General features: G+C 43.7%; 38 protein-coding genes and 1 pseudogene (1 of these 39 running past the window's edge). 17 read left to right on the forward strand and 22 right to left on the reverse strand.

What is annotated here, in order from left to right; all coding sequences use genetic code 11:
* Window positions 1-580 (forward strand): annotated as a pseudogene (locus Q1W14_RS09625) (hypothetical protein); the annotation flags it as partial.
* On the opposite strand, the gene Q1W14_RS09630 reads toward Q1W14_RS09625, so the two are convergent.
* The 3 genes from Q1W14_RS09630 to Q1W14_RS09640 form a co-directional block, all read right to left on the reverse strand.
* A complete protein-coding gene (locus tag Q1W14_RS09630) occupies window positions 558-1781 on the reverse strand; it encodes an amidohydrolase (RefSeq protein WP_300701121.1) in 1224 nt (407 codons plus the stop codon). The pseudogene Q1W14_RS09625 and the gene Q1W14_RS09630 overlap by 23 nt on opposite strands.
* Window positions 1782-1802: 21 nt before the next feature.
* On the reverse strand, window positions 1803-2855 hold the full coding sequence (locus tag Q1W14_RS09635; protein WP_300701124.1) for an NAD(P)-dependent oxidoreductase: 1053 nt from the start codon (window positions 2853-2855) through the stop codon (window positions 1803-1805).
* A gap of 311 nt (window positions 2856-3166) precedes the next feature.
* Window positions 3167-5320 carry a glycoside hydrolase family 3 C-terminal domain-containing protein gene (locus tag Q1W14_RS09640; protein ID WP_300701193.1) on the reverse strand — a complete coding sequence of 718 codons (2154 nt, stop codon included), beginning with the start codon at window positions 5318-5320 and terminating at the stop codon, window positions 3167-3169.
* A gap of 358 nt (window positions 5321-5678) precedes the next feature.
* Between Q1W14_RS09640 and Q1W14_RS09645 the strand changes: the two genes are divergently transcribed.
* The gene (locus Q1W14_RS09645; protein ID WP_300701125.1) at window positions 5679-6386 is read left to right on the forward strand and encodes a DUF5020 family protein; all 708 of its coding nucleotides are present in this window, start codon (window positions 5679-5681) and stop codon (window positions 6384-6386) included.
* 140 nt (window positions 6387-6526) lie between these two features.
* On the opposite strand, the gene lgt is transcribed toward Q1W14_RS09645, so the two are convergent.
* From lgt to Q1W14_RS09680, 7 genes are all read right to left on the reverse strand, one after another.
* Complete coding sequence (lgt, locus tag Q1W14_RS09650) at window positions 6527-7399, reverse strand: prolipoprotein diacylglyceryl transferase (RefSeq protein ID WP_300701126.1); 873 nt, start codon at window positions 7397-7399, stop codon at window positions 6527-6529.
* 24 nt (window positions 7400-7423) lie between these two features.
* Window positions 7424-7996, reverse strand: a complete 573-nt coding sequence (locus Q1W14_RS09655) for an ORF6N domain-containing protein (RefSeq protein WP_300701127.1) — start codon at window positions 7994-7996, stop codon at window positions 7424-7426.
* Window positions 7997-8049: 53 nt separating this feature from the next.
* Window positions 8050-8955: a ketopantoate reductase family protein gene (locus Q1W14_RS09660; RefSeq protein WP_300701128.1), complete on the reverse strand. Its 906-nt coding sequence runs from the start codon at window positions 8953-8955 to the stop codon at window positions 8050-8052.
* 15 nt (window positions 8956-8970) lie between these two features.
* Window positions 8971-9780, reverse strand: a complete 810-nt coding sequence (locus tag Q1W14_RS09665) for a carboxypeptidase-like regulatory domain-containing protein (RefSeq protein ID WP_300701129.1) — start codon at window positions 9778-9780, stop codon at window positions 8971-8973.
* 77 nt (window positions 9781-9857) lie between these two features.
* A complete protein-coding gene (ychF, locus tag Q1W14_RS09670) occupies window positions 9858-10961 on the reverse strand; it encodes a redox-regulated ATPase YchF (RefSeq protein ID WP_300701131.1) in 1104 nt (367 codons plus the stop codon).
* A gap of 84 nt (window positions 10962-11045) precedes the next feature.
* A complete protein-coding gene (locus Q1W14_RS09675; protein ID WP_300701133.1) occupies window positions 11046-13925 on the reverse strand; it encodes a DEAD/DEAH box helicase in 2880 nt (959 codons plus the stop codon).
* Window positions 13926-14048: 123 nt separating this feature from the next.
* Window positions 14049-14720 (reverse strand): DUF6198 family protein, encoded by a 672-nt coding sequence (locus Q1W14_RS09680; RefSeq protein WP_300701135.1) that lies wholly within the window; start codon window positions 14718-14720, stop codon window positions 14049-14051.
* A 184-nt stretch (window positions 14721-14904) separates the two neighbouring features.
* Between Q1W14_RS09680 and Q1W14_RS09685 the strand changes: the two genes are divergently transcribed.
* The gene (locus tag Q1W14_RS09685) at window positions 14905-15798 is read left to right on the forward strand and encodes an AraC family transcriptional regulator (RefSeq protein ID WP_300701136.1); all 894 of its coding nucleotides are present in this window, start codon (window positions 14905-14907) and stop codon (window positions 15796-15798) included.
* Window positions 15799-16028: 230 nt separating this feature from the next.
* On the opposite strand, the gene Q1W14_RS09690 is transcribed toward Q1W14_RS09685, so the two are convergent.
* The 3 genes from Q1W14_RS09690 to polA form a co-directional block, all read right to left on the reverse strand.
* The gene (locus Q1W14_RS09690) at window positions 16029-16664 is read right to left on the reverse strand and encodes an HD domain-containing protein (protein ID WP_300701138.1); all 636 of its coding nucleotides are present in this window, start codon (window positions 16662-16664) and stop codon (window positions 16029-16031) included.
* Window positions 16665-16799: 135 nt separating this feature from the next.
* Window positions 16800-17192: a DUF3836 domain-containing protein gene (locus Q1W14_RS09695; RefSeq protein WP_300701140.1), complete on the reverse strand. Its 393-nt coding sequence runs from the start codon at window positions 17190-17192 to the stop codon at window positions 16800-16802.
* 278 nt (window positions 17193-17470) lie between these two features.
* Window positions 17471-20326 (reverse strand): DNA polymerase I, encoded by a 2856-nt coding sequence (gene polA / locus Q1W14_RS09700; RefSeq protein WP_300701142.1) that lies wholly within the window; start codon window positions 20324-20326, stop codon window positions 17471-17473.
* Window positions 20327-20412: 86 nt separating this feature from the next.
* Here polA and Q1W14_RS09705 point away from each other — a divergent pair, with 86 nt between their 5' ends.
* The gene (locus tag Q1W14_RS09705) at window positions 20413-21387 is read left to right on the forward strand and encodes a polyprenyl synthetase family protein (protein WP_300701143.1); all 975 of its coding nucleotides are present in this window, start codon (window positions 20413-20415) and stop codon (window positions 21385-21387) included.
* Between the two features lie 74 nt (window positions 21388-21461).
* On the opposite strand, the gene deoC is transcribed toward Q1W14_RS09705, so the two are convergent.
* The 7 genes from deoC to mnmG all read right to left on the reverse strand — a co-directional run bounded on the left by deoC (window position 21462) and on the right by mnmG (window position 29590).
* Window positions 21462-22364 carry a deoxyribose-phosphate aldolase gene (gene deoC, locus Q1W14_RS09710; protein WP_300701144.1) on the reverse strand — a complete coding sequence of 301 codons (903 nt, stop codon included), beginning with the start codon at window positions 22362-22364 and terminating at the stop codon, window positions 21462-21464.
* Window positions 22351-22689 (reverse strand): nucleotide pyrophosphohydrolase, encoded by a 339-nt coding sequence (locus tag Q1W14_RS09715; protein ID WP_300701145.1) that lies wholly within the window; start codon window positions 22687-22689, stop codon window positions 22351-22353. The genes deoC and Q1W14_RS09715 overlap by 14 nt, the downstream gene beginning before the upstream one ends.
* Complete coding sequence (dtd, locus tag Q1W14_RS09720; protein ID WP_300701146.1) at window positions 22689-23141, reverse strand: D-aminoacyl-tRNA deacylase; 453 nt, start codon at window positions 23139-23141, stop codon at window positions 22689-22691. The genes Q1W14_RS09715 and dtd overlap by 1 nt, the downstream gene beginning before the upstream one ends.
* Window positions 23142-23275: 134 nt before the next feature.
* Window positions 23276-25219, reverse strand: coding sequence for an LruC domain-containing protein (locus Q1W14_RS09725; protein WP_300701148.1), 1944 nt, complete (start codon window positions 25217-25219; stop codon window positions 23276-23278).
* Between the two features lie 81 nt (window positions 25220-25300).
* Complete coding sequence (gene uvrC / locus Q1W14_RS09730; protein ID WP_300701150.1) at window positions 25301-27124, reverse strand: excinuclease ABC subunit UvrC; 1824 nt, start codon at window positions 27122-27124, stop codon at window positions 25301-25303.
* A gap of 10 nt (window positions 27125-27134) precedes the next feature.
* On the reverse strand, window positions 27135-27659 hold the full coding sequence (locus tag Q1W14_RS09735; protein WP_300701152.1) for an adenine phosphoribosyltransferase: 525 nt from the start codon (window positions 27657-27659) through the stop codon (window positions 27135-27137).
* A 56-nt stretch (window positions 27660-27715) separates the two neighbouring features.
* On the reverse strand, window positions 27716-29590 hold the full coding sequence (mnmG, locus tag Q1W14_RS09740; protein WP_300701154.1) for a tRNA uridine-5-carboxymethylaminomethyl(34) synthesis enzyme MnmG: 1875 nt from the start codon (window positions 29588-29590) through the stop codon (window positions 27716-27718).
* Between the two features lie 548 nt (window positions 29591-30138).
* Here mnmG and Q1W14_RS09745 point away from each other — a divergent pair.
* From Q1W14_RS09745 to Q1W14_RS09805, 13 genes are all read left to right on the forward strand, one after another.
* Window positions 30139-30393, forward strand: a complete 255-nt coding sequence (locus tag Q1W14_RS09745) for a hypothetical protein (protein ID WP_300701156.1) — start codon at window positions 30139-30141, stop codon at window positions 30391-30393.
* Between the two features lie 1319 nt (window positions 30394-31712).
* A complete protein-coding gene (locus Q1W14_RS09750; protein ID WP_300701158.1) occupies window positions 31713-34877 on the forward strand; it encodes a TonB-dependent receptor in 3165 nt (1054 codons plus the stop codon).
* A gap of 19 nt (window positions 34878-34896) precedes the next feature.
* Entirely contained in the window at window positions 34897-36390 is a 1494-nt protein-coding gene (locus Q1W14_RS09755; protein WP_300701160.1) for a RagB/SusD family nutrient uptake outer membrane protein, read from the forward strand.
* A gap of 187 nt (window positions 36391-36577) precedes the next feature.
* The gene (locus Q1W14_RS09760) at window positions 36578-38392 is read left to right on the forward strand and encodes a glycoside hydrolase family 2 protein (RefSeq protein ID WP_300701162.1); all 1815 of its coding nucleotides are present in this window, start codon (window positions 36578-36580) and stop codon (window positions 38390-38392) included.
* A gap of 29 nt (window positions 38393-38421) precedes the next feature.
* The gene (locus Q1W14_RS09765; RefSeq protein ID WP_300701164.1) at window positions 38422-42375 is read left to right on the forward strand and encodes a hybrid sensor histidine kinase/response regulator transcription factor; all 3954 of its coding nucleotides are present in this window, start codon (window positions 38422-38424) and stop codon (window positions 42373-42375) included.
* 302 nt (window positions 42376-42677) lie between these two features.
* Entirely contained in the window at window positions 42678-45689 is a 3012-nt protein-coding gene (locus tag Q1W14_RS09770; protein WP_300701166.1) for a TonB-dependent receptor, read from the forward strand.
* A 22-nt stretch (window positions 45690-45711) separates the two neighbouring features.
* A complete protein-coding gene (locus Q1W14_RS09775; RefSeq protein WP_300701168.1) occupies window positions 45712-47298 on the forward strand; it encodes a RagB/SusD family nutrient uptake outer membrane protein in 1587 nt (528 codons plus the stop codon).
* Between the two features lie 84 nt (window positions 47299-47382).
* Complete coding sequence (locus tag Q1W14_RS09780) at window positions 47383-50022, forward strand: family 43 glycosylhydrolase (RefSeq protein ID WP_300701170.1); 2640 nt, start codon at window positions 47383-47385, stop codon at window positions 50020-50022.
* Window positions 50023-50032: 10 nt separating this feature from the next.
* Window positions 50033-51001 carry a glycoside hydrolase family 43 protein gene (locus Q1W14_RS09785; protein ID WP_300701172.1) on the forward strand — a complete coding sequence of 323 codons (969 nt, stop codon included), beginning with the start codon at window positions 50033-50035 and terminating at the stop codon, window positions 50999-51001.
* 11 nt (window positions 51002-51012) lie between these two features.
* The gene (locus tag Q1W14_RS09790; RefSeq protein ID WP_300701173.1) at window positions 51013-51972 is read left to right on the forward strand and encodes a glycoside hydrolase family 43 protein; all 960 of its coding nucleotides are present in this window, start codon (window positions 51013-51015) and stop codon (window positions 51970-51972) included.
* Between the two features lie 27 nt (window positions 51973-51999).
* Window positions 52000-53004, forward strand: coding sequence for a family 43 glycosylhydrolase (locus Q1W14_RS09795; protein ID WP_300701175.1), 1005 nt, complete (start codon window positions 52000-52002; stop codon window positions 53002-53004).
* 22 nt (window positions 53005-53026) lie between these two features.
* Entirely contained in the window at window positions 53027-55060 is a 2034-nt protein-coding gene (locus tag Q1W14_RS09800) for a hypothetical protein (RefSeq protein ID WP_300701177.1), read from the forward strand.
* A 268-nt stretch (window positions 55061-55328) separates the two neighbouring features.
* Window positions 55329-56465 (forward strand): aldose epimerase family protein, encoded by a 1137-nt coding sequence (locus Q1W14_RS09805; protein WP_300701179.1) that lies wholly within the window; start codon window positions 55329-55331, stop codon window positions 56463-56465.
* Between the two features lie 146 nt (window positions 56466-56611).
* Here the strand turns inward: Q1W14_RS09805 and ybeY are convergent, their stop codons facing one another.
* Together ybeY and Q1W14_RS09815 are read right to left on the reverse strand one after the other, a co-directional pair.
* Complete coding sequence (gene ybeY, locus Q1W14_RS09810) at window positions 56612-57028, reverse strand: rRNA maturation RNase YbeY (protein ID WP_300701181.1); 417 nt, start codon at window positions 57026-57028, stop codon at window positions 56612-56614.
* A gap of 66 nt (window positions 57029-57094) precedes the next feature.
* Window positions 57095-57671, reverse strand: partial view of a nucleoside recognition domain-containing protein gene (locus Q1W14_RS09815; RefSeq protein ID WP_300701183.1) — the final stretch only. 656 nt of this gene lie beyond the right edge of the window; 577 of the gene's 1233 nt are visible here — the last part of the coding sequence; the start codon falls outside the window, past its right edge — the gene reads right to left on this strand; the stop codon is at window positions 57095-57097.

The raw sequence follows: 57671 nt of genomic DNA on the forward strand, positions 1-57671 counted from the left end.
CTTCATCTATCGGCTGTTTTCATTCATTGACAGGGGAGAGTTCAAGAAAGCGGATGAATGGATTACAGAGAACCAAGCCTCATTGATAGATAAGACAGGCTTGCTGAAAGACCAGCAACAAGCCATTATGTTGCTATACATCGCATTGACCCATCTGGGCAATGGTGAATTTCGCAAGGCAAAGAAGAAGCTGGCGCTTATTGTGGGACGGGGGAATTTCTACCCTCTTTCGCTGTTTCGCACCATCCGTCTTGTGAATCTGATGATCCACTATGAACTGGGGGATATTGATTATATCCAATCCGAAACCCGTTCCATCAAGCGGGAGATGTCCAAGAATAAGGAACTAAGCCTGAAAGTGGAGTTGTTCCTGCTGAAATTCCTGAATTATTCTTTCGTCGATGATAACAAAAAGTCACGGGTAAGCATCTGGAAACATCTGGAAGATGAAGTCCATGCCTTGTACCAGGATAAATACGAAAATCAAATCCTGCGTAAGTTCGACTTTGTGGCTTGGGTTGAATCCAAGATCCGGGAAATTCCTTTGAGTGAGATACTCAAAGGGAAACGGCTTTCGTAATTTCCTCTTCTCCGGCTACTCTTCCATGCTCCATGATTATCTTTCCGTCACAAATCACGGTGTCGATGCAACGGCTATCTGCTGCATAGACCCAGTTTGAGATCAGGTTATGGCAGGGGAGGAGGCGCTCATTAGACAGATTTACCAGTACCGCATCCGCCAGTTTGCCTTCTGCAATGATACCACCGTCTATATGGAAGGCTTCGGCGGCATTCTGTGTGCCCCATTGCAGTACCTCTTGTGCAGAAAGTGTATCGGGAGTATGTTGGCATTTGGCAAGTAGAGCGGCTGTTTTCATTTCTTCGCGCATATCGAGATTGTTGTTGGACGAGGCGCCGTCCGTACCCAGGGCGATGCGGCAATCTGATTGGGAGAAGGCTTGTGCCCGGAAGATGCCTGAAGATAACTTCATGTTGGAGCAAGGATTATGAACGATGGTTACTTTTCGTTCTTTCAAAATCTCTATTTCTTCATCGTCTACATGCACCACATGGGCAGCAACTACATTATCTCCCAAAACACCGATGGAATCCAGCCAGCGTACGGGCGTCATCCCGTGAGAGGCGATACAATCTTTTACCTCTTGTTCGGTTTCGGCAAGGTGGGTGTGGAGCACTAAACCCTTGCTGCGGGCAGCTTCGGCACAACGGCGGAGCAGGGCTTCGCTTACGGTATAGATGGCATGGGGGGCAACGGTTATCTGGATTCTGCCATTGGCACGGTCTGCCCATTGCTCAATGAAGCGGAAGTTTTCTTCCGTTCTCCTCTCGCTTTGGCGGTCCATAAAGGTGACGCCCACAGCAGCACGGATACCCATTTCTTCTACGGCACGCATGGTTTCTTCTATTTCCCAGTACATGTCGTTGAAGAAGACGCAACCCGACTTAATCATTTCGAGAATGGCGAGCCGGGTACCGTTATAGATGTCCGTGGAAGTCATGCGCGCTTCGTAGGGCCAGATGTATTCGTTGAGCCACTGGAAGAGCGGCATATCGTCGGCATATCCACGTAGCAGGGTCATGGCGGCATGGGTGTGAGCGTTATAGAAAGGAGGGAGGATAGCAAGTCCTTTGCAATCTATTACAACGTCTGCCGGAGTATCGGCAGAGGCATTAAGGCTTTTAAAACGGTTTCCTTCGATAAGGATATTTGTCGGGTGGTTCTGATGAACGGCTCCCCGGAGAAGCAGGCTGGTTTTCATATCAAATGGTGAAATGGTACGTTAAATGAGGTCTAACTCGTCGGAGATACAACCGTTGAGGCGACAGATATTTAATAAATGTTCTTCCAGTTCAGGCTGAGGCTCTATCAATCCACGGGCTTCGGGATGGGTAGCGAGGTAGAGGGCGCCTTCGTTGTGCAAGGCCATAGTGGCATCGATGTACTTCAAGTGAGTAGGTTCCTCAAGGATGAAGTTAAGGGTCTTCTTTTGCATCAGCACCCGTTCGGCCGGAATGGACGGGCCGTATTCATCTTCTACACCCATATTGGCAAGCAGGGCGGGGGAGTGTAACAGGGCTTCGGCAGGACAATTTCCTTCTAAAGCATGAGCCACTCCGGTGGCGGTAACAACGGCGTATGCGTCTTTCACCGCTTGCACTACTTTGGGGGTGTCCCGATAATCAATGATGTCGGTAGTAAATGCGGTGATTTGTTCGGACACACTCTCAGGATCAGTGACAACGGTTACACGTGCACCCAATTTATGGGCGTACATGATGATGCCTGTGCCTACTTTCCCGGAGCCGAAGACTACGAGTTTCCGGTTTTTCCATTCATCATATCCTAGTTGCTTCATGGCGCGATAGTAGCTTTCGCCTGTGCCCAGACAGGTTTCGATACGTTTGATGCGTCCATTATCGGCTAAATACACGGGTTTGTCTACGTGGCTGAATTTCTCTACGCCCGACCGGGTGAGTTCCACAAAGCCGATACGAGGTTGCCAACTACTGAAGGCGGCGGCGCAATCGAGGATAATATCAACCGGTACGGGTGCATCTTCGGGACGCATGACGCGTATGCCTGAGGAACGAAGTAATTCGACAATCTTCTCATCCCGCGGCATAACGTTGGAAATACCTGCAATCAATTCTGCTCCGGCAGCTGTTAAAGCACGGTGCTTCACTAAGGTATTACGGAATACCGGAGTTGCATCGAGTACAGTCAGTCCTTTCAAAGGAAGCGTGCAGCCCCATTCGCGGGTTTGGTAAAGAGAAACGGGGTATTCGTCTTCCCGATACGTAGAAGTGATAAGAGGATCGATAAAGTTGAACATAGTGAATGAATTGAGATTTCAAATCACAAAGTTACAAATATTAGTTCAACTTATGCTCAGTTGCGGGAGATTCCTTTGGCTGGAGATGATGAACCGGGAGTTGCGGACAATGTATATTATCTTGCACTGTTCTTGCAGGATGTCATCTAGGCTCACTTTGGCAGAGATACTTACTGTCTATATATATGAGATAGGAATCATACGTAATGATTGTAGGAATCATTGCGGATGATTGTGGCAATCATTACGGATGATTCCTATCTCAGTTCTGTATAGAGTGTAGATCATTGTAGCGATGATCTACGATGAGTTCATTTCACATCTACCTTCCCTTCCAAGCGTATGTCTGCCGATGAAGAACCGATAAGAAGATTCATGCTACCCGGTTCGAGTACGAAAGCCTGTTTGTCGGTATCCCAGTAGCGCAAATCGTCTTTATTGATAGCAAGGGTAACCTCTTTTGTTTCCCCGGCTTTGATAAATGTCCGGTCGAAAGCTTTCAGCTGCTTCACAGGACGCTCTACTTTCGAGTTGGGATAACTAACATATAACTGAATGACTTCATCACTATTTTTAAGCCCCGTATTCGTGATTTCTGCTGTTACTTGGATATCACCCTTGTTTTGCTTGATAGATTTAATCTTGTCGTATTTAAATGTGGTATAACTCAGTCCATAGCCGAAGGGATAGAGAACTCCGTTCTTCTGATACATATAAGTACGGCCGTGGCGAATATCATAATCCATCATGTCGGGCAGGTCTGTGATGTCTTTTACCCACGTTTGCGAAGTACGTCCTGCCGGACTTACCTTGCCGAAAAGGACATCTGCCAAACCATTCCCCTGCTCCTGGCTGCAATGAGTGATGTGTACGATGGCGGGCACATGTTCCTGACTCCAGTTGATGGCGTATGGGAAGTTGCTGACGAGGACAAGTACTGTATTAGGATTTGCCTTTAGTACCTGTTTCACTAAATCTTCGTCCGGCAAGGCAAGCGACTTACGGTCTACCGCCTCACGTCCATCGCTGGGAACGGGGCAGAACCTCCAGTCGGTTCTTGTTCCGAAGGGATGATTGCCTACACAAACCACTGCTACATCAGCTTCCCTGGCTATGCGGGTAGCTTCGTCCATCCGATTATCTTCGGCATAGAGCACTTGGATGTTCTTGCCTGCGGCGGAACGTATGCCATCGAGTATAGTCACCTCATACGGAGGAGTTCCGCTGTACCAGTCTTGCACAATTTTATTAGCGTACGGGCCGATGATAGCTATTTTCTTCAACTTCTCTCCGTTTAAGGGGAGTATGGGAGATGTACCGGAAATGGCGTTGTTCTTCAGCAGGATCACCGATTTTGCAGTGACCTCTCTTGCCAGTTGCTTGGCGCCATCGGTCAGGAAGGGTGGGGTGGTTGATGCATCTTTGCCGATGGAAAGATAGGGATTCTTGGACTTTTCACCGTCCAGCAACCCTAATTTCAAAGCGACGTATAGATTACCACGAATGGCCTTGTCAATATCTGCCTCTGTTACAAGCCCCTTGTCGAGAGCTTCTTTGATATAGGGCAGATAGGTATCGAGGAATTGTCCTACAGTAGCCTTCACTACGGCGGCAGCACCTTCGGTGAGAGAGGGGAAGCTTTTATGGGCTTCTACCAATAATTTGAGAGCACCCCCATCGGTACAGATAATTCCGTTGTTACCCCACTCTTTGCGGGCAATAGCTTCCAGGCACGGATGGATAGTCATGGGAATGTCGTTCCAACTATTGTACGATGCCATGAATGCCCGACTTCCGCCTACGGTAATACCTTTGTAGAAAGGATAGGAATAGTATTCACGGAATAATCGCTCGTCGAAATTGGAGGAAGTACTGTCTCGCCCATCTTCATTGCTGTTCGCCAGGAAATGTTTCATAAGAGAAGCGGTTTTCCAATAACGGGGATGGTCGCCTTGCAAGCCCCGCACACTGGCAATGGTGAGTTGTGCGGTATGGAAGGGATCTTCTCCGAAACTTTCTTCTGTCCGTCCCCAACGAGGGTCACGGGCAAGGTCGGCATTAGGAGCACGCATCACGAGTGAATTGCGCTTATTGTCGAGTGTTTGCATATAGTATCGCGCTTCTTCGGAAGCTTGTTCGGCTACCTTCTGTACAAGCGCAATGTCCCACGTGGAACCTAAGCCGTATGATTGTGGGAAAATGGTGGTAGGGAAGTCGGTAGGTATCATCCTTCCGTCATCTGTTTTCTTCCGTCCGCCCCAGGCAGCGGGACCACCTAAAGTAAGTCCGTGCAGACCTTCGTAATGCCCGCAACGGGGAATGCCAAGGCGAGGTACACCGAGATTGGTAGATAGCAAATCAATCTTCTCGTCCAGTGTCAGTATGGAGAGAAGGTTGTCGATTCGTTTCTCGTCAGTAAGGGTCGTGTCACGGAAAGCATAGGATGTTTGTGCTTGAAGCGACATCGAAAGTGGCAGGATACATAGTAGCCAAATAATTTTCTTTCTCAGAGTAGTTTGTAGAGAGATTGCCGCTCTTCTTTGCTGATAATAATCTTTCATGTGGGTATTTGATTTTACGGTTGATAGTTTGTTGGCGTAAAAGTAGGCAATAAATTAGTAAGGGGATGGAATGATATGTTTCGGGTGTGGGGTTGAAATGTGTAAATAGGGACTAATTGGGGAGTAGGAGATGGGAAAATAGTCAGTATTGTGTCTCAAAATGGTAAGTCTTACGAAGGCGGGACGTAAATAGTGAGACCTAGATATTGATTAATTAACTCATTTAAGTATTTTTGCACCTATTTCTAAAAAATACTTAGTCATGAAGAAACTACTATTACCTCTCTTTCTAGTTCTATCGTTATCGATAGGTGGCAATGTTTATGCGCAAAACATTCAGTTGCACTACGATTTCGGTCGCTCCTTGTATGATAAAGATTTGAAAGGACGTCCATTGCTGACTTCTACTGTCGAAAAGTTCCAACCGGACGGGTGGGGAAGTACATACTTCTTTATCGATATGGACTATACATCGGACGGGGTAGCTGCTGCTTATTGGGAAATAGCCCGTGAACTGAAGTTCTGGAAGAATCCTTTCTCTATCCATGTGGAATATAATGGCGGCTTGGCAAAAGGATTTTCTTATAATAATGCTTATTTGGGCGGTCTGACTTATACATACAATAATGCTTCTTTCTCTCGTGGATTTTCTCTGACTGCGATGTACAAGTATATCCAGAAGCACCATTCTCCCAATAATTTCCAGTTAACAGGCACTTGGTACATGAATTTCTGCGATAACCTACTGACCTTTTCCGGCTTTGCCGATTGGTGGCGGGAAGAAACAAATTACGGAAAGACCATCTTCTTATCCGAACCTCAGTTTTGGGTGAACCTTAATAGGGTAAAAGGATTCAGTAAGAATTTCAATCTGAGTGTAGGATCTGAGCTGGAATTGAGCAACAATTTCGGAGGAAGAGATGGCTTTTATGCTATCCCTACATTGGCTTTGAAGTGGACGCTGAATTGAGCAAGACCGAATAATTACTGCACATAACTTGCTGATATAATTTAGGCACGGATTACACGGATTTCATGAATTCTATTTAAAAGAGTTCCGCGAAATCCGTGTAATCCGTGCCTATATTATGATGTTCTTATTGCTACGCTTTATACTTTCTTCTTTTTTCCATAGAAGAACATAAAGTACAGTCCGATAATTACGAATGGAACGCTGAGCCATTGTCCCATATTGAATGTCATTCCATCTTCGAAATTAACTTGATTTTCTTTCAGGAATTCAACGAAGAAGCGGAAAGTGAATATCTCAGTCAGGCAGAGTCCGAAGAAGAAACCACGGTGGAAATAGGGCTGTGCGGCTGCCTGTTTGGTAGGAGCTGCTGCCTGCTTCTTCTGTCCGTATTTATAGAGAACAACCATTCCCAGGAAGAAGATGAAGTAAGCGATTGCTTCGTATAACTGAGCCGGGTGACGCGGTATCATGTCTACCCGTTCGAAGACGAATGCCCAGGGTGCATCGCTCGGCTTACCGATGATCTCGGAATTCATCAGGTTGGCAAGGCGGATGAAACAGGCGGTAATCGGGGTAGCAACTGCTATCATATCTACCACATCGATGTAGTGCATCTTCGTCTTGCGGCAATACAACCAAAGGGATATAATTAAGCCCAGTGTACCGCCGTGACTGGCAAGTCCTTCATATCCGGTCCATTTCCATCCACCATCGGGGAGGAATTTGACGGGCAATATCATTTCCCAAAAATGATTCAGGTAATACTCCGGTTGATAAAACAGGCAGTGTCCCAGTCGTGCACCGATCAGGATGCCGAAGAAACAGTAGAAGAACAGGGGCTCGAACTTGTCATCGCCTATTTTCTTGTCTCTGTACTGCTGGCGTACTATCAGGTAGGCAAGGCCAATGCCTACGACCCACAGCAGGCCATAATAACGGATAGGGAGATGCCCGAAGAGGTTGAACAGTTCGGGATTGGGGTTCCAGTTGATGCTGAGTAGTGGTAACATAATTATTATTCTATTATAGGTTTATTATTCGGGTTTGATGAAGCCGATAGGGTTGCGGGGTTTGTTATTCGCCTTCCTCTGAGCTTGCATTTCTGCTAAGGTCTGGTTAATAAGCTCCAACTGCGTGCGGGTATCTTCGTTGATGTCGTTCTGATCGGTAAATACTTCTTCGAGATAGGCTTTCAACTCTTGTACTTCTTGTTCTAAATTACTGATACGGTCGGTAGGAGGGGTCGATATGAGTTGACGCACGGCGACAAAGGCACGCATGATGTTGATGTTGACTTCGATGGCTATATCACTGTTCAGTACTCCGGATAACATGGCTAAGCCTTGTTCAGTAAAGGCATAAGGCAAATATTTTGTATGTTTTCCTTTTCCTGTCTCTAAGATTCCAATTTGGAATCTTAGAGAGTTCCATTCTTCTGCCGTCAACTGAAACATAAAGTCCGATGGAAATCGTTTGATGTTTCTTTTCACTGCCTTATTCAGATTTCCGGTAGTGACTTGATAGAGTTCAGCCAAGTCCTTATCTATCATGACCCGCTGTCCTCTAATCTCGTATATCTTGCTTTGTATAACGACTGCTAATTCCATAATTCCGTTATTGATTCTTTAAAGTACAAAATATGCACTTTAAAAGTCTTCTCCTATTTGAACTTCTCCGCCACCATCTTGTACGTCGGAATATCTATTCCTTGTTCTTCGGCCGCAGCAATCATATCAAAGAGCAATCCTTGAACTTCGCTCTGATGTCCCTTTTCAATATCTTTCTGCATCGAAGCGGTACTTTCGGGGGCAAGCTTATCAATCACTTTAAGATTATACTCTATCACATCTTCCTTGAACTCAATGCCCAGTTTACGCCCTAGTTCGGCACTTTCACGGGAAAGTCCGATGAATGTGTCACGTACTTTTCCGGCTTTCTGCACTTCGCCCATAGGAACATCGTAGTAAGCACCGGTAACTGCCATGGCAGAGATAAACGACCACTTTACGAATGTATCGCGATTGATGTCAGCGGATATTTCGGCTTTGATACCACTTTCTTGCAGATCGCTTTGAATAGCTTCGAGCATTCCTTCAGGAACCGAGGTACCTTTGTGTGCACCATACACCAAGCGGAATATTTTGCCCATCTGCGTAATTTCACCTTTGCCCGATACAAAACCCACAATGTAGATGCAGCCATCCAGAACCGTAATACCCGGCACGAGGCGCTGAATACGGGGACCTGTACCATATACATTTAGAATAGGTATAACCACTGTACCTTTGTGTGCGGTACGTTTGATTAAATCTGTAATAGAGTCTACAGAATATCCTTTGACGCATACAAAGATGACGTCTGCTTTACCTTGAAACTCTTCTGCTGTAGATGCATCTATCTTCAAAGTGTGTTCACCTTTCAAATCGGAGTGCAGCAACAACCCGCGTTCGCGTATAGCTGCGAGATGTTCGCCACGAGCAATACAAGTAACATCTTTTCCTGCGAGTGCGAGGAATGCGGCTATTGAGCCTCCTACGCCGCCAGTGCCTGCTATAAGGTATTTCATTTCTATAATAAGGTTTTATTTAACGTAGTTTTCTTTCTCCATATAGTAAAGTCCTTCGCCGCGGTCACCGTTCTCAAGGTCAGTCAGTTCTACTTTGAAGATACGGTAGGGCAGGGCTTTCTTGGGTTGTTTAGATACGTCTACGGTCAGCAGGTAGGCGTTGCCGTATTCGCTTGCGTCGAAGTATTCTTTGATCTCTTGTTTCATCAGGATGGGCACTTCCTCACCATCTATCCAAACTACGGCTTTCAGCTTGTCGGTCGAAGGAGCGAAGAGGCTTGCTTTGGCCTGGTCAGAAATTGCTTTTTGATTCATGTTGTTCAACTTCTCGCCATGCACTACGGTTTCAGGCTTTGCTTCCTTCTGCCACTTTAAGAAGCGTGTAAGGCTCATCGGACGCACATATATCTGATAGGTTGGCATGCCTCCGGGAATGCTGAATACACGCAGTCCGTACACCTCCATCCGGTGATACTGGAAGTTGAGTGTTGTATCACGATCAGCAATGAAATCCCATGCCCAGAACTCCAGTCGTTGGTCTGCTTCAGGCAGTCCGCCCTTTGCGGTATGCGGATAGGTAGCCATATTGATACCTCCTGCACTCTGATATTTCCCTTTGGGAATGCGGACTGAATAGTGTCCGTCTTTTCCGGTCATGGCTGTACTGACGTCGTCAAATGAAGGACTTTGCCAGAAGATGGAGCAACTGTCTATAGGCTGTCCGTTGTAGTCCGTCACTCGTCCGCAGATGGTTACGGAGTCTTGTTGCTGTGCGTATGCAACAGAACAAAGTGCTAAGAGGAGAAACATGAGAAACTGCTTCATGATCAGTTCTGTTTTTATGGTCTTATCTTATACATTAAATCGGTAGCTATTAACTACCGATTTAATAGAGTCTTTCGTTATACGTTGAAGCGGAAGTGCATGATATCACCGTCCTGCACCACATATTCCTTACCTTCTACGCCCAACTTACCGGCCTCTTTAACAGCAGCCTCGCTACCATATTGCAGGAAGTCGTCGTACTTGATAACTTCGGCACGGATAAAGCCCTTTTCAAAGTCAGTGTGGATAACACCGGCGCATTGGGGAGCCTTCCATCCTTGTTCGAAAGTCCAGGCACGTACTTCTTGTACGCCGGCAGTGAAGTAAGTCTGAAGGTTCAGCAAGTGATAGGCCGCTTTGATAAGACGTGCTACACCCGATTCTTCCAAACCTACTTCGGCAAGGAACATCTGACGGTCTTCGTAAGTCTCCAACTCGGCGATATCGGCTTCGGTCTTGGCGGCAACAATCAATATCTCGGCATTCTCGTCCTTTACGGCTTCGCGCACCATATCGACGTATTTATTACCGTTTACGGCGCTTGCTTCGTCTACATTGCATACGTACATCACGGGTTTGGAGGTAAGCAGGAAGAGCTCACGGGCTATCTTCTGTTCGTCTTTGGTGTCGAAGCTGACGGTGCGGGCAGATTTGCCTTGTTCCAATGCTTCTTTATATTGTACCAGTACATCGTAAGCCTGTTTGGCTTGTTTATCACCACCGGTCTGAGCTTGCTTTTGTACTTTCTGTATGCGTGATTCCAGTGTTTCGAGGTCCTTCAACTGAAGTTCGAAGTCAATGATTTCTTTGTCGCGCACGGGGTTGATGCTTCCGTCTACGTGTGTTACGTTCTCATCGTCGAAACAACGCAGCACGTGGATGATAGCATCGGTTTCGCGAATATTGGCAAGGAATTTATTACCCAGTCCTTCACCTTTGCTGGCGCCTTTTACCAGTCCGGCAATATCAACAATCTCAACAGTTGTGGGTACAATCTGTCGAGGATTTACCAGTTCGGCAAGCTTGTTCAGACGCTCGTCGGGCACGGTGATAACACCTACATTCGGTTCTATTGTACAAAAAGGGAAGTTTGCCGCCTGTGCTTTTGCATTGGACAAACAGTTAAAAAGTGTCGATTTGCCAACGTTGGGCAGTCCGACAATACCACATTGTAAAGCCATTATTTATTTTATTATTACTGTTTTCTGCTTGCAAAGATAGGTATTCTTCTGTTTATCTGATGAAAGATTGGTATTTTATTCGTATTAGAGAGCGGTCGGGGGTGAGACTTTATTCCTTATGAAAGGCAAAACGGCCTCTACCAATGAATGTTTCCGGTCTTGCAGGCTGAGGATATCCTCTTCTAGTGTGCCGCAGGAAATGAAACGGTAGACGAAAACCGAACGTTGCTGCCCCATGCGGTGGGCACGGCTGATGGCTTGTTCTTCGGCGGCACGGTTCCACCACGGGTCCAGCATAAAGACATAGTCGGCACTGGTGAGGTTCAGACCTACACCGCCCGCTTTCAGTGAGATAAGGAAGAAATGGCAGGAAGGGGTGTTGGAGAAACGGTTTATCACTGTTTCGCGGTTCTGGGTTTCTCCTGTCAGTAGCTCGTACGTCCAATTGCGCTTCTTCATTTCATCGCCTACCAGTTGGAGCAATGAGACGTATTCTGAAAAGAGGAGTACCTTATGATCGGTTTCATGCAGCGTCTCCAGACGGGAAAACAGTTCGTTGAACTTGCCGGAATCCATATCTTCTTCGCCTATTAGCTGCGGATGGCAGGCTATCTGACGCAGGCGGTTGATGGCGGTAAGCACATGGGCGGAGGTTGCGGGGGCTTCTTGCGGGGTAGGGGACATTGTTTCAGTGTGACCGGATAACAGCAGGTTGCGTGCACTAGACAGCTCTTCGTCATAAAGCCGTTGCTGCTCCGGTGTCATTTCGCATAATACAAGTTCATCCAGGCGTTCGGGCAGGTCGGGCAGGACATCTTCTTTCGACCTCTTCAGGAAGTAGGGAGCAATCAGGGTGCGGAGTATCGCCGACTTCCGGTCTTGCATCCTTTGCGATATAGGGTTGATATAATTGCGCTGAAAAGTCTGGTGATTGCCCAGCAACGCGGGGTTTAACAGGTTCATCAGACTCCATAAGTCACTGAGCGAGTTCTCGATGGGCGTGCCGCTGAGTGCTATGCGGTGGTGGGCTTGGAGGCGGATCACCGACTGGTAGAGTTGTGAGTTCCGGTTCTTGAAGCATTGCGATTCATCGAAAACAAGTATGCCGAAGGAGAGGCGAGATAGGTGCTCGATGTCGTTGCGCAGTGTCTGATACGTAGTCAGAACCACGTCCCAACGTAAGAGTGCCTGCTGTTTATGCCGCCGTTCTTCGGTGGTTCCGATATATTCGCAAACCGTAAGCCGGGGGGCGAAGCGGTGGAGCTCGTTCCTCCAGTTATAGACTACCGAGGCGGGAGATACCACGAGAATTGTTTCAAAGGGAATGCTTGTCTGGCCATGAGGTTCTTCGGTCGATTCTCCTGCCATTTCATCGGTGGAGAAAAGAGAGGTTTTATTCAGTGCAGCAGATTGTTCCGCACGTTGGCAAGTCTCCTTGTATTTCAGAAGCAGGGCAATGGTTTGAACGGTTTTTCCCAGTCCCATATCGTCGGACAAGCAACAACCCGTCTGCGAGGCGAAGTGGCGGTACAGCCATTCGAATCCCGTCTGCTGATAATGCCTCAGTTGGGCTTTCAGTCCTTGGGGAGAGGAGAGATCATCGGGAAGTTCCTCTTTTCTTTCGGTGCTTATGGCGGTCGTTACAGGCAGTTGGCAGCGATGGATGGCAATGCGTGTTTCCTCCGCACGGCCGAACATCATGATACCGCCATAGCGGGCGAACCATTCGTCGGGAATGAGGAAGATGCTTCCGTCTTCCAGCAGATATTCAGGATTGCCGTTCAGGATGGCGTCTTTCAGTTTGAGGAATGGAATCACGGTGCCATTGTCGAGGTGTATCTCTATGTGTATCTGGAGCCAGTCGTTGTTCCATTGGGTAGATTGCCGGATTTGTGCATCGCCCAGGTAATATTTCTCCTTCGAGAGTTGATGAAACTCTATTCCGTCTTCTTTCAACTCTTCGGTGTGCGCCTTCAGCCAGCCGATGAGGTCGGCTAGCGAACCTCTTTCGGGCATATCGAACTTCTCTTTCAAGATTCTTCTCTGTTCCAGTTCCCAGGCAGTGTCTCGGGTGAACTTGATGAACTTGAAGCTTTCTCCCTCTTCCTCCAAGCGGACATAGAGCTTCCGCTTATCATCGGCATAGAAAGTGACATCGTTGTATGCAAACTGAACAGAAAGCATGGCTTCCGCCTGAATGTCTTTCTCTAGCAGAATCCTGCATTTGTGTTCGCATTGCTCTTCTACGATGTTAAATCCTTCGGCTTGTATCTCTGTTTTGTATGTATTCTTGAGGATGAATCGACGGAAGTAGTCGTTCTGCATTCTTTGGGGAATGAAGGTGGAAGGTTTGCTGAGGAAAGGCAATAATAGCTTTCCGCTGAAACCATCGGGCAGGGTATATATCTGATTACCAAGAATGAATATGCCGGGTGTTTCGGCAAGCAGAAAGGGGCGGTGCCGGCAGGGTTCAATCACTTCTTCTTCGCTCAATTTCAGGTGAAGGGTGTAGTCTATTCCTTCATCGCTCCGGCGGAATATCATCTGAGGGACGGCTACGGAGGTAGTGGGTGAAAGCTCATTCTTCTTCAGCAGTTCGTTTTTGCTGCTTTCGCGGAAGAAGAGGTGGATGCCCAGTCGGGAAGTAATTTCGAAGATGGTGTTCAGTCTTTTGTCTGTCAGTTGCTTTACGTAATGCTGCATCTGCTTATCGGCTTTTGCCCAGAAGAGGCTTTCGGTCTTGAAGTTCTTCTTGCCCAAGGTGTCGTAAAGAACTTTCAGCTCGCACTGTGTGCAGATTTCTACCAGCTTGCTCAATGTTTCGTCGGCGGATACTTCGGCGGCTTCCACCTTTCCCGTAGGAGTGAAATAGAATTCATGCTCTTCTACATGAAAGAGGGTGGCGGTATAGATATTCCAGACGTCTAAGGATCTGATGATGAGTGCAAAATTACTGTGTACCATATATTGTTGGGGAGTCTTCTTTATGAAGATTCGGTTCCTGAATAAGATTATAGGTGCAAAAGTAACGATTTTAACGGTACAAAGCAGCATGAGTGTGCGATAAACAATGAATTCTGCCTATTCTTACCTCAATACGGGGACTAATCGGTAGAGCATCTTTCTGGTCATAACCTTATGGTTGAGGAAGCTCACGATATACCCCGTCAGACAAGCGGCGATGAGCGAGCCTTCGCGTACGCCTTCAATACTTTGGGTAAATATCAGCGAAAGTAGGACGGCGAATGATACCAAAGTAACATCGAAGTAGACTTTGAACTGCCCGAACTCTTTGTTGTAACGGCGTGATGCGTACTTCACAAATGCTTCGGCGCTCATCATTGCCACTTTGGGTTTAAGCTCCAGTACCACGCCGATGGATTGCACCAGACATCCCAACAGCAGCAACGCAATGGACATGCCATATCCCGAAGGGTGCAAATCGGTCGCCAGTGCCATATTGAAATCTATAAATGCGGAGAATATGAATGAAAACGGGATCTGTAGCAGTATCTCTACTACGTCCTGACGACTTTTCTCGTGGCGTACCAACCAAAACTGACCTGCAATCAGCACCATGTTAATGAGAAACGTGCAAGTGCCCAAAGTGAGCGGAGTATTGAGGCTCAGTACATAATTCACACTTGATATGGGCGTAGTGCCCAGCGTGGAATGTACTATCAATACAATGCCTGCGGAGAGAAAATATAATCCTAAAACAAAAACCAAATACCTCTTTAATACCTCTTTCAATTCCATGTGTCCTATCGTTTTCAATTCTGAGTTTCGCATGTGCTCAACTACCAAAGTTGAATTTGGCGAAACTTTGTTTACCGGGTGCAAAGTTCCCCCTTTTTTGTGGGAAACAGATAAGCTAATTCCGTATAGTTTTTGTCTTTTACGAAACAAAACGTAATTTTACGGCTCTAAAGGAGAAGTGTAAATGGTCAAATCTCGTATATTCGATAATATCCAGTTGCTGAAAGAGCATCCTGAGATACCTCATTATGGAGAGGAAGTGGTTTGTTTCAAGAGCGGTTACAAAGACAGAAGCTATCCTGCGGACGAACAATATTTCAACCGGGAACTGTATATGATTCTCATTCTAGAAGGCCGTTCGGAGATTCAGTTGAATGGCGAACAGATCGTGATGGAGCGTAATACTTTGCTTATTCACGGAGCCAATTATCTGACCAGTCATTTGTCTTCAAGCCCGGATATCGAGTTCATTACTCTTTCCATATCGGAGTCTATGCAAACAAACGACTCTTACTTCACTCAGATAGTGAGCATACTGCTCGCCACTATGCGCCAAAACAAGCAATACACGCTTCGTCTGACGGATGACGAAGCGTGTGTTATTCATAAAGAACTGGAAGAATTGATGCGCTTGCTGGACTCTCAGCATAGCTTCCTGTTTCGGCGGGTACAGGCTTCGTGCAATGCATTGTTTCTGGATATTGGTGATTTCCTTTCGCGCAAAACGATTATAAAGAAGCACATCAGTCCTAAAGACCATGTTTTGCAGGAGTTTCATGCACTCGTTACCCGCCATTTCAAGGAAGAACATTTCGTGGGTTTCTATGCCGATAAGCTCGCCATCAGCGAACAATACCTCTCGCGCATTGTGCGTGGTGCCACCGGCAGGAGCGTGAATACCATCATCAACGAACTGCTTACCATGGAAGCACAGACGCTGCTAGGTTCACGAAAGCTTGCCGTGAGCGAGATTGCCGTCCGGCTTTGCTTTAGCGATGCTTCCGCTTTCTGTAAGTTCTTCAAGCGCAATACGGGGGAAACTCCACTGGAATTTCAGAAAGCGTTGTGGCGGCGATAGTTTTCTTTCTTTATATATCGTTCCATCTGCTTCGGATACTTTATCTTTAGAGGATGCAAATGATGCGTTTCAAGGCAGTATAGACCCGATTTGCTGGATGTATATATCCCATTCGCTGGATGTATATATCCCACGTGTTGCATCTATATATCCAGCGCGTTGCATTTATATATGCAGCAACTCAAAAAAATGAGGCATCTCAGGCTGCAGGCTTTAGCTCCTGATTATTATTAACCCAGTTTTGCCGTCTCCTCCTTGAACAGAGTTTCGAAGATATCCTTCAGTTGGGCTTCATCGGCAATGATGGCTTGCAGTTCCTTCAACTTTTCAGAGTTTTTGGACTGCGGGAACCAGAGTTTCAAGTAACCACCGGGAGCGTATTTTTCCATCAAGTGTTTGTAGAAGCGCTGGTAATGCCAGTCGATACTAGCTTCGGGGTAGTGTTTAAGTCCGTATTGAACAGTGCGGCGTAAGGTGGTGTCAGTATCTATTATCCGGTCGGCTTCAGCTACAATACGTCCGTAGATGCTACGCGGTTCGTGGTCGGTAGAAGCACGGTGGTCTTCTACGGCTTCTTTCATAAGTAATAGCTCTTCTTCGCTAAACCATTGGCGTAGATGGGCGTCTGCCATCAATAACTCTCCTGAAACGAGATGGTGTGTGGCACGGTCACGGCATAATCCGGTATCGTGGTAGGCAGCAATAACATAGACTAGTCGTTCATCTGCTTCGGGGTGTTGCTTGGCTAGGCTGAGGCTTTCCTCAATGACTGTCTGTACATGCGATAGATTATGCGCTTTGTCAAAGTATTCATATCGGGGGATAATCTCTGTTTCGATGTATGTGGTAAGGGCTTTGGATATCATTTTGTTTCTTATCTGTTTTGAAAGGCAAATATACAAAAAGGAGCCGAAATACATTGCGTACTTCGGCTCCTGATTGTTTATAGTAGGTTTTGGTTATTGTTATGAGTAAAATTTAAGAGAAAATGTATTTAGTTATTACATATTGGGGTTATCCATGGTAACTGTCATTTCAGGAACCAATATGTATTCACCTTGTTTCTTGTTCCACTTGTAATAAGTAGTAGTAACTGACTTGCCTTGGTAAGCATAACGGATACACATGTCATTGTCCCATGAATCTTTAGTGCTGTTCCACTTTAAGGCTTCACTTTCAGTCATGCGATTTTGATTATCATACGTGTAATTGTACTTCATATAGTTTGCCAAAGCACTGCCTTCCATCTTATAAACGGTCTGTCCAACCATTACGCCATTTACTTCTTCCGAATTGTAAATGAGGTTACTTTTGTTGTCAGCAGATGCATTTAATCCACAAACTAAGAGAAGTGCTGAGATAATCACTGTTTTTAAAGATACTTTTGCTTTCATGGTCTATTCTTTTTTTATTTATTACTTACTATATTCTATCAATGTGTCATTGATTTCGCTGCAAAGGTATGGATTATATTGACATAAATGCAAATAATAGATTAATAATTATCAATATGTCAATCAAGGCAAAAGGTATATGCTTTCTTTTTGGTAAGATAGATGACAAAAAAACATCCGGCGAATGAATTGCCGGATGTTCTTATGAGCAAACTGTATTTGGGAATGAATACTTGCCTTGCTTTCTGATTGTAAGTTAAATAACGTTATTGACCTGATTAATGTGCCTCCAACCAGTTATTTCCCCATCCACAATCGGCTTTCAGGGGTACGTGCATGCGATATGCGTGTTCCATTTCTTCGATTACAATTTTTTGCACAATCTCTTTTTCTTCGCTAGGAACGCTGAAATTTAGTTCGTCATGGACCTGTAAAATCATCTTTGCTTTCAGATTGTTACTAAGGAAGCGTTTATAGATAAGTGCCATGGCTACTTTTATGATATCAGCGGCACTTCCTTGGATAGGTGCATTGATGGCATTTCGTTCGGCATACCCACGGACAACTGCATTTCGTGAGTTGATGTCGGGCAGAAAGCGTTTGCGATGGAAGATAGTTTCCACAAAGCCATTTTCACGAGCTACCTGGATACTACGATCCATATATTCTTTGACTTGCGGATAGGTTTCAAAATATCCGTCTATCAACTCCTTGGCTTCCTGGCGGGGAACGTTCATACGCTCGGCAAGTCCGAAGACAGAAATACCATAAATGATGCCGAAGTTGGCTGTTTTTGCCTTGCGACGCATGTCGGCGGTTACATCTTTGATATCTATCTTGTATATTTTGGCAGCGGTGGCGGCATGAATGTCGTAACCACTGAGGAAAGCATCTATCATATTTTTGTCTTCACTCAGGTGTGCCATGATCCGGAGCTCGATCTGTGAATAGTCGGCAGAGAAGAATTCGCAACCGTCGTCAGGAATGAAAGCTTTTCGTATTTCCTTGCCGTCTTCGTCGCGGATAGGTATATTCTGCAAGTTAGGATTGCTCGAACTGAGTCGCCCTGTGGAGGTTACTGCTTGATTGAATGAAGTATGGATACGCCCTGTACGTGGATTAATCAGTTGAGGTAGAGCATCTATATAGGTGCTTAGTAACTTCTTCAATCCCCGGTATTCTAATATCTTACCGATAATATCGTGCTTGTTTCGAAGGCTTTCCAGTATCTCTTCGGAGGTAACGTATTGGCCGGTCTTGGTTTTCTTTGCTTTATCTACAATCTTTAGTTTATCGAAAAGCACTTCGCCTACTTGCTTGGGTGAGGCAATATTGAAGGTTTCGCCTGCCAGCTCGAAGATGCTCTTTTCTATTTCTTCGAGGCGAACGGTGAAATGCTCCGAAGATTGCTTCAAGGCTTTCGTGTCGAGGCGGACTCCATTGGTTTCTATATTGACAAGTACAGGCACAAGCGGCATCTCTATTTCATAGAATAGATTTTCGGCTCCTTGCACTTTCAACTCTTTTTCAAGAATGTTTTTTAGTTTCAAGGTGACGTCTGCATCTTCGCAAGCATACCGGTAAACTTCCTCCGGAGAGAGGTCGCGCATGTTCTTCTGGTTTTTTCCTTTGGCTCCAATTAGTTCGTCAATGTGGATGGTCTGATAGTTCAGATAGATTTCTGCCAGATAGTCCATGTTGTGTCGAAGTTCGGGTTGCAAAATGTAATGGGCGAGCATCGTATCAAAAAGTGTTCCTTTCACGCGGACACCATAATTTTGAAGAACAATCATATCGTACTTGATATTTTGTCCTACTTTCATAGATTTCTCATTTTCGTAGAGTGGTCGAAGCTCGTTTACAATTTTTAAAGCTTCTTCACGATTTGCAGGAACCGGTACATAGTACGCACGATTTTCTGCATCGCTGAAGCTCATTCCTACCAATTCTGCCTCCATGGGGTCGGTACCGGTAGTTTCTGTATCTATTGAGAGAATTTTGGTTGTAAGTAACTTTTGAATAAATTCTCGTCTTTTCTCTTCTGTATCAATAAGTTGATAATCCACATCAAGCGATTCTAAGCCCCTGAGATTTGAATTTTTGAAACCATCTGTGCCGTCGCCCGCAAAATTGGCAAACAAATCACCTTGAATATTGCCCTTATTTTCGGAGGGAGTGGCAGGTTGTTGTGCAAAGAGCGTTCCGGCAAAAAGATCGGGAGTAGCGGAAGAAGTTGAAGAGGCGGAGAGGGGAGCACTCTCTTTTTTCAGAACTCGGTTGATGAGTGTGCGGAATTCCAGTTCCTCAAAAATCTTGCGGAGTTCTTCTTCGTTCGGTTCTTCACGAACAAGCGCTTTCATGTCAAGTTCAATGGGTACATCAATTTTGATGGTTGCAAGAAATTTTGAGAAAGTAATCATTTCCCGGTTTGCCTCCACTTTTGTTTTAAGGGCACCTTTCAGTTGATCGGTATGTTCCAGTAGATTTTCAATACTGCCGAATTCTGAAATTAGCTTTTGTGCAGTTTTCTCTCCCACGCCCGGGCAGCCGGGAATGTTATCGGAGCTGTCGCCCATCAATCCAAGCATGTCTATTACTTGCGAGGTGGACTGAATATCGAACTTCGCTTTTATTTCTTCGGTACCCATTACTTCGAAGCCACCGCTATGTTTGGGGCGATACATGAATACATGATCTGATACTAGCTGACCGTAGTCCTTGTCAGGGGTCATCATATAAGTGGTTATACCCTGATTGCCGGCTTCGGTGGCGAGAGTACCTATTACGTCGTCGGCTTCGTAACCCGGAACTTCAAGGATTGGTATGCGATAAGCACGAATAACGTCCTTTATAATAGGTACGGAGAGGCGAATGGCTTCAGGCGTTTCTTCGCGTTGCGCTTTATATTGCTCGTAGGCCTCATGTCGGAAAGTAGGACCGGAGGGGTCGAATGCTACTCCGATATGAGTAGGGTTTTCCTTCTTCAGTACTTCTTCAAGAGTATTGACGAAGCCCAGAATAGCCGAAGTATTAAACCCTTTGGAGTTGATTCGAGGGGTCTTGATGAACGCATAATATGCCCGATATATCAGTGCATAGGCATCGAGCAGAAACAGTTTATCGGTAGAATTCATTGATTTATCCTTTTTTTCATGGTAAAAGTACAAAAAAATACGGTATTAACCGTTTTATTACTATTTTTGTAGGCAAATAGCGATGCATGGACAACTCATCACTGATAAAATCTCCGATTTTTGTTGAATTGGAGGACTTCAAAAAACTATTTGATAGTTCTCTCTCCAGTTCTAACCTTTTGTTGAATAGCGTAATTTCGCATATCCGGCAGAAGAATGGGAAGATGATGCGCCCTATTCTGGTGCTATTGGCTGCAAAACTTTATGGTGAAGTCTGTCCTGCAACCCTTCATGCAGCGGTTTCCCTGGAGCTGTTACATACTGCAAGCCTTGTGCACGATGATGTGGTTGATGAGAGTACCGAACGTCGTGGCCAGCTTTCTGTAAATGCGATATTTAATAATAAAGTAGCGGTACTAGCTGGTGATTTCCTCTTGGCTACTTCCTTGGTGCAGGTCGGCTTGACCCGCAATCATGCTATTATAGATGTGGTATCCCGTTTGGGACAAGATTTGGCAGACGGAGAACTGTTGCAGTTATCTAATGTCAGCAATCTTCAATTTTCCGAAGATATTTACTATGATGTTATCCGCAAGAAAACGGCTGTATTGTTTGCCGCTTGTACTAAGGCAGGTGCACTTTCAGTAGGGGCGGGCGATGAAAAGGCGGAATTTGCGCGTTTATTCGGTGAATATATCGGGCTTTGCTTCCAGATTAAAGATGATATTTTCGACTACTCTGAAAGTAAAGAAATAGGTAAACCTACAGGTAATGATATGCATGAAGGCAAATTGACTCTTCCTGTGATCCATGCACTGAATGCTACCAAGGATAAGATGGCTCAAAGTATTGCCATTAAAGTGAAGAATGGAGAGGCATCGACCGATGAAATAGCTTATTTAATTGATTTTGCCAAGCAGCATGGTGGCATAGAATATGCTATTGAAAGGATGTATGCTTATAGGGAGAAAGCCCTTTCTTTGTTAGTATCTATACCTGATTCTGATGTTAAAACTGCTCTTACTGCTTATCTGAACTATGTGGTGGAGCGTGATAAATAATTGATAAATATTTGTTTTTTAGAAAAAGCCTGATAGAAGAATCATCTCTTTATCAGGCTTTTTTGATATTGTATTTAGAAGAACTTAATTTCTTCCCCTTTAATTTCAGAGAGCAATAAATTGGCAAGGCGACTGGTTCCTAGACGGAATAACTCGTTGTTCAGCCATTCTTCTCCAAGCAATTCTTTTACGATAGTATAATAGATTAGTGCATCATTGACGCAGTTGATACCTCCTGCGGGCTTGAATCCTATTTTGTTGCCTGTCTGTTCGTAGTATTCCTTGATGGCTTGGCACATTACATAAGCGGCTTCGGGAGTAGCAGCAGGCTGCTGTTTGCCGGTAGATGTCTTGATGAAATCTGCTCCGGCGTACATTGATAGGATAGAGGCTTTCTTGATGTTAGAGGCGGTCTTTAGGGCTCCTGTTTCGAGGATTACTTTTAAGTGATGCTCTTTGCAAACCTCTTTAAGTTCCTGTATTTCCTCACATAAAGTCTCGTAGTCGCCTGCCAGGAATTTACCTACAGAGATGACAATATCTATTTCGTCGGCACCTTCCATGATAGCCATGGCAGTTTCTGCAACTTTTACTTCGATAAAAGTCTGAGAGGAGGGGAACCCTGCAGATACACATGCGATTTTTATGTTTTCTACTTCCAGTGTATCCTTTACTACCTCGGCAAAATTAGGGTAAACACAGATGGCTGCTACATTTTTAAGATCAGGAAATTCTTCGTCGAACTGGTTTACTTTTTGGGTAAACTTCATAACGCTTTCATCATTATCCGTAGTGTTCAGTGTGGTAAGATCAATACAATTGAAGAGAAGTTTCTTTACTTCAAGAGTATTGTTAGCCGGTACCTTTTCTGTAATTATCTTGGCAACTTTTGTTGCGATTTCTGCGTCATCCAGTTGGGTGTTGTACTTTGCCAATGCGGCATTATGCTTGTTCTGGGTAGGTTCATTCATTTCCATGATCTTTTAATTTAGGATTATTGATATGTCTTGTTTGGTCCCGTTTGGTTTTCTTCTCAAAATTGCGGGCAAAAGCTTCGGTCAAATTGACTCCGGTCTGGTTTGCAATGCAGAGAAGTACCCACAGAACGTCTGCAATTTCTTCGTCGAGATTGTCTTTTTCTCCTTCTTTGAAGGATTGATCACCATATTTGCGTGACATAACGCGCGCCAGTTCTCCTACTTCTTCAGTAAGAACTGCCATGTTAGTGAGTTCGCTGAAATAGCGTACCCCATATTCCTTGATCCAGGAATCTACTTGCTTTTGGGCTTCTTCTAATGTCATTATTCCTTGTTTTTTGTATCCATACAGATGGTCACTGGGCCATCGTTCAATAATTCTACCTTCATATCGGCACCGAATTCGCCGGTACCTATTTCTTTTCCTAATGAAAAACTTAATTCCTTGCAAAATTGTTCGTACAGCGGAATGGATATTTCAGGTTTGGCTGCCCGTATGTAGGAGGGGCGGTTGCCTTTCTTGGTCGAAGCATGTAGCGTAAACTGGCTGATAACCAATATCTCACCGTTAATATCCAGAATAGATTTGTTCATGACTCCATTTTCGTCATCAAAAATGCGTAGGTTGACTATCTTTTTGCAGAGCCAGTCGATATCTTCTGGTCCGTCTGTTTCTTCGATGCCTACCAAAATCATAAGTCCTTTACCAATAGCCGATTTGCAGGTTCCGTTAATGGTGACGGACGCATGCCCGGTGCGCTGTATAATTACTCTCATGTTACTTTAATCCTATTTGAGGTTATCTGACTAAGGGCTGTTAGTCCCTTTGTTAGTCAACAAACAGACCACCTGTTCGGGGTGAACAGATGGTCTGTTTGTGTATTTCGTGTGCAAATATACTGATAAACTCTTTATTCTGCAGGATATTTATACCAATCTTTATGAGTTTTACCTTCAGAGTTTACCCAATCCTTAAAACGAGGATAAGCTTTGTCGATTCTTACTCCTTCTTCAGGCATAGGGAAGTCAGTTACTCCAACGAGATTTAACGCAAAGGGGAATTGATTATTCCATCTGCTCATTATGTAATAGAGTCCTTCTGTCGGTCTGTAAACATCATGCCTAGTTCCTAAAATGGATATATCCATCTTGTCTGTAGGTAGATACTTGGGCAGATGCAATTCTTTTCCTCTGCCTAAATCAGATTCAATGTAGATAAAGGGATTATATGGGGGTATTACGGTTGCTTCTTTGAGGTCGTTTACCTCAACAGTTACGACGATAGTCTTTCCTATTACATCCTTGGGATTATCGAACAGAAGGATGGTAGGATGACTTTGTCCCGGTTCCAGAGTGTTGCCTTCCATGTATTTTGTTGGCCCTGCTCCATCTATAATTACACGGCTTATATCGCTGGAAGATAGGTTGTTAAGTTGGAAACCAAAGCCTGATTGCAACAATGTGATTTCATTGTAGCGGGGCGTGAACTCATTTACTAACTTGTATACTAGGTTGTTATTGACGGTGTTTTTATATACCTTACATTTATAATCAACCATGATATCGTTCATGTCGTAGTCTCCCATTGACGGCCAATAATCTTCAAAAGAGAGCGTTCCCGTATAAGTAACAAAATTGTCATTATTGTTTGGCGGATTACCCACATCCGGTATGCTTGGGATATTGTCTTCGATAGCATCTCTTTTCTCTATTTCAAGATAGAAGGTGGCATCATTGTAGCGTTTATCTACGTTGTCTTCAAATCCAATAGCTACAATTTGATTGGAATCCGGTTCTTTTAGTGATACGCATCTCTGTACTCCATCAGAATTCAGATTAGGAAGTGAATATCTGCTATAGTTTGTTATGTTGATGTCACCACCTGTTTGAAAGCCCATACCTTGCATCCACCATCCGATTGTAACTCCTGCCGGGAATTCGTCCAGATACTTTGTTCCATCCCAATACTTCAATAATACTCTGTCTCCGCTTACCAAGGCTCCGGTATTATCATCTTTGGTGATATGAGTAGCCGCGGGAAATGCTATAATCTTTGTAACTTCGGATGTGTTGGTAGGTTCTTTTCCGGTGGGGTAATGGAAATAACCTACTACATTTTTCCAACCAGCAGAACTGTTGATGAAACACAGATAAACTTTGGTCGGTTTTACTATTTTTATTTCTGAACTGTAGTTGGAACCAAAGAATTGCTTGCCATAGGTTCTATCTTGCATGGCGGTTCCATCGTACTTCACAAATATCTGGTTGATGTTATACAAGGTTCTTGCATCTGGCAATACTCTACCAGGTGTTAAGTAATCGGGAGTTCCGTAATCGTTCCAGTCGCCAAGAATCATCCATCCGTCAGGGTAGGTGTGCTTGTTGGGGGTGGCAGCTCGTGTCGATGATGCTCGTCTTGTTGTAGCTTTCTGTACATATTCGGTTTGATTAAACGAAATCTGCCCTTCGTTGATAGTCAGTTGAACAGGAGAGACTGTTCCTGGATACTCAGAGTATAGCCATACTTCAGATAGGGCTGACATTGTTTGAATCTCGCCGGAGAATTTTCCATCCTCGTCTGTTGTGGCACGATAAACGGGCTCGATGTTCTTTTTTACGAGTTCGTTGTTTGCATTTTCCTCTATGGGGTTTTGATCATAGAGTTCGAATAGTACCTGGTAATTTTTCCCTTTAAAACCATAATCAATGGTTACATTGACCGTCTGACTTAGGTCAAAATCAAAGAACTTTTCAGCAGGAACTTTGACGTATACATCCAATTGTTCTAAGCAACTGGTAGCAAAAAATTGTGTTGTGGCAATACATATAATTGCAAGTAAAGTTTTCTTTTTCATTGCCATGTTTGTTTAGTAATTAATTTAATTCGCAAATATATGAAAATAAATGGAATATGTGTTATTTTGTGCGTATGAATTCTACTCCTGCTCCCCGAAGTATTCTCTGATAATCTTTGCTTTCGATTCACCTACGACAGCAGCCAATTCTTCTAATGAACTTGCCTTGATTCGTTTTACGCTTTTGAGCTCTTTGAGTAAAGCGGCTTTGGTCTTCTCTCCAATGCCGTTTATCTCGTCCAGAGCCGATGCTATCTGGCGTTTGCTGCGTTTATCGCGATGGAAGGTGATAGCGAATCGGTGTACTTCATCCTGTATTTGAGTCAACAGTCTGAAAAGGGGAGTGTTTTGTTTTAATCCGATGGTTTGGGGTGGGAAGCCATAGAGCAGCTCTGATGTGCGGTGTTTGCCATCTTTGGCAAGTCCGGCAATAGGGATGTTTAAGCCTAATTCGTCTATTACCTCTTTTACGGCGCTCATTTGCCCTTTTCCTCCGTCGGTGATTAGCAGGTCGGGTAGGGGCAGTTTCTCTTCTATAGCACGCTGATAACGTCTCTTGACGACTTCTTTCATGGAAGCATAGTCATCCGGTCCTTCTACGCTCTTGATATTGTACTTTCGATAGTCCTTTTTTGATGGCTTTCCTTTGATGAATACAACGCATCCTGCCACGGGATCGGAGCCTTGAATATTGGAGTTGTCAAAGCATTCTATTTGCATAGGCAATCGGTCGAGATGCAATTCCTGCTGAATTTCCTTTAAAAGGCGGACAATTCTCTGTTCCGGGTTGAGCTTCTCCGCTTGTTTCATGCGGTCTGCTTTGTATTGCTTGACGTTTAAAATGGAGAGTTCCAGCAGTTTCTTCTTGTCGCCTCGCTGAGGAATGGTGAATTCTACGTCTTTCAGTTCTATATCCAATTCGAATGGGACAATGATTTCACGTGAAAGGCTTTTGTATCTCTCCCGCATTTCAATAATACCCAAAGAAAGCAGTTCTTCTTTGGTTTCCTCCAACCGTTTCTTGTATTCGAACGTGAAAGCCTGGTTGATGACTCCATTGGTAATGTGCAGGTAATTGATGAAAGCTGACTTCTCATCATTGTCTTCTTCAATAGAGAATACATCGATATTGTGCAAGATATTGCTTACGACCTCTGATTTCGCACGGTAATTCTCAATGAGCATATACTTCTCCTTGACTTTCTGTGCTTCCTCGAACTTCATTTCGGCGGCAAGCTCTTGCATTTGCTGGAAAAGCAGCCGTTCTACTTCCTGGGTATTCCCTTTCAGTATTTCTTTGATTTCACCGATGTTTTTGAGATAGTCGGCTTCTGTTTGCTTGCCGACACAAGGGCCTGCACAGTTCTTTATGTGATATTCCAGGCAGACATTAAACTTCCCTGCGCGGATGTTTTCCGGAGTAAGGCTCAGGTTGCAGGTGCGTAGGGGATATAAATGCTTGATAAGTTCCAGTACAGCATTCATGGAAGGTGCATGGCTGTAAGGGCCATAATAGGCTGAGCCGTTACGTATTATCTTCCTTGTTTTGAATACACGTGGAAAGAATTCATTGGGAACGCAAATGGATGGATAAGTCTTATCGTCCTTCAACAAGACATTGTACCGTGGTTTGTATCTCTTGATAAGGTTGTTTTCAAGTAATAGCGCATCTTCTTCTGTATTGACCACGATATAACGAATATCGGCTATCTTGCTAACCAATACACGCGTTTTACCCGGTTCGTGTTCCCTATTGAAATAGGAAGAAACTCTTCGCTTTAGATTTTTAGCCTTTCCAACGTATATGATGACGCCTTCGGCATTCAGGTATTGATAAATGCCGGGACTTTCGGGAAGGTTGGATACAATTCCTTTTAAATAGTCGTTAGCTCTAAGTTCTTCCATGTGATTTTAATTATAACGAGAGTACAGGTTGTACATCTACCTCTTTGCCGAATGCATCGAGACCATGAAGCTCTTTCAGCTCGATGATGAAGTTTACATAGATCTTTTTGTGATTCATCTGCTTCACTAATTTGCATGCAGCTAGCATGGTGCCTCCCGTTGCCAGCAAATCATCATGCAGCAAAACAACATCATCTTCGTTGATGGCATCTTTGTGCATCTGTACGGTGTCTTTGCCATACTCTTTGTCATAGCTTTCTTCTATAGTTTCAGCAGGGAGCTTTCCTGGTTTACGGATAGGGATAAAACCTGCACCTAATCTGGTAGCAAGGATTGGCCCCATAATGAAACCTCTTGATTCTATTCCTACTACTTTAGTGATCCCTTTATCTTTATACATATCATATAAAATATCTGAAAGCTCTTGCAATGCTGCCGGATCTTTGAATAAGGTAGTTACGTCGTAGAATAAGATTCCAGGTATAGGAAAGTCGGGTATCTCTCGAATGCTTTTGATTAATGTTTCTCTGCTCATAATCAGTTTATTTAATATGTTTATTGAATTGTTTGTTTCACGTGGAACTGCGCCGCTTATCGCCCGCAAAGTACCAATAACACGTTGATGTCGCTTGGCGACACTCCCGGAATTCTGCTCGCTTGGGCTATTGTTTCGGGATCTATCTTCTCCAACTTTTGTCTGGCTTCGGTGGAAAGGGACTGAATGGAATTATAGTCGAACCTCCCTTTTATTTTGATGCTTTCCAATCGTGCCAGCTTATCGGCAATGATTCGTTCACGTCCAATGTAACCTTCATACTTAATAAGTATTTCTGCGGCTTCTATAATTTCTTCCTTTCTATCGGTGATTTTATCCAATTCGCGTTGGAGGGCACTGACTTGTTCCGCCATATTCTCAATGGTTACTTGTGGACGGTTTATTAACTCTATCAATTTACAACCTTGACGGAGTGGAGTAGTACCAAGCTTTTCGAGTGTCGGATTGATTAATGCCGGTTTCATCGAATAGTTTCGTGCGAATTCTATGATGCTGTTCACTATTTCGCGCTTTTCTTTCAATAGTGTGTAGCGTTCTTCCTTAACAAGTCCTAGCTTCCATGCTTTCTCGGTGAGTCGCATATCGGCATCATCCATACGGAGTAAGATGCGATATTCGGCACGTGAGGTGAACATACGATAGGGCTCATCTACACCTTTCGTCACTAAATCGTCGATTAATACGCCGATATATGCTTCGTCACGCGCCAAGGTGAAAGGCTCTCCACCGTGACAATTGATGTGTGCGTTGATACCTGCAATGATACCTTGTCCGCCGGCTTCTTCGTAACCGGTGGTACCGTTTACTTGCCCTGCAAAGAATAGATTCTTTATTTTCTTCGTTTCCAACGTATGTTTTAGTTGGGTGGGGTCGAAGAAATCGTACTCTATGGCATAGCCGGAGCGGTAGATTACCAAGTCCTTGAAAGCTGGTACCTTTTTCAGTGCTGCAATTTGGATGTCTAATGGTAGTGATGAAGAGAAACCATTTAAGTATAGTTCTTGTGTCGTTTCTCCTTCCGGTTCAAGGAAGAGTTGATGTTGTTCTTTGTCGGGGAAGGTTACTATTTTAGTTTCTATACTTGGGCAATAACGTGGGCCGATACTCTGAATTTGTCCGTTGAAAAGGGGAGAATCGGGGAGACCTTCGCGCAGGATTTGGTGTACTTCTTCGTTAGTGTAGCAAGTCCAGCAAGGCAATTGTTTCAGGTGGCGCACACCTGTATTCATATAAGAGAACTTATGGAAATCGCTTTCACCCTCTTGTATGTTCATGAGGTCGTAGTTCACGCTTCGCCCGTCAATGCGTACGGGTGTACCCGTTTTCATTCTATCATACGTGATGCCATGTTGGGCAATGGATTCTGTTAAATGGTAAGATGCAGGTTCTGCCATTCGTCCACCGGGGAGCATGGTGCGTCCTACGTGCATCAATCCGTTGAGGAAGGTGCCGGTAGTTAGTACTACACATTTGGCACGGAAGGTTACTCCCCAAAGGGTAACTACCCCACAGATTTCTCCGTTTTCAACGAGTATTTCCCGTACTGTATCTTGCCAGATATGTAGGTTGGGGAGGTTTTCCAGAATCTCTCGCCATGCCCAGATAAACTTATTACGGTCGCATTGTGCGCGTGGGCTCCACATGGCGGGGCCTTTCGAGCGGTTCAATATGCGGAACTGGATGGCGGTCTGGTCTGTTATTAATCCCATGTAGCCACCCAAGGCGTCTATTTCGCGTACTATCTGCCCTTTGGCAATGCCTCCGACTGCCGGATTGCAACTCATCTGCCCGATCTTATTCATATCCATGGTGATAAGACAGGTCTTTGAACCCAGGTTTGCAGCGGCAGCGGCAGCTTCACATCCGGCATGTCCGGCGCCGATTACAATAACGTCATACTTAAATTCCATTCGTTCAGAGTGATTTTTTATAATGCAAAGTTACGAAAAAGTTGTGGTTCTTTATGCTCCGTCATCGGAATGCATTTATATTTCAACATTAATTATGCAGATAATCCCTCTGTTTTTTATTCTTTTGTAGTTTGCAAATGAGTAATTGCACTTACATTAATTTATTTCTGATGGCTCATGAAGTGCGCATAAAGCCCCCTAGATTGGTGTACTTTTCATATTATATCCTTTGTTTAGTCTTTAGAAAAGAATATCTTTGTTGCATCTTTCACTTGTGGGTGGAGGATGCCTTTTATCGATTTTGAGATAACATTTTATTATTCGTATAAACTGAATCTGGACAATTCTTCGTAGTGCGAGTAATAAGTGGAAGTCTCCACGTCCAAGTTGCATATAACTTTGTTATATACGCTTTGGCGTGGGACTATTACTTATTATGTACTATGGGGGCCGTCCAGAGCCTAGTTTATGCATAATAATGTCAATAGTTCCCACGCCATTTTTTATTGGCTTGTTGGGAACAAATACATAACTTAAAAACCAAAGTCATGGATAAGTGCCCTACAGGTTGTTGTCGGATGAAGAGAGATTTGGACAACGCTGATGATCCTTTTGAGTTTTTAGCCAACAATCATCCTCTATCAATTGTACTGGATAAGTTGGACGACCTATCTGAACAAGAATTGAAATGTGCAGTTTGCCTGTATGGTTCAGTGCTTCTGAAACTATCCCATAAGCGTTCCTTTGGGGAGAAATTGAAGGCCCTATTTTGGAAACCCAGGAAAAAGAATAATGACTATTAGCCAGACGAATGTAATAAGCGCAAAGCGCCATACCCTATCTTATATTTTACTTATGATACGAATCCAGAGTTGAATAAGGTTTTTGCTTGATTCATTTCTGACGGGTTATGAATTAATTCTGAAAGGAACACAAATTACGCAAATTACACAGATATTGTCTTTCTGCATATCTCACTGTACACAGCGCAGCCTAAGCCTGAAGGGCTTTTATCTTACAGCCCAGGGCATCGCCCTGGGTATATATAATAGGTTGTTAACGTTGCGCCCTGAAAGGGCAAAATTCTCTATAACAGGTCTTATGCCCTTTCAGGGCGCAGAGTGTGGGGACATTCAGAGACCCAGGGCGATGCCCTGGGCTGTAAGATAAAAGCCCTTCAGGCTTAGGCTGCGCTAAATTGTCATTTACTTTATGTATTTTCCTTTTAGCTTTTTTCCCCTTTAGCTTCTTTTTGACGGTTATAGGATAAAATAGGAATTCATATTATTTCTATATTATTTGAGAAAACCATGTGATAATGTTTAAATTTAATCAAGTTTTCCCTCTTATGAGTAATCCCTTGTCAGAGTACCTCCTGAGCAGAGTGTTTTCTTGACACCGAGAAAGGTGGGGTTCGGCACCGAGGAACCCCTTGCTCGACACCGAGGAACATGCCCTTTCTCGGTGTCGGAAAAAACAAAGATAAGCATGGCTGTTTAGAATGTAACGTATTCATACTGTTTTCAATTTTTCCCTCATTGTAATGAAGGTGGTAGTTTATCATTTAGTTTATAACTAGTCGGTTAGTTCATAACTAGTCGTTTTAAGTTAATCAATTCCATCCTGTTTGTTAGACACTGGTGTTTCTTTTGTCAGATACTAGTGCTTGTCACGATACACGCCAGTGTTTGACACGATATACACCAGTGTCTGACAAGCTGAACACTAGTGTTTGACAACTGAATAAGAATAGACGGTAAAATTGTGGATAATTTATTGATAATAAATGATATAGCTTATGTGATTTGCTTTTTCATACATCTACTCGTCTAAATATTATCTTTTGGAACTATACGTTTCCTTAGAAAATACATGCAAAGCATTGAAAGTAGCAAAAGAAACAATAGCTATGCCTTTGAAACCAGAGAATAGCTATACATTAAGAATAAAAAGAAAAATGAAAGAGAATATTGAGTAGCTTATTTCTCTTCTTTGGCTTATTTTTTAATCAAAATGTAACTTTTTACTTAATATTGCTTTTCTTTTTGAAAAACTTCCCTACTTTTGTAGTGATTGAATATTAAAAACTGTTTTGATTGATTAATTTTAAGATGAAGAAGGTATGAGAAAAAAGTTCTTATTATTATTCGTCATCTGTCTGTTTATTGGGGCGGACATGGCGATGGCTCAAACAGCAAAAGTCTCGGGAATAGTATTTGCTGAGGACAACAATGAGCCCATTATTGGAGCATCGGTATTGGTAAAAGGTACAACGCTGGGGGCGGTTACCGATATCGAAGGAAAATTCACTATCTTGAATGTGCCAAGCACGGCGAACACATTGGTGATCTCTTTTGTAGGTATGCGTAAGCAAGAAATTCCTATCAAGCCGGATGTGAAGGTTGTATTGAAATCGGACTCTGAATTGCTGGACGAAGTGATGGTAGTAGCCTACGGTACTGCTAAGAAAAGCAGTTACGCCGGTTCTGCCTCTTTGGTGAAAGCGGATGCTTTGAAGGACATTCCTACTACCAGCTTTGAGAATGCATTGAATGGAAAGGTTGCCGGACTTCAGCTGACGAATAATTCCGGTCAGGCAGGTTCAGCACCCGCTATCCGTATTCGGGGTATCGGCTCGATGAATGCAGGTAACGAACCGCTGTATGTGGTAGATGGCGTACCGGTTTCTTCGGGAAATACCGGACAAATGAGCGGTGAACTTTATTCTACCAATAATATTATGAATACGTTGAATCCGGAGGATATTGAATCTATCTCGGTTCTGAAGGATGCGGCTGCATCTTCACTTTACGGTTCGCGTGCAGCAAATGGTGTTATCTTGATTACTACTAAGAAGGGGCAGATTGGAAAGCCGGTAGTCACTTTGAAAGCTGAAGTAGGTTTTACTCCCTGCTGGGCAACGGACAATTACGAAGCAGCCGGTGTGCAGGAAAACGTGAATATGCTCTATAGCGTATTCCACGATTACCGTACGGCGGGTAAGGGAGAAACGGATTCGGAAGCCAGTGCGTATGCTTTGGGGCAATTGAATGATCGTTTCAATCAACACGGTTATCAGTTTACGACCAACGGTACAGGAGCCTATGAAAACGTGAATATTCTTGAATATGACAACTCCGGTCGCGGGGGCAAATATTACGACTGGGATAAAGCATATTTCCGTACGGCAGTTTATCAAACCTACGATATGTCTGTGAGCGGTGCCACACAGAATACCAATTACTATACTTCTTTGTCGTATACCAAAGACGAGGGGCGTTTGAAGAAAAACAGTTTCGACCGCGTTTCAGGTCGCCTGAATTTGACTCAAAAGGTAGGGAAATTTCTGGAACTTACTACCAATGCAAACCTTGCCCGTACAAAGAAAAGTGGCTATAACGATACTCGCAATACGGGTAGCAACTACTTTATGCAAACTCGCAATCTTTTATGGGGACTCTACTGGCCAACTGATTACAAGACCGGTAATCCCTGGACCGAACGTTATGGTAGCTATGCTTATAACGGCGTCTACTACGACAACGAATGGGAAAATGCTTCTACCAGCCTCAAAATCATGGCTGCCGAAACATTGACTTTGCATTTGATGCCGGGACTGGACGTACGTTCTATCTACTCTTATGATAATACAGCTGTAAAAGATAATATATATTACAGTGCCAATCACTTTAATGGTTCGGCCGATAATGGAAATGTAAGTGAGTTTCGTACTACTTACGAAAAGATGGTTTCTTCTACAACTGCCAACTACACAGGTGCCTTTGATAAGCACACCGTAGGCGCCATGCTGGGTTTTGAAGCCGAAAAGAATAAGACCGACTATGTGCGTGCTAGCGGAAGTAACCTTGCAACGAGTATGATTCATTCCGTATCTACCGCTGGTACACAGACCTCTGCCGGTTACTCTTGGGGTAATTCAATGGTATCGGTACTCTCCAAACTCGATTATAATTATGATGAACGTTATTTCGTTTCGGGTTCCTATCGTCGTGATGGATCTTCTCGCCTCAGTAAAGAGGAACGTTGGGGTAATTTCTGGTCAGTGGCAGGAGCATGGAATATCATGAAAGAAGGATTTATGAATGACATCTCTTTCTTGAGTAATCTGCGTATACGTGCTTCATACGGTGTTAACGGTACGTTGCCTTCGGATAATTACGGTTATATGAGTTTGATAAGCTATACCAACAAATATATGGGTAATCCCGGCGGAACCATTACAACGGTAGCCAATAGCAAGTTGACCTGGGAGACTAGCTACAATACTAACATCGGTATCGACTTCGGCTTTTGGGGGCAACGTCTGCGTGGTACGGTGGAGTATTTCAACCGTAATTCAAAGAACCTATTGCAAGATGTGCCTATTTCAACCGTAACCGGGTTCTCATCTACTTTGCAGAATGTAGGATGTATCAATAATCATGGTTTGGAAATAGAGTTGAACGGTGATATCATTGATCGTGACGGTTGGCTGTGGAGTGCCGGTGTTAATGCGACTTTCCTTCGTTCGGAAGTGAAAGAACTGTATGGAGGAGCCGATATTATCTGGTACGATCCTACAAGTAGCGATAGCCGTGCGCAATATGTATATCGTGAAGGACAATCCACGCTCGCCTTTTATGGTTATGAATGGGCAGGAGTGGATAAATCCAACGGTAAAAACGTCTATTATGTAAATGATCCGAAAGATGCTAAAGCCGGAGATTTTGAATATAACGGACGGGGAGCTACTTACGATTATGACAATGCCAATTTCTCAGTCATCGGCAATGCCATACCTAAAGTTTACGGTGGAATCAATACTTCCGTATCTTTTAAAGGGATCGCTCTCTCCTTAGGTTTTACTTATAAAATAGGCGGTGACCTGTACGATGGCGCTTATATGGATGTGGCTGACGATGGTTACTATTGGGAGCGCATACGTGCCAAGAGCTACTATGAAAACCTTTGGACTCCGGAGCATACCAGTGGTTCGCAACCTCGTATTGAAGGACTTGATTTGACTGATCCCCAGCAATATAGCAGCCGTCACCTGTGTGATGCCAGTTACTTGCGTTTGAAGAGTCTTACTTTGGCTTACACATTACCTAAAGCATTGACGCGTAAGGCTTTCGTTGAGAACGCCCGTTTCTTCTTCAATGCCGGCAATCTTTGGACGATAGCCAAATATAAAGAGGCTGACCCGGAAGTGAGTGAATATGGTACACGTGGTTGGGAAACGCCTATCGGTAAGACGTTTGTACTGGGTGTTGAATTGAAATTCTAATGAATAGGAGAGAAACAGAATGAAAAAGATATATTATTTATGGGTGTTTGCACTGTTGAGTGCTCTTACATTTACTTCGTGTGACGGCTTTCTGAATATGCAACCGGGCAATTCAGGGAATGCGGAAGGAGCCATTGTTACCGCAGCCGATGCTCAAGTGGTTATTAACGGCGTGATGAGCGCAATGACTTCATCTTCTTATTATGGTCGGAATCTCTTTATGTATGGAGATGCCAAAGGAGGTGATTTGACTATTTATTCTGCCGGTCGTGGGCTGGATGCGTTCTACACTTTTAATCATACACCGAATAGCGGTAGTTATTCCGGATTTTGGAGCCGCGGCTATTACTGCATCTTGCAGGTGAATACGTTATTGAGTAACATTAAAAAGCAAGAAGAAGCAGGAAGCATTGAGGACTTCTCATCGGCCAAAGGACAAGCTTTGACCCTGCGCGCGTTGTTCTATTTTGACCTGGTACGCATATATGGCCTTCCTTACAATTACAACAAGACTTCCTACGGTGTTCCCAATATTACCGAACCGCTGACTATTGAAGCACAGCCTACACGTGCCACAGTTGAAGAGAACTACCGCCAGATATTGCAAGACTTGTCGGATGGTGCCACTTATATGTCGGATAACCCATCAAGGCAGAATGGGTATATAGGTTATTATGCGAATATCGCTTTGCAAGCGCGTGTAAAGCTCTACATGGAAGATTATGACGGTGCGCTGGATGCAGCTAAGGAAGTGATAGAAAGTAAAAAGTACAGCCTCTATAAGTCCGAAGAATGGGTAACGTCCTGGAGCAAGCAATTTGGTTCCGAATCCATCTTTGAGTTGGGCATAACTACGGAGGAATCTGACTTGGGCACTTCTTCCCTTGGTTTCTATTTGATGCGTTATAAGCAAGTTAAAAATGCGATGGGATGGTTCCTTGCCAGTGACTACTATCTGAACCGTTTGGGAGAGGATACCAAGGATGTACGTTGGGGAATAATGGATAATGATGAATACTGGGTTGATAACAAGGTTGAACGTAAAGGTGCCTGCTATAAATATATGGGTGGTACCAGTCTGCCGGGTGATGGCAAGGCTACCAATACGGCTGTTAATATTAAAATTATCCGTCTTTCCGAGCTTTATCTGATAGCTGCCGAAGCTGCCTTGCACTCTACCGGACCAGATGCTGGAGCTGCTGTTGCTGCCGGTTATCTGAATGAGATTCGTAAGCGTGCTCCGCAATTGGCACCCGCCACTGCTGCCACTATTACAGATGATATGATTCTGGATGAACGTAGCAAGGAGCTTTTCGGTGAAGGACAACGCTTCTTCGATATGATGAGAATGAACAAAACCATCGAATTCAACGATGATTTTCAGGATGTGCCCGTAAGCCACCGTGCGAAGACGATTGACCGTACCTATGGAAAGATCGTACTTCCCATTTCTCAGGATGAAATCAATGCAAATCCGGCATTGAAGACTCAGCAAAACGAAGGATATAAGTAAATTGAAGCTGGTAAGTTGAAGGTTGAAAATGGGCTGTGTTATCATGTTGGCATGGTAATTTTCAACTTTCAACTTTTTAATTTTATGCTCTGCACAATAAGTGCTATTTATTGGTTATATTATTCTATTAATCTTTTCCCAATCGGTTTATCTTTGCTTCCGTAGAAATCAATAAATTATTAGTACTATGCGAAAAGCAATTATCTTATCGTCATTGTTGACGTTATTTGCTATCGGAAGCTCAGCACAATGGCAACCGGTAGGCGACAAAATTAAAACCGAATGGGCATCTCAGATTAATCCTTCCAATGTATTGCCTGAATATCCTCGTCCGATTATGGAACGTAACGATTGGAAAAATCTGAATGGACTGTGGGACTATGCTATTATAAGTAAAGGTGAGCGCATTCCGGAAACTTTCAATGGAAAGATTCTTGTTCCTTTTGCCGTAGAATCTTCTTTATCCGGTGTAGGAAAGAATGTAGGCGAGAAGCAAGAACTGATATATCAGCGAAGTTTTGACGTCCCTTCTGCTTGGCGTGGAAAACAGGTTCTACTGCATTTTGGCGCTGTAGACTGGAAAACCGATGTATGGGTGAATGATATTAAAGTAGGAAGCCACACCGGAGGATTTACTCCATTCTCTTTTGATATTACTCCCGCATTGACTGCCAAAGGAAATAACCGATTGGTTGTAAAAGTATGGGATCCAACGGATAAAGGGCCTCAACCCAGAGGAAAGCAAGTAAGCAATCCCGAAGGAATCTGGTACACGCCTGTTACCGGTATCTGGCAAACAGTATGGATGGAGCCTGTATCACAAAATCATATTAATAATCTTCGCATTACCCCCGATATTGACAATCAGTTGTTGACTGTTAAAGCGGAACTGAATGTAAATTCTCCTTCGGATATTGTTGAAGTAAATGTATACGATGGTAGCCAACTGGTAGCTTCCGGCAAAAGCATTCATGCAGAACCAGTAGAAATAACCATGCCCGAAGGTACTAAACTGTGGAGCCCGGAATCTCCTTTCCTCTATACGCTTAAAGTGACCTTGAAAAACGGTGATAAAATAGTAGATAAGGTAAACAGTTATGCTGCTATGCGTAAGTATTCTACACGTCGTGATGCAAACGGTATTGTGCGATTGGAATTGAATAACAAAGCGTTGTTCCAATTTGGCCCGCTCGACCAAGGCTGGTGGCCCGACGGATTATATACTGCTCCTACCGATGCTGCGTTGCTGTATGATATTCAGAAGACGAAAGATTTCGGTTTCAATATGATTCGCAAGCACATTAAAGTAGAGCCTGCACGCTGGTATACACATTGCGATCAACTCGGAATGATTGTATGGCAAGATATGCCGAGCGGCGATCATAACCCGCAATGGCAAAACCGTAAATACTTCGATGGAATCGAACTAAAACGCTCCGCTGAATCCGAAGCTCATTATCGTAAGGAGTGGAAGGAAATCATGGATTGTCTGTATTCTTATCCTTGTATCGGTACATGGGTTCCGTTTAACGAAGCGTGGGGCCAGTTCAAGACTCCCGAAATAGCAGAATGGACTAAGCAATATGATCCTACTCGCTTGGTAAATCCGGCAAGTGGCGGCAATCATTATACTTGTGGCGATATGCTCGATCTTCATAATTATCCGCAACCCGAAATGTACCTTTACGACGCTCAACGAGCAACTGTTCTCGGTGAATACGGAGGAATTGGCCTTGTCTTGAAGGATCATCTTTGGGAACCGAATCGCAATTGGGGATACGTACAATTCAATTCTTCCAAAGAGACTACCGATGAATACGTGAAGTATGCAAATATGCTGTATGATATGATAGCCCGCGGCTTCTCTGCTGCCGTTTATACTCAGACCACCGATGTGGAAGTAGAAGTAAATGGCCTGATTACTTACGACCGCAAAGTAATAAAATTGGATGAGAAACGTGTTAAAGAAGTGAATACACGCATCTGCAACTCGCTGAAGTAATTACCTTAGCAGGAAATTTTAAATAGATTATGAAACGAACGACCTTAAAGCTATTCATTTATCTTTGCATACTTGCAGCACTGCCTCTGCATGCACAAAACAATGTCCATTACTATTTCAGAACACTCGACATACGTAATGGACTTTCACAAAATACTGTGTATCAGATTTTGCAAGATAGGAATGGCTTTATGTGGTTCGGTACAAAGGATGGTTTGAACCGTTACGATGGAATGTCTTTCCGGGTATATAAAAAAGAAAATTCAGGCTTAGGCAAGAACTTCATCACCGCCCTTTATGAAGACCGTGAGGGTAATATCTGGATAGGAACCGACGGAGGTGTATTTATTTATAATCCGGTACAAGACTCTTTTACGGCTTTCAATCAGACGAGTGAAGGAGGGATACGTATCAGGGATTTCGTTACTATGATTAGCAGCGATGAAAAGGGCAATATCTGGATATCAGTCGAGAATCAAGGTCTGTTTTGCTACAAGTACGGAGAACACGAATTGCTGAATTACTTGCACGATCCGGGTTTGGCCAACGTTACTCGCTTTTGGCTGAACGGAAAAACTTGTTGGCTGGCTTTGTATGCCGACAATTTATATTACACAAAAGATAACTTTGAAACTCCCTTGCAGCCCTATAAAGATGCCAACGGGAATGAAATATTTAAAGGGGACATCATCAACTGGCAAGTCAATGGTCCGCATAATTGTATTTATATAGCCTCGGTCAACGGATTGACCGAGATAAACCTTACCACCGGCAAAACACGCCGACTGCTGGAAACATACGTGCGTGCCTTGCAATTCAAATCGGATGATGAATTGTGGGTGGGTACAGAGTCCGGGTTATATATCTATAACCTGACGAATGACAAAGTTACCCATCTTACCGTTCCTAATCAGGATGACTCATACGCTTTGTCGGATAATGCCATTTATTCACTTTGCCGTGATAAGGAAAATGGTATCTGGATAGGTTCGTACTTTGGTGGAGTGAACTATTACCCCCATCAATGGACTTATTTCGAGAAGTTCTATCCACGGGATGATCTCAAGCAGTTAGGTCGACGTGTACGTGAAATTTGCGAAAGTAATGACGGAACTTTGTGGGTAGGCACCGAGGACAAAGGATTGTTTAATTATAACCCGGAAAGTGGGAAAATAGAGCCTTTCGAACATCCTTCCATCTATAAGAATGTTCACGGTCTTTGCCTGGATGGAGATGATTTATGGGTAGGTACTTTTTCCGGAGGATTGAATAGGGTAAATCTGCATACCAAGCAAGTCAAGCACTATACCAAAGGCGATAGTCAGAACTCAATGACCGCCAATGATGCCTTTACCATCTGCCGGACAACTACGGGGGACGTTTGGATAGGTACTACTTCCGGCCTATTGAAGTATAATCGTGCTACGGATGATTTTACCCGGATTCCCCAGTTGAAAAATATGTTCACCTATAACATATTGGAGGATTTCAACGGTAATCTTTGGTTCGCGACTTTCTCCAACGGGGTTTTCTGTTACAATGTCAGTAAACAGCAATGGAGGAATTATCTTTCTAATGAGAAAGATTCAACTTCAATTTCCTATAATAAAGTGATCAGCATTTATGAAGATAGCAAAAAGAGGCTATGGTTCATGACATTGGGTGAGGGGTTCTGCCGCTATAATCCGGATACTGATAACTTTACACGCTATGATATGTCGAAGGGTTTCCCCAGCAATACTATCTATAAGATGGTTGAAGACAAACAGGGAAACTTATGGATCACTACAAACTACGGATTAGTATGCTTTAATCCGGATATCGATAGCAAACATGTATATACCACAGCTAATGGATTACTGAGTAACCAATTCAATTTCCAGTCGGGATACCGTGACAAGAAAGGACGGATTTATTTGGGTAGTATCAATGGTTTTATCGTCTTCGATCCGGAAACTTTCGTTGAAAACACGTTCCTTCCTCCGGTAGTTATCACTGATTTCTATCTATTCAATAAGCGTCTCTCAGTAGATAGTCCGGCTTCTCCGTTGGAGAAGAGCATTACTTATTCTAATCAGATAGAACTTGATGCCAACCAGAACTCTTTCTCCTTACAGGTTGCTGCATTAAGTTATCAAGCGCCCGAAATGAATCGTTTGGAGTATAAGTTGGAAGGATTTGATCGTGAATGGTATGCGGTAGGACGCAATTCTATGATTAATTATTCCAATTTGCCATACGGAAGTTATACACTGCGCATAAAAGGCTCCAATAGCGACGGTAAGTGGAATGAGAAGGAGCGGGTGCTCGATATACGTATTCGTCCTCCTTTCTATTTATCTACTTGGGCTTACGTGATTTATGTAGTACTGGCATTGTGCTCTTTAGCTGCAATTATTCACTTTTTCAGAAGGAGAACCCAACTAAAGCATCAGCAGACAATGGAAAAGTTTGAACGGGAAAAAGAACGGGAACTTTATACTGCCAAAATAGATTTCTTCACGAATGTTGCTCATGAAATACGTACTCCGCTTACGCTGATAAAGAGTCCGTTGGAAAATGTATTGACATCCAAGTCGGTGTCCGATGATATCAGAGATGATTTGGAAATTATGGATATGAATACCAATCGTTTGCTCGATTTGGTAAATCAGCTACTCGACTTCCGTAAGACGGAAACACAAGGTTTCAAATTGGATTTTGTAGAATACAACCTATCGGATATCTTGCAGAATACCTATAAACGTTTTAAACCATTAGCTCGTCAGAAGGGCTTGGAACTGACTATCGATTATCCGGAAAACTTGTATGCCTTGGTTGATAAAGAAGGGCTGACCAAGATCTTTAGTAATATGTTGACCAATGCAATCAAGTATTCTGAAACGTATATCCATATTAAACTTTACGTGAAAGACGAAAGAATAATGTTCTCGGTATGCAATGATGGTCACGTCGTACCGGTAGAAATGCGTGAAGAGATATTTAAGCCGTTTATCCAGTATAAAGGCGGTGTACTGAGTGCCGTATCCGGTACCGGTATCGGATTAGCGTTGGCACGTTCGCTGGCTGAACTCCATGAAGGAACGTTATGCATGGATGATTCGATGGAAGACAATTGTTTCTTACTGTCTCTTCCCGTGAAACATGCACAAACAGTGAAGATTGAACAACAAGAACAAGTGATTAATGAAGAATCTTCAGAGAAGAGAATTGCTGAAACCGTTTCCAAGCAATGCCGTTATACTCTTCTGGTGGTGGAAGATAGTTTGGAGATGCAATCCTTTGTAGTGAAACAATTGTCATCGGAATATCAGGTACTGACTGCAATGAATGGTGTTGAGGCTTTGAAGATATTGGAAGAACAAACGGTTCATTTGATTATCTCGGATATTATGATGCCCGAGATGGATGGTTTGGAATTGTGCGAACATCTGAGATCGGAACTCGATTATAGCCATATCCCCATAATTCTACTGACTGCTAAAACAACTCTTCAAGCGAAAATAGAAGGTATGAAGTTGGGAGCGGATGTATATATAGAAAAGCCTTTCTCGGTAGAATACCTGAGAGTGTGTGTATCCAACTTGCTAAGCAACCGTGAGAAACTGAGAGTATCTTTTGCCCATTCTCCTTTTGTACAGACTAATACGATGGCTATGACCAAAGCGGATGAAGCATTCCTGAAGACGTTGAAAGAAATAGTAGTAGAGAACATGCAGAATCCGGATTTCTGTTTGGATGACATGGCAAGCTTGCTGAATATGAGCCGTTCCAGCCTGAATAGAAAGATAAAAGGTATATTGGATATGACTCCCAATGATTACATTCGTTTGGAACGTTTGAAGAAGGCGGCTGAACTATTGAATGAAGGAGAATGTAAAATTAATGAGGTTTGCTATATGACTGGATTCAATACTCCTTCTTATTTTACCAAATGTTTTCAGAAACAATTCGGCATTTTACCCAAGGACTTTGTGAAGTAATAGACCGATTATTCATGAAAATAGAATAATCTAATCAACCGCCTCTGGAATATGTTTTAGGGCGGTTTTTTGGTTTTATAATTGTATAGATTGAAGCAATATTTGCATCCCGTTTGGTTTTGCACTGATATATTTGCATCCGGAAAAGTTAACCAAAATGTTGCACTATGAACAAAATGCCTATGACGTAACAAATCCCATTAAACCATCTATGTTTGGTAGAAGATTACTTTCTACTATAAAATGTAATTCAAGGCGGAATTCTGGTTTCCGCAAAGTTTTAAAATCTAATTCTATAAAAAATGATCAAGAAAATCTTATTCTTATTCTTTGTTGTTTTTGCAGCTACCGCTTATGCGCAGGATGTGAATATCACTGGTACGGTAACAGATGCAAATAACGAGCCTTTGACAGGTGTGAATGTAGTGGTGAAGGGTACTACTACGGGTGCTATTTCCGATCTGGACGGTAACTTCTCGGTAAGTGGAAAAAAGGGAAGTACAGTTGTCTTCTCTTATATCGGTATGATTACTCAGGAAGTTGTTTTTAAAGGAACCAAAATGCATGTAATCCTGAAGGATGATGCAAAAGCGTTGGAAGAGGTTGTTGTCATCGGTTATCAAACCGTGAAAAAATCAGACTTGACCGGTGCTGTTGCTGTAGTGGATACGAAAGAAATGAAGAAAAGCACAGCCGGAACATTGGTGAGCCAGATGCAAGGTTTGGCGACTGGTGTCAATGTACGCAGTAGCGGTCGGGCAGGTGAAGATGCTTCTATTGAAATTCGTGGTGTCGGTTCTTTGAGTAATAACTCTCCGTTGTGGGTAATCGATGGTATGATTACTGATCCGGGAGTCGATTTTAATCCCTCGGATGCAGAATCTATTCAGATTTTGAAAGATGCTTCGGCAGCTGCTATTTACGGTTCGCGTGCCGCCAACGGTGTGATCATCGTTACTACCAAGAAAGGTGCTAAAGGCCCCATGAAAGTAAATGTGAATGTAAAGGAAACGATGGAATGGAGTCCGAAGTACGACTTGATGAATGCGGCAGAATACATAAAGTATAATGATATTGCTTACAATGAAGCCATCAAGGATGGTATTGCTACTGTAAACAGTACTCAGAAGCACTCATCTTATGATACCAACTGGCAGGATGCTATTTTGAAAACTGCTTTGGTACAAGATTACAATGTATCACTTTCCGGTGGTGGTGACTCAGGTAGTTACTTCTTATCAGCCGGTTATTATAACAACGATGGCGTATCTTATGGAAATACTTTCGACCGTTATAGCTTCCGTGTGAATACTCAGGGTAAGAAAGGTTGGTTCTCTTTTGGTGAGAATCTGGCTTATTCACTCACGAACACTGACCCGAACCAGACAAATACTTATAATGACTTCTTGCGCATGATGCCTACCATTCCTATTTACGATGAAAATAACCCGGGTGGATATGGCTATGGTGATGCTGCTAAGTATAATACCTTCGGCGTGAATCCAATTGCACGTGAGGATTTGGAATATCGTCATTACCGTCAGAATCGTTTGAATGGTTCTTTATGGTTGGAGGTGAAACCATTCAGCTTCCTTTCTTATAAATTCAATGCCGGTGTTGACCTTTATTTCTATGAGAATTCTTGGTTCCGTGGTGAAGGTAACTGGACTCAGAATCAGGAACATCGTGATCCGGAAGGACAGAAGGCACGTGATAATACGTACAATATGTTGATAGAACATACTTTGAACTTCAATAAAGACTTTGGCAAGCATCATGTAGATGCTGTAGTCGGTACTACTTATCAACATCATGAGTGGGAAGGATTATGGGCTTCCCGTCTGAATTTCCCATTGCTGGGTGATGGCAGTTATTTGGGCGTATTAAATGCCGGACAAAGCAATCAGCAAAATTCTAATAGCATCAGTGAGAATGCGATGATTTCTTACTTGGGTCGTGTAAATTATAACTATGATGATAAATATTATCTGACCGGTACATTCCGTCGTGACGGTACTTCCCGCCTTTCTAAGGATAACCGTTGGGGTAACTTCCCTTCTGTTTCAGCAGCTTGGAGATTGTCTAAAGAAGACTTTTTTGATGTATCCTGGATTAATGATTTAAAGATCAGAGGTAACTGGGGACGTTTGGGTAACGCTTCTATCGGTGACTGGGATTATATTGGAACGATTAACCAAAGTATCGTATCTGTAATTGGCGGAGCTATTGTTCCGGGTTCTACTCAGGTGAAACTGGTGAATGCTGACCTTGTTTGGGAAACTAAAGAGACTGTGAATGTAGGTTTCGATGCAAGTTTTCTCAATCAACGCTTAACATTTAGTGCCGAGTACTATAATTCAAAGACCAGTGATGTATTGGCTGAGACTCCGATTGCTGTTTCAACAGGTAACCAGGGAGGTTCTCCGTGGAAGAATGCTGCTAGCTTGCGTAATAAGGGATTTGAACTCACACTCGGCTGGAAAGACCAAGTGTCAGATTTCAAATACAGTGCGTTGTTGAATGTCACTACAATGGATAATGAAGTACTGAGTCTAGGTCGTGATGGTAGTAGTAAAGACTATATAGATTCAGGTCAGGCCAGAACAAGACCGGGTAGATCTTTAGCTGAATTTTATTTGAGAAAGACAGACGGTATCTTCAAAACACAAGAACAGATTGACAACTATGTAACATCTACGGGCAAACCGATTATGATTGAAGGAAAACGTCCGCAATTGGGAGATGTTAAATACCTTGACATTGATGACAATGGGGAGATAACCGATGCTGACCGTGCTTTTTGCGGTAGCCCATGGGCGAAGATGCAAATGTCATTGGTGCTCAATGCAGAATGGAAGAATTTCGACTTCAGCATGATGTGGAACGGCCAGTTTGGTAATAAGATATATAACATTGCTCAATGGCAAGGTCGTTTATTTGCCGATAACTCCAACTACATTCGCTTCAAAAAGGGTGAAGAACCTTATCAAGTGAATCCGAATTCCAATACTCCACGTATTATTTACGGTGATTTCCGTAATAACCGTGATGCTGACCGTTTCTTGGAAAATGGTTCTTACTTCCGCATGAAGAATATCTCTATCGGATATAACTTCAAGCAGAAATGGCTGACTAACCTAGGTGTTGAGAAACTTCGTCTCTATGCTACCGGTAGCAACTTGATTACTATCACCGGATATTCCGGTTTGGATCCTGACTTCAAGGGAGCGAACTCTGTTTGGAACAGCGGTACGGACAGCTTTGCATATCCTAATACCCGTTCGGTAATGTTTGGCTTGGATTTGACCTTTTAACTTTTAAATCAGTTTAGAAATTATGAAAAAGATATATGGATTAATGCTTGCAGGTGCTCTGACTTTGTGCACCGGATGCAGCTCAAATTTATTGGATATCGATAACCCCAATGAAGTGACAAATAGCACTTATTGGAATAAGCCTGAAGATGCTACTGCCGGAGTGAATGCTTGCTACAGCTTCCTCTACAAGGAAGGTACCTGGATGCGTTGGCTTTCTTTCCGCTATGACTTGACTTCGGACGAAGGATGGAGTTCTTCTCCTTGGATTGAACTGGGTGACTGGACACGTTTCCTTTACAACAATTATAATTTTTATGAAGGCAACACTGTTCATTGGGAGCATTTTTATGTAGGTATTTTCCGTTGCAACCAAGTGTTGACCAATGTGCCTAAAATTGAGATGGACGAAACAACCAAGAATCAAGTATTAGGACAAGCCTCTTTCCTGCGTGCCTTGTGGTACTTCCAGGTAAACTTGCTGTGGGATAAGGGAACCATGCCATTGGAACCCCAAGATGCCACTTATATTCCGGAAGATGCTTCCGAACAGGAAATCTGGGACCAAGTAGAGAAAGACTTGACTTTTGCTATGAATAATTTGCCGGAATCCTGGGATGCTGCCAACGTGGGACGTGCAACCAAAGGTGCGGCCAAAGCATTGCTCGGCAAGGCTTATATGCAGCAACACAAGTATGATAAGGCAAAAGAGCAACTGCAATGGTTGATTGACAAGGAAGGTACTTTGTACGGACTTTTAGCTAATCGTGAAGACAACTTCACCGATTTGGATGAGAACAACAAAGAAGGTATCTTTGAAATACAGTTTGATGATCAGAACAAAGGTGGAACAGGTAATGATGCCAGCATGGCATTTGGTTTCCAACGTACACAGTTCTATGCTCCCGGTGGTGATCATGGTACAGGTTGGGGTGACGGAAAAGCACGTCGTTGGTTGGTAGATGAATTTTTGAAAGAGAAAAGAGCAGATGGTAAAAACGACTTGCGTTTATACAATAGTATTCTCTACAAACACTTTGGTGATGATTTCCCCGATCAATCTAAAAAATATTATGCCAATGCAGATGCTTCGCAGTGGTTCGACGAATGGGGACAAGATCCGGAGGATTGCTACATCCGTAAGTACAATACTTCTTACTATCGTGAACGTGAAGACTATTTTGCACGTAATAACTACCGTATCATGCGTTATGCCGACATCTTGATGAACTATGCGGAATGTCTGGCTGAAACAAATGCTCCAGTTGCCGATGCTGCTGTTTATGTAGATAAAGTAAGAGAGCGTGCCGGTTTGGCTAAATTGAAAGATAGTAAATGGAAAGATTGCCTGAGCTCAAAAGATGCCTTCCTCAAGCGCCTCCAAATGGAGCGTACTTTGGAGCTTTGTTTTGAGGGCTGGCGCTGGGCTGACTTAAAGCGTTGGGGCTTGCTTGATTCTCAGGCCGGTATTGACGAACTGAAGGCTCGTGACAAGGATTTCAATAACTTCATCGTTGGCAAACACAGACGTTTGCCTATTCCGAGAGATGAAGTGGATGTCAGCACTGTAGGTGGTGTTATACATTTGACTCAGAATCCTAACTATTAATAACTAAAGAAGGCTATGTTCGGAAGCGCTTTCTTATTGAGGACGCTTCCGACATAGCTTTTCTTTTCTTAAATACTATACCTTATGCTTGTCTATAAAAAACTACTATTACCTTTCGCTTTTGCTTGTTGTAGCGCTTTGTTTGCCCAGAATATCCAGAATCCGGTACTTCCTGGAGTGGCTGATGCCGGTGCGATGAAATACAATGGCAAGTACTATATCGGCGGAGTATTTACAAACGGGGATTTTTATGTTTCCGATGATTTGGTTCATTGGAGTAAGCCGGTTCATGTGGTAACTATGGATAACGACTGGACAAAAGGAACCGGAGCCGGAGATAATCAGATTCATGCGAATGACATGCTTTATCTGAATGGCGATTTTCACCTTTACTGGTCTGTTAACTATTGGGGAAAAGACAAGCATGCCGTTCACATTGTACATGCACAGAGTAAAGACTTATTAGGGCCTTATACCGAACCCAATAAAAAGACTTGGATGGATAATCGTATCGATCCTATGATATTTAAAGACGACAACGGACAATTGTACATGTATATGGTACGCTTTACAGATGGAAACACCATTTGGGGACGTAAAATGAAGAACCCGGCAGAGTTTTCCGGTGAACCGGTTTGCCAGTTCGCTTCATTGCCGGATACATGGGAAACAATGGATAACCGAGTAGCGGAAGGCCCTTGGGTCATTAAATATAGAGACCGTTATTACATGATGTATAATGCGAATCACACCTCAACGGAATGGGGTAATTATCAATTGGGAGTTGCTGAGGCTGACTCTCCTTTAGGTTTTCAACATGGAAATAAATATAGCTATCCGGTTGTAGGTTGCAATCAGACGCAACTAGAAGAAAAGCAGGTGGACTTATTACGGTATGGCCGCACATACGACCCTTTGTTTGCTTATACCGAGAGCCGACCGGAAGGTGATTGGACAAAAATAGCCTACGATGCTTCTGGCTGGAAGAAGGGCGAAACCGGTTTCTCATCCGAAGAAGTGAAAGGCTCAACTACCCGCCATTTGGGTACCCTATGGAATTCTCCTTCTTTATGGCTGCGTAAGACTTTTTCCGCTGATAAGCAGGTGGGTAATTTGGCATTGCGCGTTGCCCATGACGGGGATACCCGCATTTATTTGAATGGGACATTGATTTACGATAAGCAGGGACGTGATTACTGTATCGTAAACTTGGATAAAAAGCTTCGTGCGGCTTTAAAAGAAGGTACGAACTTACTGGCAGTAGAAACGAGCAAAGGACATTCACAATTCTTTGATGTATCTCTGTTCGACATGAAAAACGAAGTTGCCGATGAAATCTTGATGACTCCGGGGCAACCCAATATACTGAGAGGTCCCAATGGATTTGAATGGTGGCTTATCTATATGGCAAATAAGAACCACGAACACCGTGGACAATATATCAACCGCATCCAGTTCTTTGATAAGACGATGTTTGTAGATGGCATAACAGGACCACAAACGGCTGGTTACCATCCGGAACCCTCGTTGCCTACTTACTCCAAGAAGGCGGCAGAACCTTCATTCGGTGCGTTGCAAGGAGTACAAGCGTCAATTGCTTATTTGTTTGAAGCGGGAGTAAATACGAAGAATGAAGCAGGCATTATTGCCTGGTGGAAAGATACCGACAACTGTGCCTATATAGGGCTGGATGCAAAGAATCAATGCTGGTATTTGCGTACCCGCCTTAATGGAAAAGAAAATAAGGAATCATTTACTTTACCCAAAGATTTCCGGTGGGGTGTTTATCATCATTTGCGTATGGAGCGCAATTCCGATTGCATAAAAGTGTGGCTGGATGAAATCCCTGCTCCTGAAAAGCATATCTTTACAGGGATTATTCCTGCTGATGAGGCGGGTGTTCCCGGAGTATTTGATGAGGCAAAGGATGCTTTGTTCGAAGGCGTGACTTATACCATCGGTTTTGATGATTGCCATTTGCAACTTACCGGTAAGGAAGAAGTGCTGAAAAATGATTTGCTGAATGATTATGAATTCAGCTTTCAATTGTCTGATTTATTGGAGCAAAGTATAGCAGGCAGTTATCCGGTATATGTGGATCGGAATAATTATGTGAAGGCTCAGTTTAATGGTATTACCCGCATGCTTGAAGTTACTGCTGTGAAGAAAGGCAAGCAGGCTTGGCAGAAGAACTTCCCGTTGGAATGCTTGCAAACAGTTTATCCGGATGTGAAATATACCGATTTCATCGAGAAATGTTATCGTTTTGCTACTCCTACTTGGTTGGATGCTCTTTATCTGAACCGCCATGACGCCGGTAATAAAGCTGAGTTTGTGGAGGATATGTTCAGTAAGTTCACGATAGAGTATTTGGCAAACGGTGAGTGGAATCCGATAAGTAATCAAGGAGCGAAAGTAGCAGAACACCCTGCCTATAATTGTTTGAACTTTGCTCCGGTGAAAGCTGAAGGAGTCAGGTTTATCAATAAAGATGCGGAAGACTTGCAGCGCCATATTTATAAAATCGGAATTCATGAGCAATTAAAAGAATCTTATAATTTCCGTGCAGTGAGGCGGGGAGATAAGCTTTACCTCTTTGTGGATGGCAGGGAATTAGGTGCATTCGATATTCTGTATCCTGCATCCCGTATCGGATTCTGTTCGGAGAAGGGCTCTCCGGCTTATAACGGTGTATTGTATTATCATATAGGAAATAAATTATAAAGAAGTAATTATGAAAAAGAATCTTATCTATATATACTTGTTTTCGTTGGCTGTGCTGACATCTTGCCAATCGTGTTCTTCGGAATACAAGAATATCGACGAGATTGTCGTTGAGGGAGTTGAGACTCCGGTACTTCTCGGCGATCCATTTATTATGTTGCACAAGGGCACTTATTATGCTTACGGCACTAATGCAGAAGATGGCATCGAGGTGTATACTTCCGATGATTTGCAGACCTGGAAGTATAAAACCATGGCATTACATAAAAAGGATGTCTGGGCAGACCGTTGGTTCTGGGCCCCCGAGGTTTATGAAGTCAACGGAAAGTTTTATATGTATTATTCGGCTGACGAGCATATCTGTGTGGCAACAGCCGATTCACCTGAAGGACCTTTTGTACAAAGCAAGAAAGAACCCATGATTGCCGACGAAAAATGTATTGACAACTCTCTGTTTATTGATGATGATGGCACACCTTATCTGTTTTTCGACCGTTTCAACGATGGGCTTAATATTTGGGTGGCCGAATTGGAAAAGGATCTGATTACAATTAAGGCAGAGACAATGCATCCTTGCATCCATGTATCACAAACTTGGGAGGAAGTATGGCCGCGTGTCAATGAAGGTCCTTTCGTAATGAAGCATAACGGAGTATATTACATGACTTATTCTGCCAATAGCTATGAAAGTCCTTTCTATGGAATAGGCTGTGCCACGGCTACTGACTTGATGGGGACTTGGACCAAGTATGACGAGAATCCTTTGTTGCAGAAACCCGGAGATTTGGTTGGAGTGGGGCATAGTGCCACGTTTACGGACAAAGCCGGCAAGCTTCGTCTTGTATTCCATGCCCATAAAGACAAGAACACGATCCATCCGCGGGCTATGTATATTGGTGATTTGTCATTCGAAAAGGTAGATGGAGTAGACCGTATGAGAATCAGCAAGGAATATATGACCCCTAAAGTAGTAAAATAAAGCCTATCGATATGAAGAAGAACTCTATTTTCCTATTGCTACTTTGCATCTGCTTTGCCGGATGTCACACGAAGCAGGCTGTTGAATCGGATTATCTACCGATAGCCGACCCTTACGTAATGCTTTATGAGGGTAAATACTACGCTTACGGTACCGGAGGTACAGTTGAGGGAGAAGGTTTCGCTTGCTTCTCTTCCGACGATTTGAAGAGCTGGAAACGCGAAAGCCAAGCGTTGTCTGCCAAAGATTCCTATGGTACTTGGGGCTTTTGGGCACCTGAAGTTTACTATATCGACTCTAAGAAGAAGTTTTATCTTTTCTATTCTACCGAAGAGCATATCTGCGTGGCAACGGCGGATGCACCGCAAGGGCCGTTCCGTCAGGCAGTGAAACAACCTGTTTGGAATGAAAAGAGTATTGATACTTCCCTTTTCATCGATGATGACGGTACCCCTTATCTCTATTTTGTCCGTTTCACGGATGGCAATGTCATTTGGGTGGCACAAATGACCGACGACTTGACCGGCATTAAGCAAGAGACACTAACAGAATGTATCAAAGTAGGCGAGCCTTGGGAACTATCGCAAGATAAACCGGCCAAGGTAGCTGAAGGCCCTTCTATTTTGAAGAAGGACGGCGTGTATTACTTGGTTTATTCCGCCAATCATTTTGAAAGCAAAAACTATGGAGTAGGGTATGCAACATCAAACAGTCCGATGGGACCGTGGAAGAAATATGAGGGCAACCCTATACTGCAACGTACGGACGGCCTGCTTGGTACTGGTCATGGCGCTCCTTTCCGTTGTAAAGATGGTAGTTGGAAATATATTTTCCATGCGCATTGGGATAGCACCACAGTACAACCACGTACATCGTTCATTAAAGATTTTGCTATTTCCGATAAGGGAATAGTCTCTATAGGTGGTGAAATTATCAGACCGCAGGTGTTGGGTAGTACTTCCGGCAAATGAAATAAATAAAGAAATGAAAATACGCTTATGAAAAAGTTATTAGTCTTATCAGTATTATGCTCTTTGGTAGCTTGCTCTTCATCGACATTAGCCAAAGAAGACAATAAGGAAGAACAACCGAAGAATGTATACCGGAATCCGGTAATTAACTACAGCCTGCCCGATCCTTCTATCATTAAAGGAGAAGATGGGTACTTCTATTTGTATGCTACCGAGGATATCCGTAATCTGCCGATTCATCGTTCCAAAAATCTGGTGGATTGGGAATATGTGAGTACGGCCTTTACCGAGCGTACCCGTCCGAACTTCGAAGAAAAAGGTGGTTTGTGGGCGCCGGATATCAACAAGATAGGGGATAAGTATGTGCTCTATTACTCTATGTCCGTATGGGGAGGCGAATGGACTTGCGGTATCGGCTGTGCTACTGCCGACAAGCCTGAAGGACCTTTTATCGACCATGGAAAGATGTTCCGTAGCGATGAAATCAATGTGCAGAACTCTATTGATCCTTTCTATATGGAAGAAGGAGGAAAGAAATACCTTTTCTGGGGCAGTTTCCGCGGCCTCTATGGCATTGAACTATCAGATGACGGACTCTCACTCAAAGAAGGCGCTACACCTCAGCAGGTGGCAGGAACAGCATACGAAGGTACTTATATCCATAAGAAAGACGGCTATTACTATTTCTTTGCTTCCATAGGTAGTTGCTGTGAGGGATTGAATAGTACTTATACTACAGTTGTAGGTCGTTCTGAGAATCTTTTCGGCCCATACGTTGACAAGAACGGCGGGCGTATGCTCGACAATAAGCATGAAGTCCTGATCCATAAGAATAATGCTTTTGTAGGCACCGGGCATAATTCTGAGATTGTGGAGGACAATGCCGGCAACGATTGGTTCTTCTACCATGCCGTGAGCACAAAGAATCCCGAAGGGCGTGTGTTAATGATGGACAAGATTGACTGGAAAGACGGTTGGCCCTCAGTAGAGGGAGCTTCTCCTTCCACAGAGTCCGATAAACCTGTATTCTAACAACAATAAAACAGATATGACTATGAGACTAAAAAGATTGTTTTTGGGGATAATGCTTCTTGCAGGCATTACGAATGTAGGGGCAATGAATGATGTCCCGGAGGATGTGTCAGCTTCCGTTTCCTTGAAGATTCCGGGAAACGATGCCCGTAACTATCCGCTTACTATCAAGAAGCAGGCTGATGACACCTATACTTGCCAGGCTGCTGATAAACTGCCGCTAAGCATCACCCGCCAAGTGGTAGAGAAAGACGGGAATCAGCGAATCACAGTGACCCTGAAAGCCTTGGAGAATGTTTATTTCAATTATGGAGAGCAGGTAAAGACAGGTTACCGTCATGATGACTGCCAGTTCTATATGCCCGGCTTTTGGTATCGCCGCAACTTGCGCTCACCTAAAGAAGCCCCTTCATTCCATACTTCGGATAGTTGGCTGATACGTGAAGACCGTCTGAGTACTCCACTCACGGCTGTATTCAGTCCCGCAAACGGCAAGTCGATGTCCGTTATCCGCATTGATAAATTTGACAAAGAAGCATTGACTACACATAAAGAGGGAGAAGTTATCCTCTCCGGGGAGACTTCCATCGGCTATACCGGTTTTGAAAATGTTGATGGAACAACGGTACTCTCTTACGGTTTTCCCTACAAAGAAGCTCCTAAGACATATATCCGCAAACTTACACTGGCCCCTGCCGTTGAGGCTTACCAATTGCTTCGCAAAGGTGATAGTATTTCCCTTACCTGGGAATTGTCAGAAAGAGCTGCCGCCGACTTCTCGGACTGTGTGCAGCGCACTTGGGAGTATTGCTACGATACCAATCGTCCACAGAAAGTAGATACTCCTTATACCATCGACCGCATGAAAGAGGTCATGAGCAACTTCTTTGTAGAAAGTTATGTAGGCAATACGCCCACCCATTATTATTCAGGTGTGGAATTGAAAACGGCTGACTGTGCCAGTACCGATGTTGCCGAAGTAGGCTTTGTAGGACGTACTCTGCTCAATGCATTTAATGCTTTGGAGTATGGAGCGCAAAAGAATCGTACAGACTTAGTGATGAATGCCAACAGCATCTTCGATACTTATCTTCAGAATGGTTTCTCTCCGGCAGGTTTCTTTAATGAAGTGGTTCATTATAATCGTGACTTTAAAGAGACTGTCCATAGTATCCGCCGTCAGTCCGAAGGTGTATATGCGATACTGAATTACTTGAATTACGAAAAGCAGCAGGGTCGTAAGCATCCTGAATGGGAGAAACGCATGAAGAGTATGCTCGATGCTTTCCTACGTTTGCAGAACCCCGACGGCAGTTTCCCCCGCAAGTTCAAAGATGACTTCTCTATCGTGGATGCAAGTGGTGGTAGTACTCCTTCGGCTACGTTGCCTTTGGTAATGGCGTCCAAGTACTTCAAAGACAAACGCTACCTAGCAAGTGCCAAGCGTACCGCCGATTATCTGGAAAAGGAACTGATCTCCAAGTCTGATTATTTCTCGTCTACGCTTGATGCCAACTGCGAAGATAAAGAGGCTTCACTGTATGCTGCTACTGCCACTTACTATCTGGCTTTGGCCACCAAAGGAGCAGAACGTGCACATTATGCCGATTTGTCTAAGAAAGCCGCCTATTTTGCCTTATCATGGTACTATACCTGGGATGTTCCTTTTGCCGAAGGGCAAATGTTGGGCGATATCGGTTTGAAAACCCGTGGTTGGGGCAATGTATCGGTAGAAAATAATCATATCGACGTGTTTATCTTCGAATTTGCCGACGTTCTGCACTGGCTTGCCAAACAGTATAACGAACCTCGCTTCTCCGACTTCTCTGAAGTAATATCTACTTCTATGCGTCAACTCTTGCCTTACGAAGGGCACCTGTGTGGCGTTGCCAAAGTTGGTTATTACCCCGAAGTAGTGCAACACACCAATTGGGACTACGGCAAAAACGGAAAAGGTTATTACAACAATATCTTCGCTCCGGGGTGGACGGTAGCTTCCCTTTGGGAACTCTTCACACCCGGACGTGCCGAGCGATACATGGGCGTATCTAAGTGATAAACCGGAACCGGGAGAAGTAACCCCTTCTCCCTTCGATCACTAATGCCTCTCATCTGAAACATTTAGGCATATCAACCGGATGTCTACTTCAATACATGCACAAGATGGTATCTTATGTTACACAAGATGCCATCTTGAGCAGCATGAGATGCCATCTTGTGCAATAGGAGCAATAGCCTTCCTCTTGCAAGGAATAAGTGATAAGCCTGTTACCCCTTAGCCTTTCATGTCTGAAACTTAAGTAAACCAAAATATAGAGAACAATATGAATAAAATGATGACTTTATTAGTCGGAGTGGTACTGCTAGTATCAGCCTGCACCGACAAACCGAGCGGTGAAACTACTGCTTCGGGCTTGAAACGTACCGACTTCCAAACTGAAGTTGACGGCAAACAAACCGATTTGTTTGTACTGAAGAACAAGAATGGCATGGAAGTCTGTATCACAAACTTTGGCGGACGTATTGTGTCTGTCATGGTACCGGACAAAGAAGGAGCCATGAAAGATGTAGTGCTTGGCTTCGACTCCATTCAGGACTATATCAAATATCCTTCTGATTTCGGCGCATCCATCGGACGTTATGCTAACCGTATCAATCAAGGCAGGATTACGGTCGACGGTGTGGAATATCAGTTGCCTCAGAATAACTATGGTCACTGCCTCCATGGCGGTCCCCGTGGCTTTCAGTATCAAGTTTTTGATGCCCGTCCTCTCAGCGATCAAGCTTTGGAGTTGACTTATCTTTCCAAAGACGGTGAGGAAGGCTTTCCCGGCAATCTGACTTGTAAAGTGATCTTTACTCTGACCGATGATAATGCCATCGACATCCGCTACAGTGCCGAAACAGACCGTACTACTGTAGTCAACATGACTAACCATTCTTACTTCAACCTCGATGGTAATCCTTCGGGAACTAACTCAGACTATTTGCTTACCATTGATGCCGACTCTTATACACCTGTAGACAGTACTTTCATGACTACCGGTGAAATAGCTTCGGTAGAAGGTACTGATATGGATTTCCGTCAGCCCGTTGCTGTAGGAGCCCGTATCAATAATGATTTTGTACAGTTAAAGTACGGTAAGGGTTATGACCACAACTGGGTTCTTAATACCCGTGGCGACGATTCCCGTCCATGTGCTACTCTCGAATCTCCCCTTACGGGTATTGTCCTCGATGTTTACACTAACGAACCGGGAGTTCAGATTTATGCCGGTAACTTCCTCGACGGTACGCTTACCGGAAAGAAAGGGATCGTGTACAATCACCGTGCTTCTGTGTGTCTCGAAACTCAGAAGTATCCCGATACCCCCAATAAACCGGAGTGGCCGTCAGCGTTACTAAAACCGGGAGAGAAGTATGATAGTCATTGTATCTATAAATTCTCTGTGAAGAAGTAAGAATGGAGTTGATTGAATAGTCACTCATCTTCTAAAGATTTCTTTGAAGCAAAAAGGGCTACACCATCTGCCTTGTATGGTGTAGCCCTTCCTATGAAATGGTGTAGCCTTGACTACTGGATGGTGTAGCCCTTTTGACTATGCCTTTATAGCCTCATTGCCAATGCTTTATTTTCCGCCTCTTCCATGATTTCCCGTTCTCCCGGTCCTTTATCATTAATGCCGCACAAATGAAGAATGCCGTGGATAATTACCCGGTACAGCTCCCGTTCATAATCATTGCCGGCAAATTGCTCCGCATTGGTGCGCACGGTGTCGAGGCTGATAAAGAGATCTCCGCTGAGGCGATTTCCTTCGCAATAATCGAAAGTGATGATATCTGTGTAATAATCGTGTTGCAGATATTGGCGGTTCACTTCCAATATCTTCTCGTCCGAGCAGAAGATATAGGCGATTTCACCGATTCTTTTCCCGTAAGTGGCAGCGACGGATTTAATCCATTCCGTGGTCTCACGTTTCTTGAGGACGGGCATTTCAACGCCGTCTGTTTGATAACTTATCATTTTATTTACGATTTTACGATGTACAATTTACGATTGAAATATCACTTTTTAAATTGAGACTATTTCTTAGAAGAAGAACATATAACTAATGATAATGGCGGCAATGATTCCGGAAAGATCAGCTATCAATCCGCAGGTTACCGCATTGCGGGTTTTGGTGATACCTACACTACCGAAGTATACAGCAAGAATATAGAATGTAGTATCCGAAGCACCACGTGCCACGCAACTCATACGTCCAACAAATGAATCGGCACCGAATTGCTTCATGGTATCGATCATCAATCCGTTGGCACCACTACCACTTAGCGATTTCATCAAGGCAGTGGGCAATGCGCCTACGAAGCTGGTATCTACCCCGAACAATCCTACTACATAACCAATGCCGTTTACTAATATATCCATCGCTCCCGAAGTGCGGAAAACTGCGATTCCAACGAGGAAAGCAACCAGATAAGGGATAATACGGATAGCTGTAGTAAAGCCTTCTTTAGCGCCTTCGATAAAGGCATCGTATACATTTATCTTCTTCCACAATCCCCACAGAATGAAGAGCAGAATGATGGAGAATAGTATGATATTGGCAATCAGTGTTGAGTAGACTCCCATTTGCTCACGGCTTATCTGTGTAAACAGATAGATA

The organism is Bacteroides sp., assembly GCF_030151085.1.
Lineage (GTDB): Bacteria > Bacteroidota > Bacteroidia > Bacteroidales > Bacteroidaceae > Bacteroides.

What these genes read in the sequence shown, in the direction of transcription:
- deoC (WP_300701144.1), bottom strand. Translation starts at nt 22,364, where the DNA reads ATGGAAATGAATGAACCTACCCAGAACAAGCATAATGCCGCATTGGCA.
- Q1W14_RS09705 (WP_300701143.1), top strand. Translation starts at nt 20,413, where the DNA reads ATGGACAACTCATCACTGATAAAATCTCCGATTTTTGTTGAATTGGAG.
- lgt (WP_300701126.1), bottom strand. Translation starts at nt 7,399, where the DNA reads ATGTTACCACTACTCAGCATCAACTGGAACCCCAATCCCGAACTGTTC.
- mnmG (WP_300701154.1), bottom strand. Translation starts at nt 29,590, where the DNA reads ATGGAATTTAAGTATGACGTTATTGTAATCGGCGCCGGACATGCCGGA.
- Q1W14_RS09800 (WP_300701177.1), top strand. Translation starts at nt 53,027, where the DNA reads ATGAGACTAAAAAGATTGTTTTTGGGGATAATGCTTCTTGCAGGCATT.
- Q1W14_RS09695 (WP_300701140.1), bottom strand. Translation starts at nt 17,192, where the DNA reads ATGAAAGCAAAAGTATCTTTAAAAACAGTGATTATCTCAGCACTTCTC.
- Q1W14_RS09635 (WP_300701124.1), bottom strand. Translation starts at nt 2,855, where the DNA reads ATGTTCAACTTTATCGATCCTCTTATCACTTCTACGTATCGGGAAGAC.
- Q1W14_RS09690 (WP_300701138.1), bottom strand. Translation starts at nt 16,664, where the DNA reads ATGATATCCAAAGCCCTTACCACATACATCGAAACAGAGATTATCCCC.
- Q1W14_RS09785 (WP_300701172.1), top strand. Translation starts at nt 50,033, where the DNA reads ATGAAAAAGAATCTTATCTATATATACTTGTTTTCGTTGGCTGTGCTG.
- Q1W14_RS09755 (WP_300701160.1), top strand. Translation starts at nt 34,897, where the DNA reads ATGAAAAAGATATATTATTTATGGGTGTTTGCACTGTTGAGTGCTCTT.
- polA (WP_300701142.1), bottom strand. Translation starts at nt 20,326, where the DNA reads ATGAATTCTACCGATAAACTGTTTCTGCTCGATGCCTATGCACTGATA.
- Q1W14_RS09760 (WP_300701162.1), top strand. Translation starts at nt 36,578, where the DNA reads ATGCGAAAAGCAATTATCTTATCGTCATTGTTGACGTTATTTGCTATC.
- Q1W14_RS09765 (WP_300701164.1), top strand. Translation starts at nt 38,422, where the DNA reads ATGAAACGAACGACCTTAAAGCTATTCATTTATCTTTGCATACTTGCA.
- dtd (WP_300701146.1), bottom strand. Translation starts at nt 23,141, where the DNA reads ATGAGAGTAATTATACAGCGCACCGGGCATGCGTCCGTCACCATTAAC.
- Q1W14_RS09675 (WP_300701133.1), bottom strand. Translation starts at nt 13,925, where the DNA reads ATGGTACACAGTAATTTTGCACTCATCATCAGATCCTTAGACGTCTGG.
- ybeY (WP_300701181.1), bottom strand. Translation starts at nt 57,028, where the DNA reads ATGATAAGTTATCAAACAGACGGCGTTGAAATGCCCGTCCTCAAGAAA.
- Q1W14_RS09745 (WP_300701156.1), top strand. Translation starts at nt 30,139, where the DNA reads ATGGATAAGTGCCCTACAGGTTGTTGTCGGATGAAGAGAGATTTGGAC.
- Q1W14_RS09775 (WP_300701168.1), top strand. Translation starts at nt 45,712, where the DNA reads ATGAAAAAGATATATGGATTAATGCTTGCAGGTGCTCTGACTTTGTGC.
- ychF (WP_300701131.1), bottom strand. Translation starts at nt 10,961, where the DNA reads ATGGCTTTACAATGTGGTATTGTCGGACTGCCCAACGTTGGCAAATCG.
- Q1W14_RS09805 (WP_300701179.1), top strand. Translation starts at nt 55,329, where the DNA reads ATGAATAAAATGATGACTTTATTAGTCGGAGTGGTACTGCTAGTATCA.
- uvrC (WP_300701150.1), bottom strand. Translation starts at nt 27,124, where the DNA reads ATGGAAGAACTTAGAGCTAACGACTATTTAAAAGGAATTGTATCCAAC.
- Q1W14_RS09790 (WP_300701173.1), top strand. Translation starts at nt 51,013, where the DNA reads ATGAAGAAGAACTCTATTTTCCTATTGCTACTTTGCATCTGCTTTGCC.
- Q1W14_RS09685 (WP_300701136.1), top strand. Translation starts at nt 14,905, where the DNA reads ATGGTCAAATCTCGTATATTCGATAATATCCAGTTGCTGAAAGAGCAT.
- Q1W14_RS09725 (WP_300701148.1), bottom strand. Translation starts at nt 25,219, where the DNA reads ATGAAAAAGAAAACTTTACTTGCAATTATATGTATTGCCACAACACAA.
- Q1W14_RS09780 (WP_300701170.1), top strand. Translation starts at nt 47,383, where the DNA reads ATGCTTGTCTATAAAAAACTACTATTACCTTTCGCTTTTGCTTGTTGT.
- Q1W14_RS09640 (WP_300701193.1), bottom strand. Translation starts at nt 5,320, where the DNA reads ATGTCGCTTCAAGCACAAACATCCTATGCTTTCCGTGACACGACCCTT.
- Q1W14_RS09630 (WP_300701121.1), bottom strand. Translation starts at nt 1,781, where the DNA reads ATGAAAACCAGCCTGCTTCTCCGGGGAGCCGTTCATCAGAACCACCCG.
- Q1W14_RS09660 (WP_300701128.1), bottom strand. Translation starts at nt 8,955, where the DNA reads ATGAAATACCTTATAGCAGGCACTGGCGGCGTAGGAGGCTCAATAGCC.
- Q1W14_RS09665 (WP_300701129.1), bottom strand. Translation starts at nt 9,780, where the DNA reads ATGAAGCAGTTTCTCATGTTTCTCCTCTTAGCACTTTGTTCTGTTGCA.
- Q1W14_RS09645 (WP_300701125.1), top strand. Translation starts at nt 5,679, where the DNA reads ATGAAGAAACTACTATTACCTCTCTTTCTAGTTCTATCGTTATCGATA.
- Q1W14_RS09770 (WP_300701166.1), top strand. Translation starts at nt 42,678, where the DNA reads ATGATCAAGAAAATCTTATTCTTATTCTTTGTTGTTTTTGCAGCTACC.
- Q1W14_RS09735 (WP_300701152.1), bottom strand. Translation starts at nt 27,659, where the DNA reads ATGAGCAGAGAAACATTAATCAAAAGCATTCGAGAGATACCCGACTTT.
- Q1W14_RS09750 (WP_300701158.1), top strand. Translation starts at nt 31,713, where the DNA reads ATGAGAAAAAAGTTCTTATTATTATTCGTCATCTGTCTGTTTATTGGG.
- Q1W14_RS09655 (WP_300701127.1), bottom strand. Translation starts at nt 7,996, where the DNA reads ATGGAATTAGCAGTCGTTATACAAAGCAAGATATACGAGATTAGAGGA.
- Q1W14_RS09795 (WP_300701175.1), top strand. Translation starts at nt 52,000, where the DNA reads ATGAAAAAGTTATTAGTCTTATCAGTATTATGCTCTTTGGTAGCTTGC.
- Q1W14_RS09715 (WP_300701145.1), bottom strand. Translation starts at nt 22,689, where the DNA reads ATGACATTAGAAGAAGCCCAAAAGCAAGTAGATTCCTGGATCAAGGAA.
- Q1W14_RS09680 (WP_300701135.1), bottom strand. Translation starts at nt 14,720, where the DNA reads ATGGAATTGAAAGAGGTATTAAAGAGGTATTTGGTTTTTGTTTTAGGA.